General features: G+C 49.3%; 22 protein-coding genes, 1 tRNA gene and 17 pseudogenes. 32 read left to right on the plus strand and 8 right to left on the minus strand.

From position 1 onward, the window contains the following. A pseudogene (locus DZ54_RS0103585) lies at window positions 1–327 on the plus strand (dihydrolipoyl dehydrogenase); the annotation flags it as partial. A 121-nt stretch (window positions 328–448) separates the two neighbouring features. Here DZ54_RS0103585 and DZ54_RS18775 read toward each other — a convergent pair. After that, window positions 449–2,361: pseudogene (locus DZ54_RS18775) on the minus strand (methyl-accepting chemotaxis protein). Between the two features lie 482 nt (window positions 2,362–2,843). Between DZ54_RS18775 and acnB the strand changes: the two are divergent. Further along, window positions 2,844–5,440, plus strand: a pseudogene (gene acnB, locus DZ54_RS18780) (bifunctional aconitate hydratase 2/2-methylisocitrate dehydratase). 117 nt (window positions 5,441–5,557) lie between these two features. Here acnB and DZ54_RS27305 read toward each other — a convergent pair. Continuing rightward, window positions 5,558–6,903, minus strand: a pseudogene (locus DZ54_RS27305) (glycerate kinase). Here DZ54_RS27305 and DZ54_RS0103605 point away from each other — a divergent pair. The 6 genes and pseudogenes from DZ54_RS0103605 to DZ54_RS18790 all read left to right on the plus strand — a co-directional run bounded on the left by DZ54_RS0103605 (window position 6,838) and on the right by DZ54_RS18790 (window position 13,035). Further along, the gene (locus DZ54_RS0103605) at window positions 6,838–7,221 is read left to right on the plus strand and encodes a YacL family protein (RefSeq protein ID WP_025673126.1); all 384 of its coding nucleotides are present in this window, start codon (window positions 6,838–6,840) and stop codon (window positions 7,219–7,221) included. The pseudogene DZ54_RS27305 and the gene DZ54_RS0103605 overlap by 66 nt on opposite strands. A 309-nt stretch (window positions 7,222–7,530) precedes the next feature. Further along, the gene (locus tag DZ54_RS0103610; protein ID WP_025673127.1) at window positions 7,531–7,869 is read left to right on the plus strand and encodes a P-II family nitrogen regulator; all 339 of its coding nucleotides are present in this window, start codon (window positions 7,531–7,533) and stop codon (window positions 7,867–7,869) included. Window positions 7,870–7,887: 18 nt separating this feature from the next. Continuing rightward, window positions 7,888–9,117 carry an ammonium transporter gene (locus tag DZ54_RS0103615; RefSeq protein ID WP_025673128.1) on the plus strand — a complete coding sequence of 410 codons (1,230 nt, stop codon included), beginning with the start codon at window positions 7,888–7,890 and terminating at the stop codon, window positions 9,115–9,117. Between the two features lie 164 nt (window positions 9,118–9,281). After that, window positions 9,282–10,298: a Fe(3+) ABC transporter substrate-binding protein gene (locus DZ54_RS0103620; protein ID WP_025673129.1), complete on the plus strand. Its 1,017-nt coding sequence runs from the start codon at window positions 9,282–9,284 to the stop codon at window positions 10,296–10,298. A gap of 63 nt (window positions 10,299–10,361) precedes the next feature. Next, window positions 10,362–11,993 (plus strand): ABC transporter permease, encoded by a 1,632-nt coding sequence (locus tag DZ54_RS0103625; RefSeq protein WP_025673130.1) that lies wholly within the window; start codon window positions 10,362–10,364, stop codon window positions 11,991–11,993. Further along, a pseudogene (locus DZ54_RS18790) lies at window positions 11,990–13,035 on the plus strand (ABC transporter ATP-binding protein). The gene DZ54_RS0103625 and the pseudogene DZ54_RS18790 overlap by 4 nt, the downstream one beginning before the upstream one ends. 102 nt (window positions 13,036–13,137) lie before the next feature. Here the strand turns inward: DZ54_RS18790 and DZ54_RS0103635 are convergent. Further along, the gene (locus DZ54_RS0103635) at window positions 13,138–13,743 is read right to left on the minus strand and encodes a TetR/AcrR family transcriptional regulator (RefSeq protein ID WP_025673131.1); all 606 of its coding nucleotides are present in this window, start codon (window positions 13,741–13,743) and stop codon (window positions 13,138–13,140) included. Between the two features lie 346 nt (window positions 13,744–14,089). Here DZ54_RS0103635 and hpt point away from each other — a divergent pair, with 346 nt between their 5' ends. Then, window positions 14,090–14,620, plus strand: coding sequence for a hypoxanthine phosphoribosyltransferase (gene hpt / locus DZ54_RS0103640; RefSeq protein ID WP_025673132.1), 531 nt, complete (start codon window positions 14,090–14,092; stop codon window positions 14,618–14,620). A 77-nt stretch (window positions 14,621–14,697) separates the two neighbouring features. On the opposite strand, the pseudogene can reads toward hpt, so the two are convergent. Next, a pseudogene (can, locus tag DZ54_RS18795) lies at window positions 14,698–15,355 on the minus strand (carbonate dehydratase). A gap of 215 nt (window positions 15,356–15,570) precedes the next feature. Here can and DZ54_RS18800 point away from each other — a divergent pair. From DZ54_RS18800 to DZ54_RS18815, 4 pseudogenes are all read left to right on the plus strand, one after another. Next, window positions 15,571–17,227 (plus strand): annotated as a pseudogene (locus tag DZ54_RS18800) (SulP family inorganic anion transporter). A 394-nt stretch (window positions 17,228–17,621) separates the two neighbouring features. Then, window positions 17,622–19,234 (plus strand): annotated as a pseudogene (locus DZ54_RS18805) (SulP family inorganic anion transporter). A 14-nt stretch (window positions 19,235–19,248) separates the two neighbouring features. After that, window positions 19,249–20,172, plus strand: a pseudogene (locus DZ54_RS18810) (ABC transporter ATP-binding protein). Beyond that, window positions 20,169–20,937, plus strand: a pseudogene (locus DZ54_RS18815) (ABC transporter permease). The pseudogenes DZ54_RS18810 and DZ54_RS18815 overlap by 4 nt, the downstream one beginning before the upstream one ends. Window positions 20,938–21,053: 116 nt before the next feature. On the opposite strand, the pseudogene mrcB reads toward DZ54_RS18815, so the two are convergent. The 3 genes and pseudogenes from mrcB to hrpB all read right to left on the minus strand — a co-directional run bounded on the left by mrcB (window position 21,054) and on the right by hrpB (window position 25,857). Further along, a pseudogene (gene mrcB, locus DZ54_RS18820) lies at window positions 21,054–23,396 on the minus strand (penicillin-binding protein 1B). Between the two features lie 8 nt (window positions 23,397–23,404). Next, the gene (locus DZ54_RS27030; RefSeq protein ID WP_338057023.1) at window positions 23,405–23,653 is read right to left on the minus strand and encodes an ATP-dependent helicase C-terminal domain-containing protein; all 249 of its coding nucleotides are present in this window, start codon (window positions 23,651–23,653) and stop codon (window positions 23,405–23,407) included. A 2-nt stretch (window positions 23,654–23,655) separates the two neighbouring features. After that, window positions 23,656–25,857, minus strand: a complete 2,202-nt coding sequence (hrpB, locus tag DZ54_RS18825; RefSeq protein WP_338057024.1) for an ATP-dependent helicase HrpB — start codon at window positions 25,855–25,857, stop codon at window positions 23,656–23,658. 127 nt (window positions 25,858–25,984) lie between these two features. On the opposite strand from hrpB, the gene sfsA reads away from it, so the two are divergent. The 7 genes and pseudogenes from sfsA (at window position 25,985) to panC (ending at window position 32,088) form a co-directional block, all read left to right on the plus strand. Further along, window positions 25,985–26,707, plus strand: a complete 723-nt coding sequence (gene sfsA / locus DZ54_RS0103680) for a DNA/RNA nuclease SfsA (protein WP_025673133.1) — start codon at window positions 25,985–25,987, stop codon at window positions 26,705–26,707. Window positions 26,708–26,830: 123 nt separating this feature from the next. After that, window positions 26,831–27,279: pseudogene (gene dksA, locus DZ54_RS18830) on the plus strand (RNA polymerase-binding protein DksA). 236 nt (window positions 27,280–27,515) lie between these two features. Then, a pseudogene (gene gluQRS / locus DZ54_RS18835) lies at window positions 27,516–28,397 on the plus strand (tRNA glutamyl-Q(34) synthetase GluQRS). A 103-nt stretch (window positions 28,398–28,500) separates the two neighbouring features. Further along, window positions 28,501–29,873: pseudogene (gene pcnB, locus DZ54_RS18840) on the plus strand (polynucleotide adenylyltransferase PcnB). Next, window positions 29,870–30,361, plus strand: coding sequence for a 2-amino-4-hydroxy-6-hydroxymethyldihydropteridine diphosphokinase (gene folK, locus DZ54_RS0103700; protein ID WP_025673134.1), 492 nt, complete (start codon window positions 29,870–29,872; stop codon window positions 30,359–30,361). Before pcnB ends, folK begins: the two are co-directional and overlap by 4 nt. A gap of 35 nt (window positions 30,362–30,396) precedes the next feature. Then, on the plus strand, window positions 30,397–31,191 hold the full coding sequence (panB, locus tag DZ54_RS0103705) for a 3-methyl-2-oxobutanoate hydroxymethyltransferase (RefSeq protein ID WP_025673135.1): 795 nt from the start codon (window positions 30,397–30,399) through the stop codon (window positions 31,189–31,191). Window positions 31,192–31,202: 11 nt separating this feature from the next. Next, window positions 31,203–32,088 (plus strand): annotated as a pseudogene (gene panC, locus DZ54_RS18845) (pantoate--beta-alanine ligase). Between the two features lie 588 nt (window positions 32,089–32,676). Here panC and DZ54_RS0103715 read toward each other — a convergent pair. Beyond that, window positions 32,677–32,752, minus strand: a tRNA-Phe gene (locus DZ54_RS0103715). Between the two features lie 369 nt (window positions 32,753–33,121). Here DZ54_RS0103715 and DZ54_RS0103720 point away from each other — a divergent pair. The 12 genes and pseudogenes from DZ54_RS0103720 (at window position 33,122) to DZ54_RS0103765 (ending at window position 42,959) form a co-directional block, all read left to right on the plus strand. Further along, entirely contained in the window at window positions 33,122–33,379 is a 258-nt protein-coding gene (locus DZ54_RS0103720) for an STAS domain-containing protein (protein WP_025673136.1), read from the plus strand. Between the two features lie 22 nt (window positions 33,380–33,401). Next, window positions 33,402–33,761, plus strand: a complete 360-nt coding sequence (locus tag DZ54_RS0103725) for a response regulator (RefSeq protein ID WP_025673137.1) — start codon at window positions 33,402–33,404, stop codon at window positions 33,759–33,761. Window positions 33,762–33,782: 21 nt separating this feature from the next. Then, on the plus strand, window positions 33,783–35,876 hold the full coding sequence (locus DZ54_RS0103730) for a chemotaxis protein CheA (protein WP_025673138.1): 2,094 nt from the start codon (window positions 33,783–33,785) through the stop codon (window positions 35,874–35,876). Between the two features lie 9 nt (window positions 35,877–35,885). Then, a complete protein-coding gene (locus tag DZ54_RS0103735) occupies window positions 35,886–36,383 on the plus strand; it encodes a chemotaxis protein CheW (protein ID WP_025673139.1) in 498 nt (165 codons plus the stop codon). A gap of 9 nt (window positions 36,384–36,392) precedes the next feature. Then, window positions 36,393–36,863: a chemotaxis protein CheW gene (locus DZ54_RS0103740; RefSeq protein WP_025673140.1), complete on the plus strand. Its 471-nt coding sequence runs from the start codon at window positions 36,393–36,395 to the stop codon at window positions 36,861–36,863. A gap of 3 nt (window positions 36,864–36,866) precedes the next feature. After that, a pseudogene (locus DZ54_RS27310) lies at window positions 36,867–37,034 on the plus strand (PAS domain-containing protein); the annotation flags it as partial. A 342-nt stretch (window positions 37,035–37,376) separates the two neighbouring features. After that, a pseudogene (locus DZ54_RS24665) lies at window positions 37,377–39,261 on the plus strand (methyl-accepting chemotaxis protein); the annotation flags it as partial. A gap of 2 nt (window positions 39,262–39,263) precedes the next feature. Continuing rightward, on the plus strand, window positions 39,264–40,112 hold the full coding sequence (locus tag DZ54_RS0103750) for a CheR family methyltransferase (RefSeq protein WP_240473908.1): 849 nt from the start codon (window positions 39,264–39,266) through the stop codon (window positions 40,110–40,112). Between the two features lies 1 nt (window position 40,113). After that, complete coding sequence (locus DZ54_RS25800) at window positions 40,114–40,314, plus strand: hypothetical protein (RefSeq protein ID WP_240473909.1); 201 nt, start codon at window positions 40,114–40,116, stop codon at window positions 40,312–40,314. Window positions 40,315–40,322: 8 nt separating this feature from the next. After that, window positions 40,323–40,763: a chemotaxis protein CheD gene (locus tag DZ54_RS18855; RefSeq protein ID WP_240473910.1), complete on the plus strand. Its 441-nt coding sequence runs from the start codon at window positions 40,323–40,325 to the stop codon at window positions 40,761–40,763. After that, window positions 40,763–41,818, plus strand: coding sequence for a protein-glutamate methylesterase/protein-glutamine glutaminase (locus tag DZ54_RS0103760; RefSeq protein WP_025673142.1), 1,056 nt, complete (start codon window positions 40,763–40,765; stop codon window positions 41,816–41,818). Before DZ54_RS18855 ends, DZ54_RS0103760 begins: the two co-directional genes overlap by 1 nt. 97 nt (window positions 41,819–41,915) lie before the next feature. After that, window positions 41,916–42,959 carry a methyl-accepting chemotaxis protein gene (locus DZ54_RS0103765; protein ID WP_240473911.1) on the plus strand — a complete coding sequence of 348 codons (1,044 nt, stop codon included), beginning with the start codon at window positions 41,916–41,918 and terminating at the stop codon, window positions 42,957–42,959. The last annotated feature ends 271 nt before the right edge of the window (window positions 42,960–43,230 follow it).

The raw sequence follows: 43,230 nt of genomic DNA on the forward strand, positions 1-43,230 counted from the left end.
TGTAAGGAAGAGGGCATCAATTACGAAGCCTCCATCTTCCCATGGGCAGCCTCAGGTCGAGCGATTGCCTCTGATTGCGCGGACGGTATGACCAAGCTTATCTTTGATAAAGATACGCATCGTATTATCGGTGGTGCCGTTGTCGGTACCAACGGTGGTGAGCTGTTGGGCGAAATCGGTCTTGCGATTGAAATGGGCTGTGATGCCGAAGATATCGCGTTGACGGTTCACGCTCACCCAACACTCCATGAGTCTGTTGGCTTGGCTGCTGAAGTGTTTGAAGGCTCTATCACGGATATGCCTAACCCGAAAGCGAAAAAGAAATAAGTTAACGACTATTTCTTATAAGAGCCCCGCCAAGCGGGGCTTTTTTATATCAATGACTTTTTATATCAATAAAAAGCGGGCCGAAGCCCGCTTAGTCAGTATTGTGGTAAGGCGTTAAAGCTTAAAGTTTAAAGCTGCCCACCAAGGTATCGAGACGTTTAGAAAGATCACGCAGTGACTCGCTGGCTTCTGCATGGTATTGGCGGTGTCTGCGGTTTGCTGCGAGCTGTGGTTAATCTCTTCGATATTTTGGTTAATATCATTGACCACCGTCGATTGCTCTTCCGTCGCGGTCGCGACCTGCGTGTTCATGTCTGAGATTTGGACAATCTGTTCATTAATCGCGTTCAGTGATAGTGATGCTTCATCCGATGCGTTGACCCCTTCTGCTGTCATGGTGCGGCTTTGCTCCATAGCTTTAACCGCATTGTGCGCTTCTGTTTGGAGACGGTCGATCATGGTTTGGATTTCATCGGTTGAATCTGACGTACGGCTGGCAAGGTTGCGGACCTCATCGGCGACGACCGCAAAGCCTCGTCCTTGTTCGCCAGCACGTGCCGCCTCAATCGCCGCGTTCAGCGCTAAGAGGTTGGTTTGCTCTGAAATACCACGGATCACATCCAAAATGCCGCCGATGGAGTCGGTGTTCTCAGCCAGCGCACTGATCACTTTCGACATATTTTCCATATCATCGGCAAGGCTGGCGATGGTATCGCGGGCTTGGGTGACCACACCTTGACCGCTAGCAGCATCGTCGGACGCTTGGTTCGCGGCACTGGCCGCATTGGCGGCATTGCCGGCAATTTCATTCACCGTCGCGCCCATTTCATTGATCGCCGTGACCACTTGTACCGTGCGATCACGCTGATACTCACTTTGTGATTGTGTCGCGCTAGCTTGTGACGAGACTTGCTCCGCGGCATGACGAAGCTCACCTCCCGTACTGGCAACATCGGAGACTAAGCGGTGAATCTTGTCGACAAAACTATTAAACCCGGACGCTAACTGGCCAATTTCGTCTTGGCTATTGATGTCGACACGTTGACGTAAATCGCCTTCTCCTTCGCCGATCTCACGGAACACATTGGCCACGTATTGAATCGGTTTGGTAATAGTAGTGGCAAGCCAAACGGCCACCACAATAAACACCAAGCCGACGATGACCGATACCATCAGGATCTGATTGCGGGTTTGATTGAGTGGTGCGAAGACTTCTTCTGCTGGGACATCCGCGATGACATACCAGTCCATGGAGGGGACATAGCTAGAGGCGAGCAGGACTTCCTTGCCATTAATGTGCGTATCGAGGAGGTTAAAGTCACCTTTTTGGAGCAAGCTACGTGCTTGTGGCCCATACACATCACTCAGTGTTTTTTCGCCCATCAGACCGGTATCGCGGTGTAATTGGACCAATCCATCGGCATTGACCAAGAAGACAAAACCCGACTGCTCGATTTTAAATTGATTCAAAAAGCGCGTCATATCGTCGAGTGAGCGGGAGAACCCAGCCAAGCCTTTGCCATTAAGCTGTTGAAAGTTGACGAATAGCTTGAGCTCGCCATTATCCTCTTGGAATACCTGTGCCATAGTGGCATTGCCACTATCGAGAAAATTATAAAACCAACCGTCTTTTTCACGTGTCAACACCCGTAAAAACCCATCTTGGTTCCAATACTGGCCTGTCTCTCTGTTAGCAATGGAGGCATCATTGAGGTCATATTGATCACGCAGTACGTTAAGCTGCTTGACCACGCGAGCTTCCTCGCCAGGGCTGATCCCTGGTTCGAGAATATTGAGTGTCACTGGGTTTGACGCGAGCTGACGCGCGGCAGATTGGAGCTGATTGACCTCACTATCAATGGTGTCTCTAAACTGAGTGAGGGTGGTAGGAAGCTCATTCTCTAAAAGCCGCTTTTCCATAATATCGCGTGCCTGACTTAAGCTCATATAGCTGATGATCGCGGTTGACGCGATCACCGCTGAGACAAACGCCAACACGAGTTTCTGTTTAATCGTGAGTTGCTTTAGCTTCATGCCTTTCTCTCTATGTGGTCTATCCCGTGCTATTTTGTTTTCATCAACATGTCGACGGGGTAGGATGACAAAACTAAGGATATTTTTATGGTACTAACCTCTAAATTAGCAGGAATTGATGACTGAATGACTGTGTATCGGCTATAAGACAATAAAATTGAAGCCCTTTCCCACAATTATTGATAAAAATGACACTTACCTCGCGATTTCAACACAAACCGATAAAAGCCATTGGGAGTAGGGGGATATTGAGAGAGAGGGGAATAGGGCGCTGCGTCACTAAGATCTGGGTCGCATGTTTCATAAAACGGGTAGATTTTAATTTTAGGTTAAAAATGCTATCCTCACGCAGCGGTTACGTGCTCGAACCCTCGTCTTGCTGGAATATTTGAATAAACTTCGCCGGATAAGCGTGATACGAGTACTAACACTTTCCAAGGATGTTGGACCACAGGGTCTGACCGTGATAAGAGGAAAAAGTCGTGCTTGAAGGCTACCGTAAACACGTCGAAGAACGTGCCGCTCAGGGTATTGTGCCTAAACCGCTTAATGCTGAGCAAGCCGCCAGTCTGATAGAACTGTTGAAAAACCCGCCCGCTGGCGAAGAAGAAACCCTTGTTTATTTACTGGAAAACCGAATCCCACCCGGTGTCGATGAAGCCGCATATGTAAAAGCAGGCTTTTTGGCTGCACTGGCAAATGGTGAGGCTCAATCACCGTTAATCAGCTCTGAGCGCGCAACAGAGCTGCTTGGCACCATGCAAGGTGGCTATAATATTCAGCCTCTAATCGCGTTGTTAGAGGATGAAAAGCTGGCGCCGATTTCTGCCAAAGCACTGTCACATACTCTGCTGATGTTTGATGCGTTTTATGACGTGGAAGACAAAATGAAAGCGGGGAATGCCTACGCCAAGCAAGTGATGGAATCGTGGGCGAGCGCAGAGTGGTATCTCGACAAACCACAAATCCCAGAAAAAGTGACGCTGACGGTTTTCAAAGTGTCAGGTGAAACCAACACCGATGACTTGTCACCCGCCCCTGATGCATGGTCACGTCCAGACATTCCCTTGCACGCGCTTGCGATGCTTAAAAACGAGCGCGAAGGCATTCAGCCGGATAAATTGGGTGAAATTGGCCCGATTGAGCAAATGAAAACGCTGGAAGAGAAAGGCCATCCACTGGTTTATGTTGGCGATGTTGTTGGTACTGGTTCGTCACGTAAGTCGGCCACTAACTCTGTGTTGTGGTTTATGGGTCAAGACATCCCCAACGTACCTAACAAGCGCTTTGGCGGTTTCTGTTTAAGCGGAAAAATCGCCCCCATTTTCTTTAACACCATGGAAGATGCTGGTGCGCTGCCGATTGAGCTCGATGTGAGTCAGCTCAACATGGGCGATGTGATTGATCTATATCCTGCTGACGGCAAAGTGTGCAAGCACGGCACCGATGAGGTGCTGTCGACCTTCCAACTAAAAACTGACATTTTATATGATGAAGTCCGTGCCGGTGGCCGTATTCCCTTGATTATCGGTCGTGGCTTGACTGATCGAGCGCGTGAATGCCTCGGCCTTGAGCCATCCGACGTATTCCGGCGTCCGCGCCCAGTGGCTGAATCCACTAAAGGGTTTACGCTGGGACAAAAAATGGTCGGTAAAGCGTGTGGCGTAGAAGGTGTGCGCCCGAATACCTATTGTGAGCCTAAGATGACCACAGTAGGCTCGCAAGACACCACCGGACCGATGACCCGGGATGAGCTGAAAGACCTAGCGTGCCTTGGTTTTACCGCCGATTTGACTATGCAGTCATTCTGCCATACATCAGCGTATCCAAAGCCGGTCGACGTCGAAACACACCACACCTTGCCAGACTTTATTATGAACCGTGGTGGCGTCGCGCTACGCCCAGGCGATGGGGTGATTCACTCTTGGCTAAACCGCATGCTCTTGCCTGATACGGTCGGTACCGGTGGTGACTCGCATACTCGCTTCCCGCTGGGGATTTCTTTCCCTGCTGGTTCTGGCTTAGTCGCCTTTGCCGCGGCAACGGGCGTGATGCCGCTGGATATGCCAGAGTCAGTGCTGGTGCGCTTTAAAGGCGAAATGCAACCAGGGGTGACCTTGCGTGATCTGGTTCATGCGATTCCCTACTTTGGTATTCAAAAAGGCCTATTGACGGTTGAGAAGTCAGGAAAAATTAACGAGTTCTCTGGCCGTATTTTGGAAATCGAAGGGGTGGAGCACCTCACCGTTGAGCAAGCCTTTGAGCTATCGGATGCTTCAGCAGAGCGTTCGGCAGCGGGTTGTACCGTTAAATTATCGCAAGATTCAGTGGCTGAATATCTTGAGTCAAACATTGTGATGCTCAAATGGATGATTTCCGAGGGCTATGGCGATCGCCGTACCATTGAACGACGTATTCAAGCGATGCAGCAATGGCTTGATAGCCCAAGCCTGATGGAAGCGGATAAAGATGCCGAGTATGCCCACGTACTTGAAATCGACCTCGCCGAGATCAAAGAGCCTATCTTATGCGCACCGAACGATCCGGACGACGCTCGTACCTTGTCAGATGTGGCAGGCGACAGTGTCGATGAAGTCTTTATCGGTAGCTGTATGACCAACATTGGTCACTTCCGAGCAGCAGGGAAATTGCTGGATAAATTCGGTGGCAGCTTATCAACCGTATGTGGGTAGCACCACCGACTAAAATGGACCGAGACCAGCTCACTGCTGAAGGTTACTACGGTATTTATGGCCGTGCCGGTGTGCGGATCGAAACGCCTGGGTGCTCCTTGTGCATGGGGAACCAAGCGCGTGTGGCGGAAAAATCGACCGTATTGTCGACCTCAACACGGAACTTCCCCAACCGGCTTGGTACGGGCGCGAATGTGTATTTGGCCTCGGCAGAGTTATCGGCCGTGGGGGCGATTCTCGGCCGGATCCCGACCCAAAAAGAATACCTTGAGTACGCTGAGCAAATTAATGCGACAGCAAGTGACACGTATCGCTATCTCAACTTCCATCAAATGGATGCGTACACCCAGATAGCGGATGATGTGATCATTAAAGCCGCCGTGTAGGACATGCTGATTGCCGATAACGTTCGGCATAGTTGAAGTGAAAGCGCCTCCATATCCGTGGGAGGCGCTTTTTTATGGTCGATGGATTAGTTGTTCCCTATCGTTAATACGTGCCACTTAATTTGGGGAGAGATGAATCAGTCGCGCAATATTTTCAGCCGTACGGGTCAGGTTACTGGTCGTGTTGGCCAGTGCCTCTGAGTGTTCACAGGGGCCGGGTTGAATGGAAAAAATTGCACTGACTCCGTGTTGGTAAAGAGGGGTACAGTTGTCACCGACACTGCCTGCGATCACCACCACGGGGATGTGGTGTGATTGGGCAATACGGGCGATCGCCATCGGGACTTTTCCGTGTTGAGTTTGCCCATCGACGCGTCCCTCACCGGTAATAATCCAATCTGCTTGTGCCAGCAACGGGTAGGCGTGCGTCCTGGTCAGCAACAAATCAACGCCAGGCACGAGCTGCGCATTCAGTAAGCCACCCAACGCGGCACCTATTCCGCCAGCAGCGCCTGCACCTGGAAAGTGTGCAATCGCATGGCCAAGTTGATAGTGACAAATACTAGCAAAGCGGTGAAGGTGTTGCTCTAAACTTCGAATATGGCTTTCATTGGCGCCTTTTTGCGGGCCAAATATGGTGGCAGCGCCGTCTGGCCCACATAGCGGATTATCCACATCACAGGCAGCAGTGAGTGTGACGGCGCGCAGACGTGAATCGAGCGTGCTGATATCCAGGGTCATCAATGCGCCCAATCCGTGCCCTGTGGTATAATCGGTTTGCCTGCGCCATCAAGTAGCTTGGCTCCCAAAGCCGTGAGAATACCGGCTCCAGCGTCATTCGTGGCACTGCCGCCTAAGCCAACAATGATTTCATCGATATCGTAATCAAGCGCTTTGCGGATCAATTCGCCCGTTCCCAAGCTGGTAGTGTGTAAAGGATTTCGCGCGGAGTGTGGTATTAACGGTAACCCCGAGGCACTGGCAACATCTAACACGGCGAGGCGTTGCTCACGATTAATCACCAAGCTGGCCATCACTGGGCGAAAGTCTGGCCCCGTCACTTCACAGTGAACGCGTTCTCCGCCGAGTCGTTCGAGAATACTTTGCGCAAATCCCTCGCCGCCATCAGCCATGGGGAGTTGAGAGAATTGCGCGTTAGGTAGCACAGGTGCCATACCGGCTTGAATCGCTTGAGCAACGTATGGGGCGCTGAGGCTTTCTTTGAATGAGTCCGGTGCGATCACAATATGCATGGGCTTGTCCTTTGCTGTATGGCGGTCGTCCATATTAGTAGAGCCGAAATGATCAGTATGATCGAAGTGACACCTTGATAACAGCTTGTGCTTGGCAATTCGTGGTAAAAGCCGGACAATGCTGCGCGAATATTGGAGGTGGATGTGGATTACGAATTTTCTCGCAATAGTTTTGATGACAGTTATCGAATCGTTTTTTCGATGGGGCATGAAGCGATGGGTCGCTGGTTGTTGGATGAGTTAGGCACCGAGCTTAGCCATGTTGAGCGGTATTTAGAAACACTCCATCAGCTTGACAGCGAGCAGCAATGGCACGGCCATACCTTTACCTTGACGGCTAATCAGGATGAAGTCGTAGTGATGGCGAATGCGATGCTACAAACGCCCTCCGATGAGGCTGAAGCAACACTCAGTGCGCAGGCACTAACCTTTTATGATCAAGAAAGCTGTGCCGCGTGTGGCTATGATGACTTTATTGAGATGTTAGAGGCCTACCGAGACTTTATTGTCCGTTATGGGCGACGATAAATGCGCGAGTGGTAAGGGATAGATTGTTTTAAGCGTTATTTTGTGCATATGGTGCCGTTGTCTTCCCTTCGGCACTTGAGTTCCCCCTCTTTCTTTCGATGATCGCCCTTTCGATGATCGCCGATGGTGCAATTGAGTGATTTCATATCATCAGTGCGCTGTCTTGGTGAATCCTTCGCACTTTTTTAGTGCAAATGCCACGAGTTTACGCCTTATTTTCTATAAGCTACTGATTTTTATTAATTAAAATGTTGGCACGGCTCTTGATACTTATCGTGTGAAGCAAACACAAGGACTCAGGAGAAGGATATGAAACTGATTAGCGCCATTATCAAGCCATTTAAGCTTGATGACGTTCGTGAAGCGTTGGCGGATGCCGGTATTGACGGCATGACTGTCTCGGAAGTCAAAGGTTTTGGCCGCCAGAAAGGGCACACGGAGCTATATCGTGGCGCCGAATACCAAGTCGACTTTTTACCCAAAGTTAAACTCGAAATCGCCGTACAGAGCGAGAATGTGGATTCTGTCGTTGAAGCGATTTCTAATGCGGCACAGACCGGAAAAATCGGCGATGGCAAAATCTTTGTCTTCGATCTTCAGCAGGCGGTGCGTATCCGTACCGGTGAAATGGATCTGGAAGCAATTTAATTACAGGGAGTATAGACAATGGAACTGGTTAATACGGTGACAGAACTGCGCTACGCGCTCGACACCTTTTTCTTTCTTTTATCCGGCGCGTTAGTCATGTGGATGGCTGCAGGCTTTGCGATGCTAGAAGCCGGCTTAGTTCGATCTAAAAATACCACGGAGATCCTGACCAAAAATATCTGCTTGTACGCCATCGCCTGTACCATGTACTTACTGGTCGGTTATAACATTATGTATGTTGATAATGCGGGTGGCGGTTTCATGCCTTCATTTGGCAGCTTGATTGGCACACAGGGCGCAGATGCTGACCATTCATTGGAATCGGACTTTTTCTTCCAAGTGGTGTTTGTGGCGACCGCTATGTCAGTAGTATCGGGCGCTGTGGCTGAGCGAATGAAGCTCTGGGTGTTCTTGATCTTCTCTGTGCTCTTGACTGCGGTGATCTATCCGGTTGAAGGTTATTGGACGTGGGGCGGCGGTTTCCTATCAGAGGCTGGTTTCAGTGATTTTGCTGGCTCAGGTATCGTTCATATGGCGGGTGCCTCTGCGGCATTAGCCGGTGTGATCTTGTTAGGGGCACGGAAAGGTAAGTACAGCAAAAATGGGAAGATCAATCCTATTCCGGGCTCTAACCTGCCACTCGCCACCCTGGGTACCTTTATCTTGTGGTTTGGTTGGTTTGGTTTCAATGGTGGCTCTCAGTTGATGGTGTCAGACTTTGAGAATGCGACAGCCGTGGGGCAAATCTTCCTCAATACCAATGCGGCAGCGGCGGCTGGTGCAATTGCTGCTCTGCTTGTATGCAAAACCATGTGGGGAAAAGCTGACCTGACTATGGTATTAAACGGGGCATTGGCTGGGTTGGTTGCGATCACTGCGGATCCGCTGTCGCCGTCTCCAGTGGCGGCATTGATCATTGGTATGGTATCGGGGGCTATCGTTGTATTCAGTATTATCGGCCTCGACAAGGTAAAAATTGACGACCCTGTCGGTGCGATATCGGTACACGGTGTGTGTGGTTTCTTTGGCCTTATGGTGGTGCCGTTGAGTAATACAGGGGCGACCTTTGGCGCACAGCTTCTGGGCACAGCCGTTATTTTTGCCTGGGTATTCGGCGCAAGCTTTGTGGTTTGGTGGATATTGAAGAAAACCATGGGTATTCGCGTGACCGAAGAAGAAGAGATGTCGGGCATGGACTTACACGATTGTGGTGTTGATGCGTATCCCGAATTTGTTAGCGTAAAATAGTCATACGCGCAAGACATCGTTAAACTTTGAAACGAAACCTTACATTTTTACGGTAAGGTTTCGTTTTTTTTGATCCCTATCGATATTGAGCATCCAGTCATTCCATGTATACTAACGAAAGTGAGATTCGTTATCATTTATCATCATATTTAAGGACTGTTACGATGAAAAAACTGCTGATTGCCTCGGCTGTGACGGCTAGCCTGCTAGGAACAAGCACCGCGTTCGCGGCGGAAGAAGTGAATGTCTACTCGTATCGCCAACCATTTTTGATTGAACCTATGTTTGATGCGTTTACTGAAGAGACAGGCATCAAGGTGAACGTTAAGTTTGCCAAAAAAGGCATGGCAGAAAAGGTCAAGCAGGAGGGCGAATATAGCCCAGCAGATGTCCTTCTCACGGTGGATATTTCACGCCTTAAAGAGCTGTTAAACCAAGATGTGGTGCAAGCGGTTCAAAGCGATGTGATTGATAGCAATGTGCCGGAGCAGTTCCGTGATAGTGAGGATAAATGGGTTGCGCTGACAACGCGTGCACGTGCGGTCTACTCTTCACGAGAGCGTGTCGGCGAGCTAGGTGATGATTTTGACTACCTGGACTTGGCAAAACCTGAATGGAAAGGCAAGATTTGTACCCGTTCAGGCAAACACCCTTATAATGTGTCTCTTGTGTCTGCGATCATTGAAAACCATGGCGAAGCAAAAGCCAAAGAATGGCTGGAAGGGGTTAAAGATAACCTCGCGCGTAAACCGCAAGGCAACGATCGTGCACAAGTGAAAGCGATCAAGGAAGGATTGTGTGATGTGTCGCTGGGGAATAGCTACTACCTCGGTAAGATGCTGAACGATGAAGAACAAACAGCGTGGGCGGAAGCGGTTTATCTAAACTACCCTGGCCAAAATACTCATGGCACACATGTGAACGTGAGTGGTATGGCAATGGCGAAGTACGCACCGAATCAAGAAAACGCGCTGAAACTCATGGAATTTTTAACGTCAGACAAAGCACAGCATATGTACGCTGAAGTTAACTTCGAAGAGCCGGTGAAAATGGGTGTTGAGAAGTCTGAAATCGTGGCATCATGGGGCGAATATAAGCACGACCCAATGCCGTTAGAGGCGATTGCTGATAACTATACCCAATCAGTGAAACTGTTGGATGAAGTTCAGTTCGATCTGTAAGCCGTCGCATAGGGACGAATATCGTCCCTGTTGTCTTTCTCTGACGCCTTAATGTAGTAGGCCATGCGAGATAGATTACCCATTATAAAAACCAGCAGCTGGAGCCTGGCTCTGTTGCTGGTTTTACCGATCTTAGCGATCTTTTACACCGCGGTTGGTGATACGGGTGATATTTTTCCTCACCTGTTTCAAACCGTGCTTCCTACCTATACCTTAAATACCAGTCTGTTAGTGATTGGCGTTGTGTCTATTGCGATCATACTTGGCGTACCGACGGCGTGGATGTTGGCGATGTATCAGGTGCCTGGCAGCCGACAATTGCAATGGGCGATGGTGCTGCCGCTCGCGATGCCTGGGTATATTATTGGTTATATCTACACGGACTGGTTTGATTATGCGGGGCCGTTGCAGCGCGCTTTACGCTATGCCTTTGAATGGCAGAGTGTGACCGATTATTGGTTCCCTGATATGCGTACCTTGCCAGGCGCATGCTTTGTTCTCGCGTTGGTGTTGTACCCCTATATTTATCTGCTGACACGTGCGGCCTTTATGGAGCAAAGTGTCACTTTAACCCATTCCGCCCGCTTGCTGGGTTGTTCTCCATTACAGAGCTTTCGCCGCATTTCCTTGCCGCTAGCTCGACCCGCAATCGCAGTGGGTGCGTCGCTGGTGGCGATGGAGGCGTTGGGCGATTTTGGTACGGTCAACTATTTTGCTGTCAGCACACTGACCACAGCGGTTTATGATACTTGGTTGAGTTATTCAAGCTTAACGGCGGCTGCCAAAATATCAGCAATAATGCTGGTGGTAATTTTTCTTTTAATCAGTGCCGAGCGTTATGGACGCCGTAAGCAAGCCCAATTTAGTCCCAGCTCAAGCAGTGATGCGATCGAGAAAACACCATTGTATGGCTGGCGAAAAGTGGGCGTAGTGGCCTGGTGCTGGGGCCTGTTGTCACTGGCTTTTATCTTACCACTGTTACAGTTGATGATGTACGCATGGCACTATTATGAAAAAAATGCCGTCAGTGACTTCGCCTCTTTTAGCTATAACAGCTTTTATACCTCGAGTTTGGCGGCTGTCATTGCGGTTGCCATAGCGTGGACGGTGAATGTCTATCGTCGTCTACGTGGAGACGGCATGAGTGTGACGCCCATGCGTTTGGCGTCAATGGGTTATGCGGTCCCGGGCACCGTCCTGGCAATTGGGGTGATGCTGGTGCTCACTTGCGGAGATCATTTGATTAATGATGTGGCTAAGGCCTATGACTGGGGACGTCCCGGGTTGCTGTTATCGGGCACCATGGTTGCCTTACTGGCGGCATTTGTAGTGCGCTTTAGCGCGGTGGCTATCGGCAGTATTGAATCTAGTATGGCGAAAATCCCCCCATCGCTCGATATGGCAGCACGAACCATGGGGTGCACAACGACGGGTGTCATTCGCCGAGTGCATCTGCCTTTAATTCGTCGTGGAACCCTCATTGCGATGCTACTTGTGTTTATCGAATCAATGAAAGAGCTCAATGCCGCTATTTTATTGCGTCCGTTCAACTTTGAAACATTGGCCACCTATGTGTACAACTTCACCTCTGATGAACACCTAGAGTACGCGGCACTACCGGCTATTTTACTGGTAGTGGTTGGCTTAGTTCCGCTTATCTTGATTAACCGATCATTGGAGCAGAAATATCAATGAAGTGCGCCCTGTCGATTAAAAATCTTACCTGCAGTTATAACGGTACGCCTGTCTTAAAAGATTTGTCGTTGCAAGTGGCGCCCGGAGAGATTGTTTGCCTACTCGGTGCCAGTGGCTGTGGAAAAACGACGTTGTTAAAAGCGATGGCAGGTCTAATGCCGCTATCGGCAGGGACATTATCGATCGGTTGTACAGTCATGGATAACGAGCAGCACTCGGTGCCCCCTGAACAGCGTAATATCGGAATGATCTTTCAAGATTATGCGCTTTTTCCTCATCTGACTGTCGCAGAGAATATTGGGTTTGGGCTTTCACAGTTAGCGGCGCAAGCACGCGCCAATAAAGTGGCAGACATGCTCAAGTTGGTGCATTTGACTGACCTTGGGGAGCGTTATCCTCACCAGTTATCCGGGGGTCAACAGCAACGAGTAGCGATTGCACGTGCACTGGCGTATGAGCCCGATCTGTTATTATTGGATGAGCCTTTTTCTAACATCGACACCCAAGTGCGGCATGATTTAATTGAAGAAATTCGCCGTATCTTTAAGTCTCAAGGGGTTACCGCGATTTTAGTCACACACAGTCGTGAAGAAGCGTTTGCGTTTGCGGATAAATTAGCCGTGATGAATCAAGGCCTTATTGAACAGTTTGGCAATACCACAGAGGTGTACTACCAGCCGCTAGCCGCTTTGTGGCAGATTTTCTTGGTCAAGGATCGTATGTCCCGGTGACCGTGTCCGAGCAAGAACAAATGCAGACGCCACTGGGTCCTTGGCCTCGACCTGTGCATTGCCATCCAGGCCCGCATTGGTGGTTACTCCGTCCGCAATTTTTAAGTATTCGCGCCGATGAGCAGGGAGAAGGGCAGGTATTGTCTCAACAGTTTATGGGTGATAGTAGCCGTTACACCATTGATATTCATGGGCAGAAATTATCGGTTCATGCCAGAGAGCCGTTGTCGGTGGGTGAGAGAGTGCGCTTGAACATTCGTGCTCATGAGCCTGTGTTGTTCAATGATGGACCGAGCTTTATCGAACATTAACGCGCTTTATCGATCATTAGCGCGCTTTATCAATCACTCGCGTGCAGTAATGAAGCATTAAAAAAGCCAACGTGACGTTGGCTTTTTATCGTGCCATGGCGTTTAGCCATGCTGGCATAATACATCAATGTAATGCTGGGCCATGGCATTGAGCGCAGCTTTATCGGGTTGTTGGTGGGCTTGTAAAAAGAGCACGTAGCACACACCTGCTAGCATACTTGCAAGCTCTCTTGGTTGATGACTGTCTGTCATTTCGCCTTTTTCGATGCCACGTTCAAACACGTGCTCGAACTGATCAACCGCGTCTCGACTCCCTTTGACAAAGCGTGGCCAAATGTCCTCGCGAATAGACGTACTCCACTCAAACCAGACTTTCATCCAGGCTTTATCGGCGAGTGCGGTATCGATGATCTGCGACGTAATACAGTTTAATGCGCCACGCATGGACTGATCTTGTTCGGTACATGCACTAATTAATGCGATGAAATGCTTTTCGGTTTGAGCCAGGATTTCTTCGACGAGGTCTTCGCGCGTCGGGAAGTAGTTAAAGACGGTCGCGACGGAAACATCGGCCATGTCTGCGATATCTGCGTGTCCAGCGCGGCCAATGCCGCGTTTCGCAAAGACATCTAAGCCACAAGTTAATAACTGCTCTTTACGTCTTTCGGGCGACAGTCGCGTCCTTGTTCTTTCATTTGATTGAGCCATCCTAAAACCTGCCAACTTATTTTTGGTTTGTACAAATTAATTATTGTTTGTGCTAACAATTTTCTTATTAGCGTTATTGAGTTTATACCAGCTGTTTATCGCCTGACAACGGGCGTAAAGCTGATCTAGGCCGTAAAACGGTAATTTTGTCTGCAAAAAAAGTCATTCATTATTAAAAAGACAGGCATGGATTATTTTTTCTTATCAATCAGTGTGATAACCAACTAGTGTGCGGGTGCAAAGTAGGAAAAACCGCCTCGCTGGGATCCGCAATCGATTTAGTGCTAGACTATGCCACCTTTGTTAGTGACCTCCCTATCGGGGAGCGATAACCATCGGGGCAGATATGAAACACACCGTTGAAGTGATGATTTCAGAGCAAGACGTACAGGCACGAGTTAAAGCCCTGGGCGCCGAGATCAGCGAACATTATAAAGACTCTTCAGAGCTCGTCTTAGTCGGGTTGTTACGCGGCTCGTTCGTCTTCATGGCAGATTTATGTCGGGCGATTGATATGCCGCATGCGGTCGACTTTATGACGGCATCCAGTTACGGCAATAGCATGGAAAGCACGCGTGATGTGCGTATCCTTAAAGATTTGGATGATGATATCAAAGGAAAAGACATTCTTTTGGTTGAAGACATCATTGATACGGGAAACACGCTAAGCAAAGTGTGTGAAATTTTATCGCTGCGTGAGCCAAACTCAGTACGTATTTGTACGCTATTGGATAAGCCAGAGCGTCGTGAAGTCGACGTCAAAGTGAACTGGCTTGGCTTTACCATTCCAGATGAATTTGTGGTCGGAGTGGGTATTGATTATGCACAAAAATATCGCCACCTTCCGTACGTGGGTAAAGTGATCCCGCAGGATTAATCCCTCAGCGATTATCATGCTACAAAAAACCGAGCTCAACGCTCGGTTTTTTTAATGAGTTTTTTTGTTCGCTGTCGTTAGTAGGCGGCCGTGTCCTGTGCCAGTTGACACATCGCTGCTTGGTAGTTGATTTCCAGCGACTCTCGGCTGTTCGCCGTCATGCCGAGATCGCGCAAAATACCGTCCGTGGTGTCGTAAAACCAGCCATGCACACTGACATCTTGGCCTCGCTCCCACGCGGCGCGCAAAATAGTGGAGTTGCTAAATGATAGACTTGCTCGGCGACATTGATTTCACATAAACGATTACCACGAGCTTGAGGCGGTAATTGGCTCAGATAGCTTTTGTGCTTGAGGTAAAGGTCACGAATATGCAGCAGCCAGTTATTAATAAGACCCAATTCGGGGTTTTCAATCGCGGCATGGACCCACCACAGCCATAGTGACCACAAACAATAATGTGCTTTATTTGCAATACATCCACCGCATATTGCACCACCGACAGGCAGTTTAAATCGGTGTGGATCACTTGGTTGGCCACATTACGGTGGACAAATAGCTCACCGGAGTCTAACCCTGTCAGCCGCTCTGCGGGTACGCGGCTATCGGCACAACCAATCCATAAGTATTCGGGATGTTGTTCTTTGGCAAGATCGGCAAAAAACTGGGGATCAGTATCACGAATATCTTTCGACCAGGCTTTATTATTGGCAAACAACGCTTTTATCTGGGCCATACTCACTCAGTCTGTTAGCAAAGTTATCAATCGGTACTATACCGCACTCTCGACGTGTGAAATATACTGAGATCAATATTCATATTTTATTACATCCACCTCCTCATCCAGTGGATCACGCTGTGCATGTTAAAACTACTGCTCGGATAGGTTAACGCGAGAAAATTCGTATACTGTTAGCTCTATCATAATCTTAACTGCAGTCGAGGTAGTGCGTGTTTGATAAAAGACGATTTGCGCAGCTGTCATTAAAGGGCGATTTATTTGGTGGCGTGACCACCGCGATTATCTCATTACCCTTGGCACTTGCATTTGGAGTTGCCTCGGGTGCTGGCGCTGAAGCCGGGTTATGGGGCGCGATTTTAGTGGGACTATTCGCGTCGCTATTTGGTGGCTCTTCCGCACTGATTTCAGAGCCCACCGGCCCAATGACGGTGATCATGACTGCGGTACTCACCGCCATGATGTCACGTTACCCTGAAGGTGGCCTTGCCATGGGCTTTACCGTGGTGATGATGGCGGGCGCCTTCCAAGTGCTGATAGGCAGTTTGCGGCTGGGGAAATACGTCACCTTGATGCCGTATAGCGTCGTATCCGGTTTTATGTCGGGGATTGGCGTGATTTTAATCTTGCTCCAACTCGCGCCGTTGTTAGGTCAAGCGGCGCCATCGGGCGGGGTATTAGGCACCCTCAAGGCTTTACCAGATTTGCTGATGAATGCGCAGCTTAGTGAGATGTTTCTTGGTGCGCTGACGTTAGGTATTTTGTTTTATTTTCCTGCCAAATACCGTCGTTATATTCCCGCTCAGTTAGTGGCATTGATCAGTATTACGCTGGTTTCGGTGCTCCTTTTTGATACCGATAGTATTCGTCGTATTGGTGAGATCCCCACCGGGTTTCCCTCATTGGTGGTGCCGCACATCACTGCAGAGCACTTCACGGCCATGATTATTGATGCCCTCGTTTTAGGCACTTTGGGATGCATTGATACCTTATTAACGGCGGTGATTGCAGACTCATTGACCCGGCAAGAGCATGACTCCGATCGTGAATTGCGTGGTCAAGGCGTAGCGAACATGATAGCGGGCTTGTTTGGCGCATTGCCAGGAGCTGGAGCGACAATGGGTACCGTGGTCAATGTGCAAGTGGGCGCGCGTTCACCCCTATCAGGCATATTCCGCGCGGCTATTTTGGCGGCCGTAGTATTGGTAGCAGGGGCGCTCACCGCACCGATCCCGATGGCGGTCCTTGCTGGCATTGCACTCTATGTCGGTTTTAATATTCTTGATTGGAGTTTTCTACATCGCGCCCACAAAATTAGCTTGCAGCAAACAGGGATCATGTATGGCGTGATGGCACTGACGGTCTTTGTTGATCTGATTGTCGCGGTGGGCCTGGGGGTCTTTATTGCTAACTTGTTAGTCATTGAACGACTCAGCCGCGAGCAGGCAAAACAGATACGGGCGATCAGTGATACAGAGGATGATGAAGTGCCGTTGAATGACGAGGAGCGCGCGCTTTTAGATTGCCAGCCATGGCCAAGTTCTCTTTTTCTACTTATCTGGCCCGATGATTTTTAGTGTCTCCAAAGCCATTGCGCGTCAGCATGCACACATTAATGAATTCCGAGTGATGATCCTCGATTTAAGTGATGTACCTATGCTGGATATGACCGTGGGGTTGGCACTGGAAAACGCGATTAAAGATGCGCGTGAGGCTGATTGCACTGTGTTTTTACTCTGTCCACACGATGAAACGCGAGAGCAGCTTCAGCGCTTACACATTGGCGACTGGGTGCGAGAGGCGCATATCTTTACCACTCGGCAGCCCGCGTTAGAGGCGGCGAATAGGCTGGTAGAGGTGATGCCGTAACCAGAGGTTTATTTGGTTACACTGGCCCATCTAGCTGTCATGCTCTAGATCGCCGCCTGGCTCGAGGCGGCGAGATGCACACTTCATGCATCTGTCCTCCAGGCACCCAACAAAAGCGATAGGACGCTAAAGAGGATCACTTAAGTACACTATATTTAGTGAATATTTGCTACATTTCTCATCATTTTGCTCTTTGCGGTTAAAAAGTATCCAGGCGTTTTTCCACCTGATTTGATCTTACGCACATTCCTATATACTGGCGCGCGCATCGGGGACCCCCCGTGCCAGTAAGTAAAGCCGTCACGGCCAGTCACTGCAGTCGACGTAAAGGATCAATGGGTTTGAAATTCGAACGGAACTTCAAAGGAAATCTTGGGAGCCCTGCAACGGGAGTCTGTTTGGTGGGGCACGACCGCGGTCGATTTCGGCTGCCCCTTTCGCTGGCGTTCGGGGTCGCCTCCGGTGCTGGTGCCGAAGCCGGTATGGTGGGGCGCGATTCTGGTGGGCTTATTTGCCGCCTTATTCGGTGGCTCCTCGACACTGATCTCGGAACCCACGGGACCAATGACCGTGATTATGACGGCGGTGTTGACCACTATGGTGTCTCGTTATCCTGAGGGCGGGATGGCGATGGGCTTTACTGTCGTGATGATGGCCGGTTTGTTTCAGGTGATTTTGGGCGCGCTCAAGTTGGGAAAGTATGTCACCTTGATGCCCTACAGCGTGATATCTGGCTTTATGTCGGGCATTGGTGTGATCCTTATTATCCTTCAACTTCCGCCGTTATTGGGGCAAACCACACCCGAGGGTGGGGTGCTAGGCACGCTGAAGGGGCTACCTGAGTTGATTGTCAATACTCAACAAAGCGAGTTGTTGCTTGGGTTACTGACATTAGGGATCTTATTCTCGTTTCCCCAGCGCTACCGGCGTTATATGCCTGTACAGTTAGTCGCCTTGGTGATTGTGACCTTGCTATCTCTATGGTGGTTCGATCTGGATGCGATCCGCCGTATCGGGGTCATTCCTACTGGATTGCCGACCTTAGTGTTGCCGCAGATCAATAGTGAAGTATTGACAACCATGGTGGTCGATGCCTTGGTGCTGGGAACGCTCGGCTGTATTGATACGCTGCTATCAGCGGTCATTGCTGATTCGTTAACGCGTGAAGAGCACGACTCGGATAAGGAGCTGAGAGGGCAAGGGTTAGCCAATATGGTCGCGGGGTTATTTGGTGCGCTACCTGGTGCCGGTGGCACCATGGGCACCGTGGTTAATGTACAAGTTGGTGGGCGCTCTCCGCTGTCCGCGATTGTTCGTGCGTTGATTTTAGCGGCCGTGATTTTGGTGGCCGGCTTTCTGACCGAGCCTATCCCGATGGCCGTCTTAGCTGGGATAGCGATTTATGTCGGCTTTAACATCCTCGACCGCACCTTTATCCAGCGTGCGCATAAAGTTAGTCTACATCAAACCGTGATCATGTATGGTGTGATGATACTCACCGTGCTGGTGGATCTCATCGTTGCCGTTGGTGTTGGCGTGTTTATTGCCAACATTATTGCGATTGAGCATCTGAGCCGCGAGCAAGAAAAACAGGTCAAAGCCATCAGTGATGCCGATGAGGATGATGTGCCGCTCAGCGATATGGAACGATCTTTATTGCACAGTGCGAACGGAAAAGTGTTGTTTTTCTATCTGTCAGGCCCAATGATATTCAGTGTCTCCAAAGCGATCGCGCGTCAACATAGCAAGATTGAAGAATTTGATGTCATGATCTTAGACCTCAGTGACGTGCCCATGATTGATATGACCGTCGGCCTGGCGCTTGAAAACGCGATCAAAGATGCGGTTGAAGCCCATTGCCAAGTCTTTTTACTTTGTCCCCACCAAAAAACGCGGGATCAGCTTGAACGCTTGCATGTAAAAAACTGGCTAACGGATGATCATACCTTTGATAGCCGTTATGACGCGCTCCGCGCTGCACATCGAGTAACAGACGGCATGCTTTAAAAGAACGGGAGCTTATGAAAGCCATCGAAATTAAGGATCTCGTTAAAACGTACGGATCCAGTGTTAAGGCGTTAAAAGGGGTATCGCTCTCTGTCGAGGAGGGCGATTTTTATGCGCTGTTAGGGCCAAATGGGGCGGGTAAATCCACCACCATTGGCATATTGAGTTCTCTAGTCAATAAAACCCAAGGGCAGGTAAGCATTTTTGGCTACGATTTGGACACACAAAAGGTCGAAGCGAAAAAACAAATTGGCCTCGTCCCGCAAGAGTTCAACTTTAATCAATTTGAGAAAGTCGAACAGATTGTGGTGAATCAAGCCGGTTACTACGGTGTGCCGCGTGCACAGGCCAAAGAACGTGCAAAAAAATATCTCTCACAGCTGGATTTGTGGGACAAACGGAATGAGCCGGCGCGTAACTTATCGGGGGGATGGAAACGTCGTTTGAATGATCGCCCGTGCGCTGATGCACGAGCCGCGCTTGTTGATTTTGGATGAGCCGACGGCAGGTGTCGATATTGAGTTGCGCCGTTCGATGTGGGATTTCTTAAGCCAAATTAACCGTCAAGGGATCACCATTATTCTCACTACCCATTACTTGGAAGAAGCCGAAACGCTATGCCGCAATATTGGTATTATTAATCGGGGAGAGCTGGTCGAGGATACGTCGATGAAGGCATTGTTATCTAAATTGGATGCCGAGACTTTTATTCTCGATTTACAGCCTGGGCACAAGCTCAATGCGCTTAATGGGTGAACTGGCAAACCACTGATACGAATACCTTGGAAGTGGAAGTGAGTAAATCAGTCGGCTTAACGCCGGTTTTTGAGCAGCTGTCACAACAGGGGGTGCAAGTATTATCAATGCGTAATAAGGCCAACCGTTTGGAAGAGTTGTTTGTGACGTTAATTCAGCAAAATGGGGAGGAGCGCGCATGAATGCCTTGTATTGGGTGGCATTTCGTACCCTCATTCATAAAGAAGTGGCGCGTTTTACGCGGATTTGGGTGCAAACCTTGGTCCCACCCGCGATTACCATGAGCTTGTATTTCGTCATTTTCGGTAATTTGATTGGATCGCGTATCGGTCAAATGGAAGGCTTCAGTTATATGGAGTATATTGTTCCTGGCTTAATTATGATGTCAGTGATTACTAACTCCTACTCCAATGTGGCGTCTTCTTTTTTTAGTGCCAAGTTTCAGCATAATATCGAGGAGTTGTTAGTCGCGCCTATCCCTAACTATGTGATCATTGCCGGTTATATTGGCGGAGGCATGTGCCGTGGCTTAGCGGTGGGGGCCTTAGTGACGATGACATCCTTGTTCTTCGTGGATTTGCAAATCGCACATCCATTTATCGTGGTCACAACGGTGATCCTGACCTCAGCCGTGTTTGCTTTAGGGGGCCTGATTAATGCCATTTTTGCCAAGACCTTTGACGATATTAGCTTGATCCCAACCTTTATACTGACGCCTCTTACCTATCTTGGTGGGGTATTTTATTCGCTGTCGCTGTTGCCTGAGTTTTGGCAAGAGGTGTCTAGCTGAACCTATCGTGTATATGGTTAACGCTTTCCGTTATGGTTTCCTCGGGGTGTCGGATGTGGGGATCATGACATCGTTTGGGGTGTTGCTACTGTTTATTATCGGCTTATATGCGCTAGCGTGGCGCTTAATTTCTAGAGGCACAGGCTTACGTGGCTAAATACCTCACAGTATGAGCGCGAGAAAGCCCCAGCCATCATGGCTGGGGCTTTTTACGGTGTGCGGTTTCGGGTGTTAACGCGTATCGAGTGAGTGAGGCGCTAATAAAATAAGGCGCTAATCAAATAAGCCTTTCAGCCACCCCACGGGATCCGGCTGGCTACATCGTTTGGTAAACTGGCCGTTTATGTCCCACACGGGGAGCGACATCTCACCGCGACAGTTCAACGCGTATTGACTGCCTTGTTGGCTAACAGTGACCGTGGTGATGTCTGCGGGCCAGGGAAGCGCCAGTGTTGTCGCGCCTCGGCGATTTAAATAGTCATCATAAACACGCAAGGCGCCAGAGGCACCGGTGAGCCCTGTCGATTGATTATCATCGCGCCCCAGCCACACCGTGGTGACTTCTTTATCGTCGATGCCGACGAACCAGCTATCACGGTTATCATCTGTTGTCCCCGTTTTACCTGCGAGTGCTGCATGGCGATGCCGTTGCTGCAAGAAGCGCCCTGTGCCCTGTTTCACCACCTGTTTCATCGCATACAAGGTGAGCCAGCCAGCTTGTTCAGACACCACTCGTTCTGCTTTAGGCCAGTTCTGGTATAGCCCTTGGCCCTCTTTAGTTGTGACTGCCCTCAAAGCGGTGAGCGGGGCGCGCTGTCCCGCATTGCCCAGGGTTTGGTAGACTTGGGTAACCTCAAATGGACTCATGCTAAACGCGCCCAGAAGCAGTGAGGGAACGCGCGGAATAGTGTCAGTCTTTGCCCCCAATTGAGAAAAGGTGTTAACCACATTCTCTAACCCCAGTTGCATGCCGAGGTTAACCGTTGGCACGTTATAAGATTTTGCCAAGGCGGTCAGTAAGGAGACCGTGCCGCGATATTGGCGGTCATAGTTGCGCGGTTGCCAACTGCTCCCTTGGCTGCCTTCTAACCGAATGGGCTTATCGTCAATGTTACTGGTGAGCTGAAAGCGTTCAGGTTGATTTAACGCAGTCAGATAAACTGCAGGTTTGGCGAGTGAACCGATAGAGCGTTTGGCATTTAATGCACGGTTAAAACCGGCAAAGCCCGGGCGTGCGCTCCAACCATGGCACGCACCTCGCCACTACGCCTGTCTGCGATCACGGCGGCGGCTTCCAGTTGATTCCCTGCACGATGTTTAAGCGCGTTAACCTTTTCGGTCACCGCACGCTCAATCGCTTGCTGTGACACAGGATCAAGCGTGGTGAAAATACGTAGTCCGGCGCCAGCGGCATAGTTATCGCCAACTTTATGGCGGATTTCCTCTTTGAGTTGATCAAAGTAAGCCGGCTGTGGACGCGATAGCGTTTGGGGTGTTTTGGATATCGAGCGGGCGACTGGCCGCTGCATCATAGTCTGCGCTTGTCAGCCGGTTTTGTTCTAGCATTAGCCGCAGTACCAGATCGCGGCGCGTTTTGGCCCGCTCAGGGTGGCGGAATGGGTTGTAGTAAGAGGGCCCTTTTACCATACCGACGAGCAAGGCCAGTTGATCCACGCGTAACTCGCTAATCGGACGACCAAAATAAAGCCGAGCGCCTAATGGAAACCCATGCACGGGCTCACCGCGATTCTGCCCCAAGTAGACCTCGTTAAGGTAGGCTTCTAAGAGTTTGTCTTTGCTGTAGCGAAAATCGAGGATCAGCGCCATATAGGCTTCTTGTGCCTTTCGCCACAAGGTGCGATCGCGAGTAAGAAAGAGGTTTTTAGCCAGTTGCTGGGTGAGTGTCGAACCACCTTGCACGGTACGACCGGCACGAATATTGGCCACGAGTGCGCGTAATATCCCGGTTGGAGAAACGCCTTCATGGTGATAAAAATCTCTGTCTTCTGTGGTGAGTAAAGCCTCGACTAAGAATTCGGGGAAACGCTCTCGGGGTAAAAACAGGCGTTGCTCATTGATGCCAGACTCCATCATGCCCAACAATTTCGGCTCAATGCGTAAAAGCCCTAGAGATTGGTTGGTGCTGACTTCAGTAATCTGGTTGACTTGATTATCACCAAAGCTCAGCATCGCATGTCGTGCGGACGCCGGACCATCTTCAAAATCAAACGGACGACGAATGATTTCCAGCCGTGTTTGTGAAGCCGAATACTCGCCAGGGCGCTTAGGAGTGCGTACTTTTTGGTAATTCAGCGCATCCAATTGCTGGCGCAGTTGAAGGAGTGACACATCGCTACCTGGTGAGAGGTTAATCACCCGGCCATACACCACCCCTGGGAGCTGCCAAATTTGGCCGCTACTAAAACGGTCTTGGATCTTGCCATCAAGATAAATACCTAAAATGACGACCGCGGCGATCCCCACCAGGCTGCATTTTAATCCGAGACTTAATAGGCGTTTGGTCCAGCTCGGTTTGGCGGCGGCTTTCTTGGGTTGACGCTTGGATGATGCACTTTTTTTATTGCTCGCGCGTGAACGTGTTTTTTTATCGGCCATACAATCAATTAACTCTGGTTAAAATGGCGTTTGGTTTGACGAGTCGGCATATGATTAGCCGGATCATCCGGCCAAAGGTGCTTAGGGTAGCGCCCTTTCATTTCTTTTTGCACATCTTTATAACTCCCTTGCCAAAAGCCGGCGAGATCTTGGGTAATTTGCAATGGACGTCCGGCGGGTGAGAGAAGCTCAACTTGCACGGCAACCTTACCGTGAGCAAGCGTCGGTGTTTGCGCCTGTCCATACATTTCTTGCATTTTCACTGCCAGTACCGGCGCACTTTCCGGGTATAACGCAGTGGGTAACGCGACCCGGTTGGCACTGTCATATGTGTGGGTAGTGCCGCATTTAATTGCTGCGTGACCGCAAAGCCAAACCAGGCTTCCAACACGGGTTTGAGATCTAACTGCTGGAGTGCTTGCCAGCGTGACATGCCATAAATAAAGGGAGCCAGCCAGGTATCGAGCGATGCAAGCAAGTTGTCATCGCTTAGGGGCGGAAGCGCAATGTCTAACCCCCATGCCTGAGCACAGCGGGCGCGAGTCAGCAGAGACTGGCTACCGCGTTGCCAGTTCAAGGCCGCAATGCCTTTTTGGCGAACGGCATCTAACAACCCTTGTGCCTGCTGTTCGGCACTGAGGGTGTCGAGTGGTTCGCAAGCGAGGACTAACTCGCCCAAACGCTGCTGCTTTTCTGCTTTCAGCGTGCCGCGTTTATCATCCCATACAACCACATCGCGATGGCTGAATAAGTCGGGACGTGTTTCTTGAAGCGCGGTCAGTGAGATAGCAATCGCACTATAGGCGCGACTGTCACCTTGATCGCCGGCCATCACATCACATATCACGACGGCGTCGGCGCGGCTGAATGCCTCTAGGCTGTCCAAGATCACACCGTGACCATTGGCCATCATAAAGCGCCCCGGCTTCCCCCGCGCTAATGCGATTCTGTCTGGCCAGATGTTGGCCGCTAGCAGCGGCAGCAGGGTTTCATCTAAGTGATGCTGTAAGGTCATCCCTGCGGTACGAGCCAGTGACTGTGCACGGTGCTGATAGTTTTTGTGGGACATTGCCACGCGCAACTGGTCGACAAGCGCCAGTGATGCGCCTGAGGTCATGGGTTTTTCCGCCCAGGCCGCTAGCCAGCACGCCGTGGATAGAAGCGAGACATCGGCTTTTTCAACGCGCGCCAACATGGCAGCAGCTCGAGGAGACGCTGCCAAGTGGCTTGCTCGTTGACCCAAGGCGGTTAATCCGTGACGTTCATCAATCAGCCCCAATTGTGTCAGCCTTAAACAAGCAGCTTGCCAGTGCTTAGTAGGTGGTGCGTCAAGCCAATGTAAATCTTTGACCTCGCAGCCCCATTGGATCACGTTGAGGGCAAGATCGGTTAAATCTTCACGTAAAATAGGGGCTGCTGGTGCGACAGGTAAGCGCTGAAATTGCTCTTCGCTATAAAGGCGTAAGCAGTGCCCGTCTGCGAGGCGGCCAGCACGGCCAGCACGTTGGATGGCAGCACTGCGCGTCACCTGTCTTGTCACCAGCTTATCGATACCGGTTTGTGCATGGTGCATGACCATCCGCTCAAGCCCTGCATCGATCACTAGTCGAATCCCTTCAATCGTCAAGCTAGTCTCAGCAATATTGGTTGTCAGCACTAACTTACGCTTTCCCGTCGGGGCAGGAGCAATGGCGGCTTGTTGGGCTGATACATCAAGGCTGCCGTGGAGTAAGTGTAGATCCATGTCATCAGGGAGACGTCCTTTAAGGGCAGCATGGACGTATCGAATCGCGCTCATGCCGGGAAGAAAAAGCAGTGCCGAGCCGGTATGCTGAGCAATAAAATCTCGGCTTGCGCTTGCGACCGCACTTGCCCACGGTGTGTGGCGTGAAAGCGGCTGATACTGATAATGAATCGGGAAACTGCGTCCCTCGGTAGTGAGTGTGAGCGCGTCGGGTAAATACTGACATAGGGCTTGATTATCTAAGGTGGCAGACATCACGATCAAGCGCAGGTCGTCACGTAATCCTGCTTGGCAATCTAAGCTTAATGCGAGGGCAAGATCGGCATGCAAACTGCGTTCGTGAAACTCATCGAATACAATCAGGCTCACACCGTCGAGCATGGGATCAACTTGCAATAAGCGCGTCATTACCCCTTCAGTCACGACTTCTAATCGCGTGTTAGCACTGACTTTTGTCTCGCCACGCATTCTTAACCCCACGGTTTGGCCGATAGGCTCATCAAAATGTTGGGCGAGAAAGCGAGCGATATTGCGCGCCGCGAGCCGACGAGGTTCCAACAGCACGATTTTTCCCTTGAGCGTCGCCTGCTCAAGTAGAGCAAGCGGCAAGCGTGTTGACTTACCGGCACCCGGTGGCGCGGAGATGATGATTTGTGGGTGTGTCGAGATCCCGGCCATGAGGTCAGGAATGACGGCGTTAATCGGAAGCTGAGACAAGCATTCGCCCTTTGTGTCAGAATCAAAGCCGCTATTTTAACGGACTGAGCGTAAAAGGAGAGCCCATGCGATTATTTTTTGCTTTAGGCTTAGATAAAGTGTTGTTAATCAAAAGCAGGAATTAAAGATGCAGTTTTCCCCGCCACTCCAATCGGCCACACTCGTACGCCGCTATAAACGGTTTTTAACCGATGTCACTTTAGACAATGGCGAGATCCTCACTATCCATTGTGCCAATACGGGGGCGATGACGGGGTGTGCAACGCCTGGCGATACGGTGTGGTACTCGACGTCAAATAACCCGAAGCGTAAGTATCCGCACAGTTGGGAGATCAATCATACCCAGCAGGGAGATTGGATTTGCGTGAATACCGCGCGTGCCAATACGTTGGCGGTTGAAGCGATACAAGGTGGCCGTATTTCTGAACTAGCAGGCTATGCACAATTACAGACAGAAGTACGCTATGGCAGTGAAAACAGTCGCATAGACCTTCTATTACGTGACGATGACAGAGCTGACTGCTATATAGAAGTAAAGAGTGTCACCTTGTTAGAGGAGGATGGCTGGGGAGCTTTCCCAGATGCGGTGTCAACCCGAGGGCAAAAACACCTGCGAGAGCTGATTGCCATGGTCGAACAAGGCCACCGTGCCGTTTTATTGTTTGTTGTTTTGCACTCGGGGATTGAAAACGTCACGGGTGCCCCCCATATCGACCCGGATTATAACCAGCTGCTCAATCATGCGCTGGCGTCGGGGGTTGAGGTTATCTGTTATCAGGCTCAGGTGTCAGCGAGTGAGCTAAATCTGGTTAATTCCGTACCTTTTGTTGCTCACATAACAAAAGTGTAAGCATGTTCACATTGGGCGTTGCAGGGCGTAAATCAAAGATTGCCACCCTAAAGGCTTTCTGCTATAGATAGCGCCCTCATTTGACAGACACGGGTCATGTCAAGGTTTTTTAGGAGAAGCTGAATGCCAGAAAGCAAAGAAAAGAAATCGCTGGGCATCCTGCCATAGCCGGATTAGAGCCATACCAGGAGAAACCTGGAGAGGAATATATGGACGAGCCACAGCTCGAGCATTTCCGTAAAATCCTCAATGCATGGCGTAATCAGCTCAGGGAAGAAGTCGACCGCACCATGAATCATATGAAAGATGAGGCGGCGAATTTCCCCGATCCTGTCGATCGTGCAGCGCAGGAAGAGGAATTTAACTTAGAGTTACGTAACCGAGATCGTGAGCGTAAGCTGATCAAGAAAATTGATAAGACACTCCAGCGTATCGAAGACGATGATTTCGGCTTTTGCGACTCATGTGGTATTGAGATTGGCGTTCGTCGCCTAGAAGCGCGTCCAACTGCCGAGCTATGTATTGATTGTAAAACACTCGCTGAGCTGAAAGAAAAGCAAATGGCGGGTTAGTCGTCGCTAAATAGCGCCTACGCGCGATGTCGCTGGCTGCTACGCTACTCGCCTACTGCTAGCGATGAGCGAATAAAATAGCGATAGGTGAATAAAACAGCAATTACTTGATAAAATAAAAGGGAGCTTCGGCTCCCTTTTTGTGTTTGTAGACGCTTGTGTTAATGCAAGATCCCCGTACAATTTGCGCTATTCATTATTGCCTATGGCGCTGAGACTAGGCTTATTCGCTTATCATGACATTGGATGCTTCTTATATTGGCCGTTTTGCGCCGTCACCATCAGGGCCTTTACACTTTGGCTCATTGGTGGCCGCGCTAGGCTCTTATTTAGATGCTCGCGCCCATCATGGCCGATGGCTGGTACGCATAGAAGACATCGATCCGCCCCGAGAAAAGCCGGGCGCGGCCAGTGAGATTCTGCGCACGCTTGAGGCGTACGGCTTACACTGGATGGCAGGTTCGCTACCAAAGTCAGCGCCTAGATGATTATCAGGCGCAAATTGATGCTTGGCTAGCGTCAGGGCAAGCGTATTATTGCACGTGTACACGGCGTCAAATTAAACAGGCTGGTGATCGCTATTTAGGTTGGTGTCGTGATAAAGGCCAAGGGGCTGAGCACGCCGCCGTTAGGCTAAAAAGTCCCGTTGAAGTATTAGCGTTTAACGATCGACTACATGGGTCTTTTCATCTCGATGCTAATCTGGCTAACGAAGATTTTATCATTAAGCGCCGCGATGGATTATATGCGTACAACCTTGCGGTGGTGCTAGACGATATCGACCAAGGGGTGACGGACATTGTCCGAGGGGCGGATTTAATTGTACCACGGGGCGCCATATTGCCTTATATCGCCAATTAGGGGCGGTGATCCCGCAATACTTGCACCTTCCGTTGGCATTAAACGCAGAAGGGCAAAAACTATCGAAACAAAACCGTGCGCCAGCCATTGATAATCAAGCCCCTTTACCTGCCTTACGCGCGGCGATGCGGTTTCTTGGTTTACACACAGTGGCAGAGGAAAAGGTGGCAACGCCCACCGAATTACTGAATCTTGCGGTCAATACGTGGTCGTTGACGCACTTACCCAAACAAACGGAAGTGACAACAGCATTCTAAAATGGCGAACCCTGATATATTATATGCCGCTGTTTCATGGCCCGAACAATCAAATACGAGGTGAGCTATCTTTAATCGAGTGACCAGCTTTTGCCGTAAGGTTCTGAATCGTGATGGTAAAACACGAGCAATTGAGGATCTTAAGTTGGAAGTTATCCCCCGCAAAGCACACGGCATTTCGCGCAAAGGTATCAGCGAAAATGCGCTGAAAGTGCTCTATCGCCTGCACAAAGCGGGCTATGAAGCGTACCTCGTTGGCGGAGGGGTGCGAGATCTACTGTTGGATCGCGAACCCAAAGACTTTGATATCGCCACCAATGCCACACCGGATGAGGTGCGAAAGTTATTCCGTAATTGTCGCCTGATTGGCCGTCGTTTTCGTCTTGCCATATTCTGTTTGGGCGAGATGTCATCGAAGTTGCCACTTTTCGGGGTCATCACGGCAAAAGCGAGAAAGGTGAAAAAGACAAACAAACGGCCCGTTCTGAAGACGGCATGCTGCTACGCGATAATGTCTATGGCACCATTGATGAAGATGCGCAGCGCCGCGACTTCACCATTAATGGGCTGTATTACAACATTGCTGACTTCTCTATCCGTGATTATGCCGGTGGGCTTGACGATCTGAATAATCGCGTTGTTCGCCTGATAGGGGACCCAGATACGCGCTATCGTGAAGATCCGGTACGGATGCTTCGTGCCGTGCGTTTTGCGGTTAAGCTGGATATGACCATTAATGATGCAACCGCGGCACCGATGGCAGAACTAGCGCCCTTGTTACAAGATATTCCCGCGGCACGTATGTTTGAAGAAAGTTTAAAACTGCTGCAAGCGGGACAGGGGCTTGCGACGTACCAAATGTTGCGTGAGTACAACCTATTTCAGCAGCTTTTCCCTGCGGTGGCGGCGCACTTTACCGAAGCGCAAACCAGCCAAACCGAACAAATGCTTGAGCAGGTGTTACGTTCAACGGATAAACGCGTTGCGAACGATCAGCGCATTAATCCCGCTTTCTTATTTGCGGCGATGCTTTGGTATCCCTTGGTGACACGTGCTGAAGAAATGGCGTTTGAAAGTGGTTTAAGTTACTACGATGCCTTTATGGTCGCGGCGAGTGATATCGTTGACGAACAAGTGAAAACGGTCGCCATTCCTCGTCGCTTTACCGCCATGGTGCGAGAAGTTTGGCAATTACAAATGCGCATGACCCGCCGTACCGGCGCACGCGCATTCAAAACCTTGGATGAGAAAAAATTCCGAGCGGCGTTTGATTTGCTGGAAATGCGCGGTGCGGTAGAAAGTGATGATACTGAAACACTGTGTGCGTGGTGGCGAGACTTTCAACGCGCCGATGAGGGCGGGCGCCAAAAAATGGTGCGTGCGATCAATAAGACGAGTAATACGCGCAAACCTAAGTCACGTCGCCGTAAAGCGCCGCCGCACCGGCGCAAGCCGCAATCGAATTCAGACGCATGAACCGAGTCTATATTGCGATTGGCAGCAATCTAGGTGAGCCGATAAAAAAAGCGGAACAGGCAATTGCTGCACTAAAGACACTGCCACAAAGTACCTGGGTGGCAGTGTCTTCTCTTTATACCAGTAGGCCAATGGGGCCCGCCGATCAGCCTGACTATGTCAATGCAGTGGCTGCGGTGGACACCCAGCTTGACCCTCTGACACTATTGGATGCCACCCAAGCAATTGAGCTTGATTATGGCAGGGAACGCAAAGCAGAACGTTGGGGGCCAAGAACCTTAGATCTCGACATTTTGCTTTATGGTGACCGTGTTATCGAGCATCCACGACTGACGGTCCCACACTACGGCATGAAAGCACGTGAGTTCGTGCTGTATCCACTTGCCGACATCGCCCCCGACTTGTGCTTGCCGGATGGCAGTACGCTCGCCGCGTGCCTGACGCGCGTGGATCGTAACGGTTTAACCCGTATCTGCGATCACGCTTAATCGGTGGGCCCCAGTTTCAGGCTTTGGGAGACACAATGAAAAAAATCACAATTACTGATCTGATCACATGGAAGCAACAAGGACAAAAGTTTGCATCCCTTACCGCTTATGATGCGAGCTTTGCTCAGCTGTTTGAGCAACAGGATGTTCCTGTTTTGTTGGTGGGCGACTCCTTAGGTATGGTGCTGCAAGGGAAAAGCGATACCCTATCCGTATCAGTTGCCGAGTTGGCGTATCATACGCGTTGCGTGCGCGCAGGCAGCCCCAATAGCTTGTTGATGGCCGATATGCCGTTTATGAGCTGCACAACTCCTGAGCAGGCGTGTACGAATGCTGCTGAATTGATGAAAGCTGGCGCCAACATGGTCAAAATCGAGGGTGGAGCGTGGTTAGCCGAGACAGTAAAAATGCTAACTGAGCGTGCCGTGCCGGTTTGTGTACACTTGGGCCTGACGCCGCAATCGGTGAATATCTTCGGTGGATTCCGTGTACAAGGGCGTGATGATGAAAAGGCCGAACAAATGGTGGCCGACGCCGTCGCCCTTGAGCAGGCCGGCGCACAAATTATCTTACTTGAGTGCGTACCAGCGTCATTAGCTAAGCGGATCACAGACACCGTTTCTGTCCCTGTGATAGGCATAGGGGCAGGCAGTGACACCGATGGTCAGATTTTGGTCATGCATGATATGCTCGGCGTATCGGCAAACTATATGCCCAAATTCTCGAAAAACTACTTGGCAGAAACGGGTGATGCCCGTGAAGCGGTGGCCAAGTATGTGCAAGAAGTGGCGAATGGCGAATTTCCCGGTCCCGCCCACACGTTCAAATAGAGAGACCGAGTATGCAGGTAATTTCTGAGGTTGCGCCACTGCGCGATCAAATCAGCCAGTGGCAAAAAGCGGCAAAGCGTATAGCATTCGTGCCCACCATGGGTAATTTACATCAGGGTCACTTAACGTTAGTCCGCAAAGCCCGAGAGCAGGGCGATGTGGTAGCGGTCAGTATTTTTGTTAATCCTATGCAATTTGATCGCGCCGATGACCTGGCCAATTATCCACGTAGCTTGGATGAAGATCTTACCAAGTTGCGTGAGGAGGGGGTAGACCTAGTGTTTACGCCAATGGCTGACACCTTATATCCGCAAGGGCTTGATGCTCATACGACAGTCGAGGTGCCGAGTCTGTCATCCATGCTTGAAGGTGCTTCCCGCCCAGGTCACTTTCGTGGGGTGGCGACGGTCGTAACCAAGCTGTTCAACCTCGTGCAGCCGAGTGTGGTGTGCTTTGGTGAGAAAGATTTTCAGCAGCTTGCCGTTATCCGTAAAATGGTGGCTGACATGGCGATGCCGATTGAGATTATTGGTGTACCGACCGTGCGTGAAAGCGACGGCTTAGCCATGAGCTCTCGGAATAATAATTTGACCGTCGATGAACGCCAACGTGCGCCTGTGCTCGCAAAAACCATGCGTTGGATGAGTGCACAAATGCGCAATGGACGGCGTGATCTCGATGATCTGATTGAAGATGCTCACGATCAGTTACGTGCGGCGGGGCTAAAGCCAGACGAATTCTATATTCGCGACGCTTCCTCGCTCGCGCAGATTAGCGAAGAAAGCCGTCAAGCGGTAAATTTTGGTTGCCGCTTATCTTGGCAATACCCGCCTCATTGATAACTTGGCGGTAGAACTACACCGTACCGCGGATAAAGCAGAAACCAGCGCCCACTAAATAGAGCTTCTTTGTCGCCGTCAGCGCTTATAAAATAGGAAGTTTGGGTGGGCGGCTTCAAGGGTTCTTTCACTTCCTCTGGCAGTTTAGAGATAGGCACAACGGTGTCTATCTCTAGATCACTCTCTCGTATATCAATTATCGTTGCTTGATCTGACTGAATATCCGGATCATAAATCATCACATTTGGCTTGAGCAGCGCCGTACTGTTGACCGAAATAATAATGCCAATATCCTCATTGGAGAGTCTAACCACTGTGCCGGGGATAAACGCCCATCATCTTGACGAATAACGCCAGCAGACGCGGGTTAAACTTTGCTTTATTCTTGTTATTGTTAAACAGGTGCGACAAGGCCACGAAAGGCAAGCGTGCTGGTGATCCAAACTGTGGGCGACAGAGCCTATCGAAACATATTGCCTTTAACCAGAATCCATTCACTTCGGTAACGTTCTATATACGGGCGATGCAAGCTAATTAGAGCAACAAGCAGGCAATTAGGCTGTTTAATCATAGGCCAATGGCGCGACATCTACGGCATTGAAGTAAAAAAAAGCCCTACTCGTGAGAGTAGGGCTATTTCTATATATGGTGCCCGGAGGCGGAATCGAACCACCGACACGGGGATTTTCAATCCCCTGCTCTACCGACTGAGCTATCCGGGCCAAGGTGAGTATTAAATAGTATTAACCCCATCATGTCAAAGTAATTTTAACTTATTCTTTTTTCTGACAAATAATTTCCATTCTTATTTTCATGTTGATCCTGTGTTTTGTGATTTTCTTCATTCTTTGGGGTGAACAGGAAAAAAGGCACTGGTTGCTTTTTTTATCGCCGTAGTGCGATTTTCTTCTTTTAATGATCTGTATTTATTGAAAAAAATTACTTATCCCTCAGGCGTTTTTCGCTGAACGTTTGAAAAGAACCACTTAAAACAAGGTTGAAAAAAAACAATCTGACTAATTATTGCTACACTTATTTTAGTGACTGGACAGTGTGTCTTTTTTTTACAACAGGTTAGGGTGAGCCAAGTTATGAACATTGAGCTGGGGGAGTCGTTAGATATTACACAGGTACAACTGATAAAGGACAAACTTAGCACCCAAATAATGAGTGGCGAGGTATGTGACGTTGATGCGCATAAGCTCAACCGAGTAGATAGTGCAGGGCTTCAGTTGTTGCTTAGTATGTTGATCATGAGTGAAGAGTGGCAGTGGCGCAATGTTCCAGGCTGTTTGCATGCAGCTGCTCAACAGGCAGGCATGACCTCATTATTAAAGTTAAACACTTGATACATGGAGTTGGAGTAAGAGGATGGCAAATATACTAGCAGCGGATGATTCGGTATCCATTCGGCAGATGGTTAGCCACACGTTGAAAGATGCGGGTTATCAAGTTGAAACGGCTAATGACGGAGCTGACGCGCTACGTAAAGCGAAGGCTAAAAAATTCGATCTGATTATTTCAGACGTAAATATGCCAATAATGGATGGTCTTGAGTTTGTGCGGCAAGTGAGGGGCGTTCAGCAATATAAATTCACGCCCATACTGATGCTCACGACGGAAGCCTCCGCCGAGAAAAAGTCAGCGGGGAAAGCGGCTGGCGCGACAGGCTGGATTGTTAAGCCGTTTAATCCAGATACCTTGCTAAAAACACTACAGCGCGTTTTGTAAGGCGCATCAACGGAGGGTGATATGGCCATGGATATGGACCAGCTGCGGCGTATCTTTTATGAAGAATGCCGCGAGAACCTTGAAGTGTTGGAGCGTGAGCTCCTAGCTCTGGATCCGGAAGCCACTGATCTTGAGTCCATCAACACCATTTTCCGTGCGGCGCACTCGATTAAAGGAGGCGCAGCGACGTTTAATCTCGATGAGATTAGCCACTTCACCCATAACATGGAGACCCTGCTCGACGAGTCGCGTGAGGGAAAGCGGCAACTGGATAGCCACACCATCGATGTGTTATTGCGCGGTGGCGATTGTATTCTCGCCATGCTGGAATCGTACGAAAACAATACTGAATACGACAAAAGCGAACGGGATGCTGTGACGGCGGCGCTAAACGGTATCATTGGCAGTGATCCGTCCCAAACACCAGAAGCGCCAGCGCCAAAAGAGGCATCGACCTCTGTTCAGATTACAAGCGGAACAGAAGAATGGTCGATCACTTTTACACCGCATCTTGATATGCTGTTTTCTGGTAATGATCCCGTGCGTATATTGCGCGAGATCCATGCCTTACCAGGAGGCGCGGATGTCATCTGCGATCCCTCTGGTCTTCCTGACTTTGAACGCCTGAATCCTGAACAGTTATATCTGCGGTGGCATATTCGTGTCGACGGTCACGTACCACTTGATGAGATAGAAGCTATTTTCGAGTGGGTAGAAGATGAATGTGACCTGCTTATCTCTCGAACGGGTGAGCCCCAGGGAGCTGACGTCGAAGCGGAGGTGATTGAACCGATCTCGTCGCTTCAACTGCCCGAACCTGAAGATAATAAGGCGGCTCCTACCACGCCGACTGATCCAAAACAAACTGCGAAAAAGACCAATAAACCGTCAGCTAAAAGTGATGCGAATGTTTCTTCCATCCGGGTAGAAATCGACAAGGTTGATAATTTGATCAACTTAGTGGGAGAGCTGGTAATTACCCAATCGATGCTCGCCGAGCTTAGTAGTGACTTTTCGCCTGAGCGGCTTGAGCAGCTTCAATCTGGGCTTGAACAACTCATGCTGAATACTAAAGAATTACAAGAGAGTGTGCTGGATATTCGCATGCTCCCGATCAGCTTTGCTTTCAATCGTTTCCCTCGTTTGATTCGAGATCTGTCGTTGCAACTTGGTAAGCGTGTTGAACTTGTCATTGAAGGGGAGAGCACCGAACTCGATAAAACCGTGCTTGAGCGTATTTCTGACCCCTTAGTGCACTTGGTAAGGAACGCAATCGATCATGGATTAGAAATCCCCGAAGTGCGCACCCAAAAAGGCAAACCCGAAATTGGGATGGTTCATCTTAATGCCTACCACCAAGGCGGTTCGATTGTTATCGAGGTGAGTGACGATGGTGCGGGACTCAATAAAGAAAAAATTTGGCAAAAAGCCTTGGATAAGGGGCTTATCTCTGAAGATATTCCGCTTAATGAATTGACTGACTCTCATGTGTTTAACCTCGTGTTTGCCCCAGGTTTTTCGACTGCAGATCACGTGTCTGATGTCTCTGGACGCGGAGTGGGGATGGATGTTGTGCGGCGTAATATTGAACAGCTGGGCGGCAATATTGATGTGCAATCCTCACCGGAGAATGGCAGTTCATTCAAAATTAGCTTACCGCTTACGTTAGCGATTCTAGATGGCCAATTGGTCAAAGTGGGTGGGCAAGTTTACGTCGTCCCACTTATTTCCATTATTGAGTCACTACAGATTGATAGCGAGCAGGTAAAAACGGCGTCTGGCGTGCAGCTATATCGGCTTCGAGAGGAAAATATTCCTATTTTACGACTCAAAGAAGAGTTTGAGCTGGGAAGCTGTGGGGATGATTTGGATAAAAAATTGCTGTGTTTGGTAGAGGCGGGAGATAAAAAAGTCGGTCTTCTGCTCGACGAGTTATTAGGGCAGCAGCAAGTGGTGATAAAAAGCCTTGAATCGAATTATGCGCGCGTCACCGGTATTTCAGGTGCCACCATTTTAGGTGACGGTTCCGTTTCTCTTATTTTAGATATTCAAGGACTGATTACCCAATTTTTAGCCCGTGTCAGCGATGCAAATGGGCATATTGCTGCTGCATAAGGAGGGGGTATGCAAACCGTGATGGAACCCGATGAGGTGCTTGATATCGACGACCGTGTAGAGCGGTTACAAGGTAGTGACTATTTGAGCTTCGAATTGGATGGCGAGCTATATGGAGTGGACATTCAAGCGGTGGAAGAAATCCGTGTCTGGGAAAAACCCACTCTGCTTCCTCGTTCACCTGAGTTTATTTTAGGCGTTATCAACCTGCGCGGCATGATTGTCCCAGTGATGGATTTACGTCTCCGCTTTCACACTCAGAAAGTGGATTATCATCGCGAAACGGTGGTGTTAGTTCTGCGTGCGAGTGAAGTGGCTAACAATAAAATCATGGGTGTTGTAGTCGATGCCGTCTCCGATGTTGTGGATCAAGGGGAAGGGCAAATCATGCCACCCATTGGGGATTCAAAGGTTATTGCTTACGTGAATGGATTGCTCAATGTCGGAGAGCGCGTTATGTCATTAGTCAATGTCGATGAGCTACTGCGTATCGAGCGATGGATATAGGTGAGGAGCATGACGGAATCACGAGAATACTTAAGCTTTCTACTCGAGGATGAGGAATACGGCATACACATTCTCGATGTAAAAGAAGTGAGAGGGTGGTCTGAAGTTCGTCGTATACCAAACTCTTCGCCGCACATGCTAGGGGTTCTAGAACTACGAGGTGAGTACATCCCGATCATGGATATTCGCCAGTGCTTCGGTATGTCCCCTGCCACCTTGACTACCATGAGTGTGATTATCATCGTGCGCAATCAGCGAGGCGTATCTTTGGGAATTGTGGTCGATGCTGTGGCCGAAGTGCATAACCTGGATACGAAACAAATCAAGGCGCCACCGGGGTTGCATCGACGAGAAGAGTGGTTCATGGAAGGCATTGCGTCGGTGAACGATAGACATGTGGTGTTGATTAATCTGGAACAGTTGTTCGACTTTGATCAGTTACAGCAAAGCGCACAACCCGAAAGCGCAAACGAGGACTAAAATATGGCTTGGTTTAAAAGGGAAGTAACGCAAGACAACCAACAGACCCAGCAGAATGTGCAATTATTAGCGGCACTTAATGTCGCGCCTGCTGCGCTGGTTATGCTCGACGCCCAGCAGAAAATAACCTTGGTTAATCGGCGTGCACTGCAGCTTTTGCAGTGTTATGAAAAGGCTATTCGAGAGCGCGGAAATGTCGAGTTTTCAGCGCAAAGTGACGTGCTGTTTGGTCAACCGATAAGTGCGGTGTTACCGGCTGACCTTGTGGACTATCAACAGTGGCTGCAGTTGGTCGATGAGAAGCCGTCTGTGCAAACCATCGAACTGGGGGCCGGGAAGTTACGTGTTTCCGCCAGTAACGTAGGCGAGGGTCAAGGGTATAGCATTGAACTGTGTGATGTGACGGCTCGCGCGCACCAAAGCGAAGAACATCAACGGCTAAAAGGGGCGCTTGATAATACCCATAGTGCCTTTGTGTTGCTTGGGATTCATGGTGAAATCACTCATGTCAACGAGCAAGCGGTGAGACTGTGCAAGCAGCATGAGCAGACCTTCCGCACTAAAAACAGTGCGTTTGTGGCAAACCGAGATGACATCCTAGGCAAGCCTATTGATTACCTCTTTCCGCAACTTCAAAACGACATATTCCTTTCGGCTGACAAAATGCCGATTAATCGCGATATTCGATTTAAAGGTGCGCGTTTTGAATTCCATGCCACTGCCAGTTATGACCGCCATGGTAAACATGCTGGTACGGCGATTGAGTGGCGGGATGTGACCGAACGACGGAGCAAAGAGTCGGAGCGTTCATTACTCGCGGCTGTTGTCGAAGGGATGACGACCAATGTAATGCTGGCGGACAAAGACGGCATCATTCGTTACCTCAACCCAGCGGTCACCGAACTATTTAATAGCCGTGAAGATGAAATGCGCGAGATATTTCCCGGCTTCTCTGCCAATAAGTTGATAGGAACCAGCATTGATCAATTTCATAAAAAACCCTGCGCATCAGCAATCGGTTATTGCTAATCCAGATCGTATGCCATTTAAAGCAGATATTGCCGTCGGCGAATTAGAATTCTCTCTGAATTGTATTGCGCTCTATGATGACGATGATGAATACATCGGTCCCGCATTGCAGTGGGAAGATATTACCGAACAAATGGATGGTCAGCGCCAGGTTGAGAGGTTAATCGCTAAAGCCGCCAACGGTAATCTGAGCGATCGGATGGAAACCAGTAGATACCGTGGATCCATGGCCAAATTAGGAAAAGGCATTAACCAGTTACTCGATAGCTTTATGGATCCGCTCAATGAATGTATCCGTGTCATGCGTGGCGTATCGAAAGGGGATTTAAAAACCAATATGCCTGAAGACTACAAAGGTGACTTTGAAGAGCTCAGTCAAGCGGTGAACGCCTCCATCAACAATGTACGTAATATGGTTGAAAAGATAACCCACTCGTCAGCGCGGGTTGCATCAGCATCAGCAGAAATAGCCGAAGGGAACAACGACCTCAGTGAGCGCACTGAGGAACAAGCGGCTAATTTGCAAGAAACGGCTGCCAGTATGGAAGAAATGACAGCGACCGTGAAGCAAAATGCGGAGAGTGCTGCGTCGGCGAATAGCTTGTCGTCGAAAGCGAGTGAAAAAGCACGAAAAGGTGGCGATGTTGTTAAGGAAACCGTTGAAGCTATGTCGGAAATCAACGATGCGAGTAAAAAAATCGCCGATATTATTGGTGTGATTGATGAAATAGCCTTCCAAACCAACCTTCTCGCTTTGAATGCGGCAGTTGAAGCAGCGCGAGCGGGCGAACAAGGACGAGGTTTTGCTGTGGTCGCCGGCGAAGTGCGAAATCTCGCTCAACGTAGTGCTGGAGCAGCCAAAGAAATCAAAGATTTGATCAAAGACAGCGTCGAAAAAGTGACACAAGGTTCGAAGTTGGTCGATGAATCAGGTGACATGCTGGAAGAGATCGTTGCATCGGTGTCTGAAGTCTCTCAATTGATTGATAAGATCAATGCGGCAAGCCAAGAACAAGCGACGGGAATTGATGAAATCACTCGTTCGGTGGCAAGAATGGACCAAATGACCCAGCAAAACGCCGCGCTAGTAGAAGAGGCTGCTGCAGCGAGTCAATCGATGCGCGAAGAAGGCGCCGAGTTAATCAATTTGATTGGCTTTTTCCAAGTAGATATAGATGCCGAAAAGCTAGCAGATATCCAGCCGCCCAGTGTTAAGCATAAACAGACACCCACGCACTCTGCCACGTTAAGCACTAAGGGACAGGCTGACCCTTACCGTAATGGGGATACATCATCGACGCGTCTTAAAGCGGTGAACACTAAGAAGTCTTCAGGGGCTGAATTGAGTGATGAGTGGGAGGAGTTCTAAGGGTGAGTACACCAGTGAGTGCTTCCTATACGAGTGCCTATGACTTTAGCGCACATCACTTCAAATATGTGCAGCAATTTATGTCTGATGAAACGGGGATTTTTCTCGCAGATAAAAAGAAAAGCATGGTGTATGGACGTCTGGTACGTTGCTTGCGGCGCACTGGTATGGCGAACTTTGATGACTATTTCGCGATGGTGGAGCTAAACATGGATGAACGTGTAGCGTTTATCAATGCGTTAACGACCAATAAAACGCAGTTCTTTCGCGAACGTCATCATTTTGAATTTTTAGCGCATCAGTTGATCCCTCAGTGGCAACAAGCAAAGAAAAAGCGTATCCGGATATGGTCAGCCGGTTGTTCGACGGGTGAGGAACCTTACACGATCGCTGCTGTGCTCTCAGGGCATGGGATGTTAAATGGAGGACAACTTGATGTGCAAATATTGGCGACCGATCTTGATACGCAAGTGTTGAATACCGCGAACAATGGGACCTATAGCCTTGAGGTGGCACATACGATCCCAAAAGCCTATTTAAAAGAGGGATTTTTAAAAGGGAAAGGTGTCAAGCAGGATTTGTTTAAAGCCAAGAAAACGTTGCGTGATGCCATGCGCTTTAAACAGTTAAACCTCAAGGGAGACTGGCCCCACAAGCAGACAATGGACGCGATCTTTTGTCGTAATGTGATGATTTACTTTGAGCGTGACACACAGCAATGGCTGATAGAGCGTTTTTGGCATCAACTGACACCTGGGGGCGTTTTGTTCATTGGCCATTCCGAGGGGATTGGAAAAATGGCAGATAAATTCGAAAACTTGGGCCATACCATGTACCGAAAACGGGAGTGATATGCATCAAGCATTGGAGTTACATCACCATGCGCAAGAGAAAGCACTGAAACGTTTTTTCAGTCCTGAGCATGGTAAGCATATGGTGAAGTTAAAGCCGGGCGATATTTATGTGAGTTCGGACGATGAGCTCATTGCAACGGGGCTTGGCTCATGTATTGCTGCCTGTATTTGGGATCCTTTATCTCGCGTAGGGGGATGAATCATTTTATGTTGCCGCTTAAAAATGAAGATGGGCAACAACCGTGGAGTCCCGATCAGTATTTATCTCTTGCTGCCCGTTATGGGAATTATGCGATGGAAATATTAATTAATTCCTTGCTTCAACAGGGGGCGATTAAAAATCGTTTGCGTGTCAAACTTTTTGGTGGAGGGAATATTATGGGGCAAAACATTGCGATCGGAAGTAAGAACATTGACTTTGTTCGCCAGTATGTTGCCAATGAACAACTACCTCTTATCTCAGAAGACTTAGGACAGAGTTTCCCTCGTCGCGTTTTATTTGAGCCACGGACAGGCAAAGCTTGGGTGAAGAAAATTCAATCACTCAGTCAACTAGAGCTGGTGGCGGAAGAAACACAATATAATAAGCGCTTACTGCAAGAATCTTACAGCAGTGGCGAAAATGACCAAGATGTGGAGCTATTTTAATGAGTCAATACCGCTATAAGGTGTTGATAGTGGATGATTCTCCCCTCTACCGCACCCTAATTAGAGAATGTCTAGAGAGTGACTCATCGCTAGAAGTGGTGGGCGCGGCCTCTGATCCTTATGAAGCACGCGAAAAAATCAAAAAACTGAACCCCGATGTACTCACTTTGGATGTGGAAATGCCCAAAATGAATGGGATTCAGTTTCTAAAAAACCTGATGCGTTTACGGCCCATGCCAGTGATTATGGTGTCAACACTGACTCAACACGGGGCGGATGCCACATTATCGGCATTGGAGCTTGGTGCGGTTGATTATGTACCTAAACCCTCCGTCAATATCGCTACGGCAATGACTCAAGAACGCGATGAACTAGTCAGTAAAGTCAAAGCGGCTGCGCAGGCCAATGTAGGGCAAACGATATGGAGTAAGCAACCAAACGTCACACTTAATCGGCACCATTACAACCGTCGGGGGATCAATATTATAGCGATTGGTGCATCGACAGGCGGGACGGAAGCCTTGCGGGGTGTACTTGAGCGTCTGCCTGAACATATGCCTCCGATTGTTGTGACTCAGCATATTAAAGCTGCATTTTGTGGGCCTTTTGCTAAACGGCTAGATCGAGCTTGTCGTTTACATGTTGAAGAAGTCACCGTCGATCGTATGCCTTTAATTAAGGGACATGTTTATGTTGCCCCCGGCGATAAACATTTAACGGTTATCAATAGACAGGGCCACCTTTATTGCCAATTGTCTGACAGTGATCCGGTTGAGCGGCATCGTCCATCGGTCGATGTGATGCTTTCTTCCATCGCGGAGTCGGTCGGCGAAAAATCTATAGGTGTGATCCTAACCGGCATGGGCAGAGATGGTGCGAATGGTTTATTACAAATGTATCAGCAAGGCGCCCTCACGGCGGCTCAAGATCAGGCGAGCTCAGTGGTATGGGGTATGCCTAGAGTGGCGATTGAACTGGGTGGTGTGACTCAAATACTGTGTTTATCTGAGGTTGCGAATTTTCTAGTGGAGGCCATTTATGGAAAGTCATCGTAATGCGCTTATTTGGTCACCGATACTCGTGGTACTAGGCGTTGCCGGGTTTGCACTTTGGTCAATGACCTGGCAGGCCGGTGTGTTAGCGGTGTTGGTTATGGCACTCATGGTTCTGCAGCTTATCCTGCTTCGCCAACAAGCCTCTCTCCCTGAACAAGATAATGAGATGGTGGAAAAGGGGGCACCTGAACAAATACTGCGGCGAATCCATCATATCCTCTCGATTGAACTTGTTCCGATCCGAGAGCAATTGGCGCGCCAGCGTGAGTTGATTGATAATTCTGTAGAAAATCTCAATAGCAGCTTTTTTACCATGCAAAGTGCTTGTCGCGACCAAGTCAATACAGCCACTAAGATGGCGAATGAATTACTGTATAATGATGAAAGTGAGTACAGTTTGGCGAAAGTCTTGCCTGCCACCGAGAAAGCGATTGATAGTTATATCGATATCATGGTGAAGGTGAGCGATAAAAGTGTGTCATCCATTTATACCATTGAAGATATGTCGAGTAAGCTCAACGAGGTCTTTAAGCTATTAGATGATGTTCAGGCGATGTCTGATCAAACCAATTTATTGGCACTGAATGCAGCAATAGAAGCAGCACGAGCTGGAGAAAATGGGCGTAGCTTTGCGGTGGTTGCACAAGAAGTTCGATCGTTGGCAATTAAAGCGACAGATCTGAATACTGAAATTCATAAACATATCAACTTGGCTCAGGAAAGTGTTGATAAAACCAAGGATACTGTTGGTGAAATCGCCTCACTCGATATGACGGAGTCAATTCGTTCGAAGGATTATATTGATTCTTTGCTTGAGGGGGTGAAAGAGGTGAATGATGAAGTTGGAAAAGAAATTGAGCGTGTATCCACGCTGGGTGAACATGTTCAAAGAGAAATTAATTCCTGTATCAAAAACCTGCAGTTCGCAGACATTGTTTCGCAACAAGGCGGACATATACTCGATAATCTACACATATTGGAGGAGTTAAATGCGTTAATTGTCGAAACAATGTTAGAAGATACTATTGATTGGCACACCTTGAATAATCAGATTAATGACATTGAGCAAAAAGCAGGGTCAGCAGCACGTGCGCCTGCCAAACAACAATCTATTGATGAAGGCGATATCGAACTTTTTTAAGGATCATGTATGAGGATTAAACGTGAAATGGCGCCTGGAGGAAAACAGGCCGTTTTGAAAATTAAAGGGGAGTTTAACTTCGCTTTAGTTCAGGAAATACGAGAGGCTTATATCTGATGGCTCCCCACTTCTTACATAGAATAATCAGTGAGATAGGATAAAAAAGGTAGTCAGATCCATGATAATCGGCGATTATGGGTCACTACAACACAAAAAGCGCCAACCACCATGAATCTAGCCAGTATTCTACACTCTTTTTCCTGATGTCCGA

Source organism: Salinivibrio socompensis S35 (assembly GCF_000513715.1).
Lineage (GTDB): Bacteria > Pseudomonadota > Gammaproteobacteria > Enterobacterales > Vibrionaceae > Salinivibrio > Salinivibrio socompensis.

Bases quoted from the DNA above. Each gene is read 5' to 3' on its own strand.
- sfsA (WP_025673133.1), top strand. From the start codon at position 25,985: ATGCAGTTTTCCCCGCCACTCCAATCGGCCACACTCGTACGCCGCTAT.
- DZ54_RS0103625 (WP_025673130.1), top strand. From the start codon at position 10,362: ATGCGAGATAGATTACCCATTATAAAAACCAGCAGCTGGAGCCTGGCT.
- DZ54_RS0103615 (WP_025673128.1), top strand. From the start codon at position 7,888: ATGGAACTGGTTAATACGGTGACAGAACTGCGCTACGCGCTCGACACC.
- DZ54_RS25800 (WP_240473909.1), top strand. From the start codon at position 40,114: ATGCATCAAGCATTGGAGTTACATCACCATGCGCAAGAGAAAGCACTG.
- DZ54_RS0103620 (WP_025673129.1), top strand. From the start codon at position 9,282: ATGAAAAAACTGCTGATTGCCTCGGCTGTGACGGCTAGCCTGCTAGGA.
- panB (WP_025673135.1), top strand. From the start codon at position 30,397: ATGAAAAAAATCACAATTACTGATCTGATCACATGGAAGCAACAAGGA.
- hpt (WP_025673132.1), top strand. From the start codon at position 14,090: ATGAAACACACCGTTGAAGTGATGATTTCAGAGCAAGACGTACAGGCA.
- folK (WP_025673134.1), top strand. From the start codon at position 29,870: ATGAACCGAGTCTATATTGCGATTGGCAGCAATCTAGGTGAGCCGATA.
- DZ54_RS0103765 (WP_240473911.1), top strand. From the start codon at position 41,916: ATGGCACTCATGGTTCTGCAGCTTATCCTGCTTCGCCAACAAGCCTCT.
- DZ54_RS18855 (WP_240473910.1), top strand. From the start codon at position 40,323: ATGTTGCCGCTTAAAAATGAAGATGGGCAACAACCGTGGAGTCCCGAT.
- DZ54_RS0103720 (WP_025673136.1), top strand. From the start codon at position 33,122: ATGAACATTGAGCTGGGGGAGTCGTTAGATATTACACAGGTACAACTG.
- DZ54_RS0103730 (WP_025673138.1), top strand. From the start codon at position 33,783: ATGGCCATGGATATGGACCAGCTGCGGCGTATCTTTTATGAAGAATGC.
- DZ54_RS0103635 (WP_025673131.1), bottom strand. From the start codon at position 13,743: ATGGCTCAATCAAATGAAAGAACAAGGACGCGACTGTCGCCCGAAAGA.
- DZ54_RS0103760 (WP_025673142.1), top strand. From the start codon at position 40,763: ATGAGTCAATACCGCTATAAGGTGTTGATAGTGGATGATTCTCCCCTC.
- DZ54_RS0103735 (WP_025673139.1), top strand. From the start codon at position 35,886: ATGCAAACCGTGATGGAACCCGATGAGGTGCTTGATATCGACGACCGT.
- DZ54_RS0103610 (WP_025673127.1), top strand. From the start codon at position 7,531: ATGAAACTGATTAGCGCCATTATCAAGCCATTTAAGCTTGATGACGTT.
- DZ54_RS0103725 (WP_025673137.1), top strand. From the start codon at position 33,402: ATGGCAAATATACTAGCAGCGGATGATTCGGTATCCATTCGGCAGATG.
- DZ54_RS27030 (WP_338057023.1), bottom strand. From the start codon at position 23,653: ATGCAAGAAATGTATGGACAGGCGCAAACACCGACGCTTGCTCACGGT.
- DZ54_RS0103740 (WP_025673140.1), top strand. From the start codon at position 36,393: ATGACGGAATCACGAGAATACTTAAGCTTTCTACTCGAGGATGAGGAA.